Origin of the sequence: Nocardia sp. (assembly GCF_025465275.1) — a bacterium.
Taxonomy (GTDB): domain Bacteria; phylum Actinomycetota; class Actinomycetes; order Mycobacteriales; family Mycobacteriaceae; genus Nocardia.
Map to the genome: position 1 here is coordinate 1 of NZ_JAODNK010000195.1, position 42,790 is coordinate 42,790.

At 66.5% G+C, this 42,790-nt stretch carries 34 protein-coding genes and 1 tRNA gene; 20 read left to right on the forward strand and 15 right to left on the reverse strand.

The window, feature by feature from the left end:
- Positions 1 to 12: 12 nt before the first annotated feature.
- Positions 13 to 12,318, forward strand: coding sequence for a non-ribosomal peptide synthetase (locus JWN03_RS40200; RefSeq protein WP_297626967.1), 12,306 nt, complete (start codon positions 13 to 15; stop codon positions 12,316 to 12,318).
- 86 nt (positions 12,319 to 12,404) lie between these two features.
- A complete protein-coding gene (locus JWN03_RS40205; protein WP_297626970.1) occupies positions 12,405 to 13,841 on the forward strand; it encodes a molybdopterin-dependent oxidoreductase in 1,437 nt (478 codons plus the stop codon).
- A gap of 133 nt (positions 13,842 to 13,974) precedes the next feature.
- Here JWN03_RS40205 and JWN03_RS40210 read toward each other — a convergent pair whose 3' ends face one another.
- Positions 13,975 to 14,820, reverse strand: coding sequence for an alpha/beta fold hydrolase (locus JWN03_RS40210; protein ID WP_297626973.1), 846 nt, complete (start codon positions 14,818 to 14,820; stop codon positions 13,975 to 13,977).
- A gap of 50 nt (positions 14,821 to 14,870) precedes the next feature.
- Here JWN03_RS40210 and JWN03_RS40215 point away from each other — a divergent pair, with 50 nt between their 5' ends.
- From JWN03_RS40215 to JWN03_RS40235, 5 genes are all read left to right on the forward strand, one after another.
- Positions 14,871 to 15,119 (forward strand): hypothetical protein, encoded by a 249-nt coding sequence (locus JWN03_RS40215; protein WP_297626976.1) that lies wholly within the window; start codon positions 14,871 to 14,873, stop codon positions 15,117 to 15,119.
- A gap of 88 nt (positions 15,120 to 15,207) precedes the next feature.
- Positions 15,208 to 16,149: an ABC transporter ATP-binding protein gene (locus JWN03_RS40220; RefSeq protein WP_297626978.1), complete on the forward strand. Its 942-nt coding sequence runs from the start codon at positions 15,208 to 15,210 to the stop codon at positions 16,147 to 16,149.
- A 1-nt stretch (position 16,150) separates the two neighbouring features.
- Positions 16,151 to 16,921: an ABC transporter permease gene (locus JWN03_RS40225; protein ID WP_297626980.1), complete on the forward strand. Its 771-nt coding sequence runs from the start codon at positions 16,151 to 16,153 to the stop codon at positions 16,919 to 16,921.
- Positions 16,922 to 16,925: 4 nt separating this feature from the next.
- Complete coding sequence (locus tag JWN03_RS40230) at positions 16,926 to 18,173, forward strand: sensor histidine kinase (protein ID WP_297626982.1); 1,248 nt, start codon at positions 16,926 to 16,928, stop codon at positions 18,171 to 18,173.
- The gene (locus tag JWN03_RS40235) at positions 18,170 to 18,775 is read left to right on the forward strand and encodes a response regulator transcription factor (RefSeq protein ID WP_297626984.1); all 606 of its coding nucleotides are present in this window, start codon (positions 18,170 to 18,172) and stop codon (positions 18,773 to 18,775) included. Before JWN03_RS40230 ends, JWN03_RS40235 begins: the two co-directional genes overlap by 4 nt.
- A gap of 111 nt (positions 18,776 to 18,886) precedes the next feature.
- On the opposite strand, the gene JWN03_RS40240 is transcribed toward JWN03_RS40235, so the two are convergent.
- Entirely contained in the window at positions 18,887 to 20,908 is a 2,022-nt protein-coding gene (locus tag JWN03_RS40240) for a TPM domain-containing protein (RefSeq protein WP_297626986.1), read from the reverse strand.
- Positions 20,909 to 20,970: 62 nt separating this feature from the next.
- On the opposite strand from JWN03_RS40240, the gene JWN03_RS40245 reads away from it, so the two are divergent.
- From JWN03_RS40245 to JWN03_RS40255, 3 genes are all read left to right on the forward strand, one after another.
- A complete protein-coding gene (locus JWN03_RS40245; RefSeq protein WP_297626989.1) occupies positions 20,971 to 21,666 on the forward strand; it encodes an MBL fold metallo-hydrolase in 696 nt (231 codons plus the stop codon).
- Between the two features lie 119 nt (positions 21,667 to 21,785).
- Complete coding sequence (locus tag JWN03_RS40250) at positions 21,786 to 22,364, forward strand: YdcF family protein (protein ID WP_297627050.1); 579 nt, start codon at positions 21,786 to 21,788, stop codon at positions 22,362 to 22,364.
- A gap of 1 nt (position 22,365) precedes the next feature.
- Positions 22,366 to 23,634 carry a deoxyguanosinetriphosphate triphosphohydrolase gene (locus tag JWN03_RS40255; RefSeq protein WP_297626992.1) on the forward strand — a complete coding sequence of 423 codons (1,269 nt, stop codon included), beginning with the start codon at positions 22,366 to 22,368 and terminating at the stop codon, positions 23,632 to 23,634.
- A 32-nt stretch (positions 23,635 to 23,666) separates the two neighbouring features.
- Here the strand turns inward: JWN03_RS40255 and JWN03_RS40260 are convergent, their stop codons facing one another.
- The 3 genes from JWN03_RS40260 to JWN03_RS40270 all read right to left on the reverse strand — a co-directional run bounded on the left by JWN03_RS40260 (position 23,667) and on the right by JWN03_RS40270 (position 25,634).
- The gene (locus tag JWN03_RS40260) at positions 23,667 to 24,344 is read right to left on the reverse strand and encodes an energy-coupling factor ABC transporter ATP-binding protein (protein ID WP_297626995.1); all 678 of its coding nucleotides are present in this window, start codon (positions 24,342 to 24,344) and stop codon (positions 23,667 to 23,669) included.
- Positions 24,341 to 24,889: a biotin transporter BioY gene (locus tag JWN03_RS40265; RefSeq protein WP_297626997.1), complete on the reverse strand. Its 549-nt coding sequence runs from the start codon at positions 24,887 to 24,889 to the stop codon at positions 24,341 to 24,343. Before JWN03_RS40265 ends, JWN03_RS40260 begins: the two co-directional genes overlap by 4 nt.
- A 154-nt stretch (positions 24,890 to 25,043) precedes the next feature.
- Positions 25,044 to 25,634, reverse strand: a complete 591-nt coding sequence (locus tag JWN03_RS40270) for an energy-coupling factor transporter transmembrane component T family protein (RefSeq protein WP_297627000.1) — start codon at positions 25,632 to 25,634, stop codon at positions 25,044 to 25,046.
- Positions 25,635 to 25,841: 207 nt separating this feature from the next.
- On the opposite strand from JWN03_RS40270, the gene dnaG reads away from it, so the two are divergent.
- Entirely contained in the window at positions 25,842 to 27,776 is a 1,935-nt protein-coding gene (dnaG, locus tag JWN03_RS40275; RefSeq protein WP_297627003.1) for a DNA primase, read from the forward strand.
- A gap of 16 nt (positions 27,777 to 27,792) precedes the next feature.
- Here the strand turns inward: dnaG and JWN03_RS40280 are convergent, their stop codons facing one another.
- Positions 27,793 to 28,038 (reverse strand): hypothetical protein, encoded by a 246-nt coding sequence (locus tag JWN03_RS40280; RefSeq protein WP_297627006.1) that lies wholly within the window; start codon positions 28,036 to 28,038, stop codon positions 27,793 to 27,795.
- Positions 28,039 to 28,220: 182 nt separating this feature from the next.
- Between JWN03_RS40280 and JWN03_RS40285 the strand changes: the two genes are divergently transcribed.
- Positions 28,221 to 28,293 (forward strand) — tRNA-Asn (locus JWN03_RS40285).
- 739 nt (positions 28,294 to 29,032) lie between these two features.
- On the opposite strand, the gene JWN03_RS40290 is transcribed toward JWN03_RS40285, so the two are convergent.
- A complete protein-coding gene (locus JWN03_RS40290; RefSeq protein ID WP_297627009.1) occupies positions 29,033 to 29,716 on the reverse strand; it encodes a GntR family transcriptional regulator in 684 nt (227 codons plus the stop codon).
- Between the two features lie 89 nt (positions 29,717 to 29,805).
- Between JWN03_RS40290 and JWN03_RS40295 the strand changes: the two genes are divergently transcribed.
- Positions 29,806 to 30,339, forward strand: coding sequence for a YbhB/YbcL family Raf kinase inhibitor-like protein (locus tag JWN03_RS40295; protein WP_297627011.1), 534 nt, complete (start codon positions 29,806 to 29,808; stop codon positions 30,337 to 30,339).
- An 86-nt stretch (positions 30,340 to 30,425) separates the two neighbouring features.
- Positions 30,426 to 31,268 (forward strand): SDR family NAD(P)-dependent oxidoreductase, encoded by an 843-nt coding sequence (locus JWN03_RS40300; RefSeq protein ID WP_297627014.1) that lies wholly within the window; start codon positions 30,426 to 30,428, stop codon positions 31,266 to 31,268.
- A 117-nt stretch (positions 31,269 to 31,385) separates the two neighbouring features.
- Here the strand turns inward: JWN03_RS40300 and JWN03_RS40305 are convergent, their stop codons facing one another.
- Both JWN03_RS40305 and JWN03_RS40310 read right to left on the reverse strand, forming a co-directional pair.
- Complete coding sequence (locus JWN03_RS40305) at positions 31,386 to 31,850, reverse strand: hypothetical protein (RefSeq protein WP_297627017.1); 465 nt, start codon at positions 31,848 to 31,850, stop codon at positions 31,386 to 31,388.
- A 202-nt stretch (positions 31,851 to 32,052) separates the two neighbouring features.
- Positions 32,053 to 32,799, reverse strand: coding sequence for an SDR family oxidoreductase (locus tag JWN03_RS40310; RefSeq protein WP_297627019.1), 747 nt, complete (start codon positions 32,797 to 32,799; stop codon positions 32,053 to 32,055).
- Between the two features lie 44 nt (positions 32,800 to 32,843).
- On the opposite strand from JWN03_RS40310, the gene JWN03_RS40315 reads away from it, so the two are divergent.
- Positions 32,844 to 33,206 carry a MerR family transcriptional regulator gene (locus JWN03_RS40315; RefSeq protein WP_441343151.1) on the forward strand — a complete coding sequence of 121 codons (363 nt, stop codon included), beginning with the start codon at positions 32,844 to 32,846 and terminating at the stop codon, positions 33,204 to 33,206.
- Positions 33,207 to 33,535: 329 nt separating this feature from the next.
- Here the strand turns inward: JWN03_RS40315 and JWN03_RS45670 are convergent, their stop codons facing one another.
- Positions 33,536 to 33,760: an AAA family ATPase gene (locus JWN03_RS45670; RefSeq protein ID WP_366914548.1), complete on the reverse strand. Its 225-nt coding sequence runs from the start codon at positions 33,758 to 33,760 to the stop codon at positions 33,536 to 33,538.
- 9 nt (positions 33,761 to 33,769) lie between these two features.
- Here JWN03_RS45670 and JWN03_RS40320 point away from each other — a divergent pair, with 9 nt between their 5' ends.
- Both JWN03_RS40320 and JWN03_RS40325 read left to right on the forward strand, forming a co-directional pair.
- On the forward strand, positions 33,770 to 33,895 hold the full coding sequence (locus tag JWN03_RS40320) for a hypothetical protein (protein ID WP_297627022.1): 126 nt from the start codon (positions 33,770 to 33,772) through the stop codon (positions 33,893 to 33,895).
- Entirely contained in the window at positions 33,877 to 34,155 is a 279-nt protein-coding gene (locus JWN03_RS40325; protein ID WP_297627024.1) for a hypothetical protein, read from the forward strand. Before JWN03_RS40320 ends, JWN03_RS40325 begins: the two co-directional genes overlap by 19 nt.
- 171 nt (positions 34,156 to 34,326) lie before the next feature.
- On the opposite strand, the gene JWN03_RS40330 is transcribed toward JWN03_RS40325, so the two are convergent.
- The 4 genes from JWN03_RS40330 to JWN03_RS40345 form a co-directional block, all read right to left on the reverse strand.
- The gene (locus JWN03_RS40330) at positions 34,327 to 34,695 is read right to left on the reverse strand and encodes a hypothetical protein (RefSeq protein WP_297627028.1); all 369 of its coding nucleotides are present in this window, start codon (positions 34,693 to 34,695) and stop codon (positions 34,327 to 34,329) included.
- A 152-nt stretch (positions 34,696 to 34,847) separates the two neighbouring features.
- Positions 34,848 to 35,114: a hypothetical protein gene (locus JWN03_RS40335; protein WP_297627030.1), complete on the reverse strand. Its 267-nt coding sequence runs from the start codon at positions 35,112 to 35,114 to the stop codon at positions 34,848 to 34,850.
- 297 nt (positions 35,115 to 35,411) lie between these two features.
- Positions 35,412 to 36,908: an MFS transporter gene (locus JWN03_RS40340; protein ID WP_297627033.1), complete on the reverse strand. Its 1,497-nt coding sequence runs from the start codon at positions 36,906 to 36,908 to the stop codon at positions 35,412 to 35,414.
- 870 nt (positions 36,909 to 37,778) lie between these two features.
- The gene (locus tag JWN03_RS40345) at positions 37,779 to 39,212 is read right to left on the reverse strand and encodes a carotenoid oxygenase family protein (RefSeq protein ID WP_297627036.1); all 1,434 of its coding nucleotides are present in this window, start codon (positions 39,210 to 39,212) and stop codon (positions 37,779 to 37,781) included.
- Between the two features lie 70 nt (positions 39,213 to 39,282).
- Between JWN03_RS40345 and JWN03_RS40350 the strand changes: the two genes are divergently transcribed.
- The 3 genes from JWN03_RS40350 to JWN03_RS40360 all read left to right on the forward strand — a co-directional run bounded on the left by JWN03_RS40350 (position 39,283) and on the right by JWN03_RS40360 (position 41,650).
- Positions 39,283 to 39,975: a TetR/AcrR family transcriptional regulator gene (locus JWN03_RS40350; protein ID WP_297627039.1), complete on the forward strand. Its 693-nt coding sequence runs from the start codon at positions 39,283 to 39,285 to the stop codon at positions 39,973 to 39,975.
- Positions 39,976 to 40,209: 234 nt separating this feature from the next.
- Complete coding sequence (locus tag JWN03_RS40355) at positions 40,210 to 40,821, forward strand: esterase/lipase family protein (RefSeq protein ID WP_297627042.1); 612 nt, start codon at positions 40,210 to 40,212, stop codon at positions 40,819 to 40,821.
- A 37-nt stretch (positions 40,822 to 40,858) separates the two neighbouring features.
- Positions 40,859 to 41,650, forward strand: a complete 792-nt coding sequence (locus tag JWN03_RS40360; RefSeq protein ID WP_297627044.1) for a thioesterase family protein — start codon at positions 40,859 to 40,861, stop codon at positions 41,648 to 41,650.
- 25 nt (positions 41,651 to 41,675) lie between these two features.
- Here JWN03_RS40360 and JWN03_RS40365 read toward each other — a convergent pair.
- The coding region (locus JWN03_RS40365) for a glycosyltransferase (RefSeq protein ID WP_297627047.1) at positions 41,676 to 42,790 on the reverse strand (1,115 nt) is incomplete at its 5' end.

Genomic DNA, 42,790 nt, shown 5'->3' on the forward strand with positions numbered 1-42,790 from the left:
CTGGCCGCGCTGGTGCGCGAGCACGGGATCACCCAGGTCTGCTCCACCCCGGCGGTGCTGTCCACGCTGGAACCGGATGCCCTGGACGGGGTGCGCGCGGTGTCGTCAGGCGGTGAACCCACGCCGCCGGATATCGTGGCGCGCTTCGGGAGCGGCCGCGATCTCTTGAACTCGTACGGACCCAGTGAGACAACCGTCGCCGTCACCTATACGAAAGGCCTGGTGCCCGGCGAGAATTCGGGCTTGGGCGAGCCCGTCCCCGGTGTGGGCATGCTCGTGCTGGATCGCTGGCTGCGCCCGGTGCCGATCGGCGTCGCAGGCGAGCTGTATGTGACCGGTCCGGGGATAGCCCGAGGCTACGTCGGCCGCCCGGGATTGACCGCGGAACGCTTCGTTCCCACTCCCGCGGGTGCCCCCGGCAGCCGCATGTACCGCACCGGAGATCTGGTGCGCTGGACCACTGCGGTGCGCGGGAGTGCCGGTGCCAGTGGCGAATCAGATGCCGCCGCGAGAGGCGGGCCGGCAGCCGTCGCCGACGGTGGAGCGCAAGTGATTCTGGAGTACGTCGGCCGCAGCGACTTCCAGGTCAAGCTGCGCGGTATGCGCATCGAGCTCGGCGAGATCGACGCGGCACTGGATACCCATGCGGCCGTGGAGATCGCGGTCACCGTCGTCCGTCCCGCACCGGGCGGCGGCACCATGCTGGCCGCCTACGTAGTGCCGCATGCGGGTGCGACGGTTACCGAGGCCGACCTCCTCGATCACGCCTCGCGCCGCCTGCCGCCGTACATGGTGCCCGCCACCGTCACGGTGCTGGGTGCGCTCCCACTGACTGCCAATGGCAAGGTGGACCGCCACGCCCTCCCCGAACCCGTTGTCGCACAGCCGGTCCTGCAACGCGAACCCACCAGCGATGCTGAGCGCATCCTCTGCACCCTCTTCTCGGAAATCCTCGGCACCACTGACATCGGCCCGCACACTTCCTTCTTCGCCCTCGGCGGCGATTCGATCATGGCCATCACCCTGGTCTCGCGCGCCCGCGCCGCCGGTTTGGTCTTCTCCGCCCGTGAAGTTTTCGAGCAGCGCACTCCAGCCGCCTTGGCCGCCATAGTTTCCCGCGTCGAGGACCGCACCGAACAACTCCCGGAACTCCCTGGCGGCGGTCTCGGCCGTCTCCCGCTCACCCCGGTCGCCGCCTGGCTGCTGCAGCGCCCCGGCTGGGAGCACTTCGCCCAGTCCATGGTGGTGCGACTCCCCAGAGGCATGGAACCCGAAGCCCTCACCCACACCGTCCAAGCCCTGCTGGACCGCCACGACATGCTCCGCGCCCGCGTCGTCGACACAGCCTCCGGCATCGAACTGGAGGTCCCGCCACCCCACCGCGTCGACGCCGCCGACCTTCTGACAAGGATCGCCACCACCGACGGCAGGATTGCCGCCATCGGCGACATCGACCGCGAACTCGAAGCGACTGTCGCCCGCCTGAACCCCCGCGCCGGCGCCATGACCGCCTTCACCTGGCTGGATCCCGGCCCCGCCACCCACGGCCGCCTACTCATCGCCATCCACCACCTCGCCTGCGACGCAGTCTCCTGGCGCATCCTGCTCCCCGACCTCATGTCCGCCTGGACCCAGGCCTCGGCGGGCACCACCCCCGCCCTGCAGGAAACCGGCACATCCATGCGCACCTGGGCCCACGCCCTCCACACTCTCGTCGACCCGGCAGTCGCGCCGATCGCACCGGTTTCAGCGGAATCTGTCGATGTAGCGGGCGAAACTGCGCCCCGCGCTGCAGGCGAGCCCGTAGCCAACGTGGCGAGTGCTTCGTCGGATGTGCTCGGTGTGTCTTACGCACCGGATTTCGGTGGCGCTGGCGGTGTGGACGGCGCGGCCCACCGGGATGCGGGTGAGCTTGTCGGCGGCGTGGCGAGTGCTTCGTCGGATGTGCTCGGTGTGTCTTACGCACCGGACTTCGGCGGCACAGGCGGCGGGAACGATGCTGCCCCTGCACAGGCCGGTGTGACTGTGAAGCGGGCGGATCCCAGGCGCTGGCCCGGGTGCGAGTTCGATTACTGGCGTGCGGTATTGGCGGCTGATCCGCTGCTGGGTATTCGGCGGCTGGATCCGCAGGTCGATACGCACGGGGCTGCGGGGCGGCTCGAGGTCGAGATCCCCGGTGTTGCCTCGGCGGCGCTGGTAGGGCGGATGGTTTCGACCTATCGGTGCGGTGTGGAGGATGCGCTGCTGGCCGCACTGTCTTTGGCATTGGCGCGGTGGCGTTCTGCCCGTGGCGAATTCGGTGCGAGTGCGGCGGCGACCGTCGTGGCTGTGGAGCGGCACGGCCGCGATGAGGCCGCGATTGCCGGAGCCGATCTGTCGCGCACGGTGGGCTGGTTCACCGCTCAGGTTCCGGTGCGGCTGGGACCGGTGGTGGCGGCGGGCTTTTCATCGCCGGCCTGTGCTGGTGCGCGCGATGCCGAGCCGAACCTGTCCGGAGTGGCGCTGGAGGTCGCCGCGGGGAAGACGAGTTTCGCCGGTGCGGGATCGGGTTCCGTGGGGGCGGCAGCGTTGCCTGGCGATTCGGTGCGGATCGGTTCTGCGGAAGCGGCTTTGAAGGTGGTGAAGGAGCAATTGCGGGCGGTGCCGCGGGGCGGGTTCGGGTTCGGGGTGCTGCGGTATTCGGGTTCGGGGACTGCGGGGGAGCTGGCATTGTTGCCGGAGCCGCAGGTGGGGTTCAACTATCTCGGGCAGGTGCCCGATATGGCGGTGGAGGGGGATTGGCTGCCGGTCGATATGGCGGCTCGACTCGGGGGGCACGCGGAGGCGGGTATGCCGCTGGCGGCGGTGCTTTCGATCGATGCGGTGACGCTCGAGTCCGAGCGGGGGCCGCGGATTCGTGCCGTGTGGCAATTCGCGCCGGGCGCTATCGGCCGCTCGGAGGTGGAAGCGCTGGCGCGGGAATGGGTTTCGGCGGTGGTGGAGATCGCCGAGCTGGTGAGTGCGCCGGAGGCGGGTGGATTCACACCCGGTGATTTGCCGTTGCTGGAGGTAGAGCAGGCCGAAATCGATGTGTGGGACCAGGATTACGGGCTGCTGGAGGATGTGCTGCCACTGACTCCGCTGCAGCGCGGGCTACTCTTCCAGGCGCAGCTGGCCGAGGGCGGGCCGGACGGTTACTCGGTGCAGGCGGTCATCGAGGTGGAGGCCGATCTCGAACTCGACCGTTTGACGGCTGCGGCCGAGGCGCTGGTTCGCCGGCACGCGGTGCTGCGCGCCGGATTCGTACAGTCCGGCGATCGGGCGGTGCAGGTGATTGCCGCACAGGTGGCGGTGCCGTGTGCCTATCGCGAGGCGTACGGCGTGACGGAGGCCGAACTCGACGAGATGGCGGCGGCGGAACTGCGAACACCATTCGCGGTCGATGCGCCCCCGCTCATTCGATTCCTGTGTATTGCCCTGGGGCAGCGCCGGTTCCGGATAGTCATCACCAACCATCACCTGATCCTCGACGGCTGGTCCATGCCACTGCTCCTCGCCGAACTCGTCGGATTGTACGAAACCAGCGGCGATGACCGCGGATTCGCGCCACCTGTACCCTTCCGGCGCTACCTCGAATGGCTCTCGGAGCGTGATGCCGATCGTGCACGCGACGCCTGGGCGCAGTCGCTGGCAGACCTGGACGGCCCCACCCTGGTCGCCCCGAACGCTCCGCGCACCGATGCGCCCACCGCGCCTGTCGCCCACGAGGTTCCGCTACCCGCTGACCTCGCAGATCGGCTGCGCGCCACCGCCTCGGACTGCCAGGTCACCCTCAACACCATCGTGCAGGCCGCCTGGGCCCTGCTGCTGGCCGAGCTGACCGGTTCCGCCGATATCGTCTTCGGCGCCACCGTCTCCGGTCGCCCGCCGGAACTGCCCGGCGCGGAGCGCATGGTCGGCATGCTGGTGAACACCGTCCCGGTCCGTATTGCCCTGGACCCGGCGGAACGCCTCTCCGATCTGCTGACCCGCATCCAGCGCGAGCAGGCCGCCCTGTCCGAACACCAATTCCTCGGCCTCGACGAAATCCACGCGCGCACCGGTCTCGGCCCGCTCTTCGACACCGCCACCGTCTTCGAGTCCTACCCCGTCGACGCGGCCTCCCTCACCGCAGCCACCCGCCAGGCACAACTCGCGGTGACCGGCATTCGCGCCCACGATGGCACCCACTACCCCCTGTCACTGGCCGCGTACGCCAACAACGGCCTGCGCCTGGAGCTGACCCGCTCACCACGGTATTTCGATGCGGAGCAAGCGGATTCGATCGCCGACGGACTAGCGCGGCTGCTGACAATTCTCGCGGAGGACCCACACCGCCGCACTGCCTCGGCTCGGAGCACCGATCCTGTAGATGCGCGCGCCATTCGACACGGCGGGCCCGCCCACCAGATCCGGCTGCTCCCAGACCTACTCGCAGGCAAGGGAATTCATGATGCTGCCGCGGTCGTCGATGCGCCTGCACAGGCACGTACGGCGACCTCCGATGGTCAGAGCGCAGGCGGACACGGCTCCGGCGTCGCGCACCGTGCGCCAGGTGGGTCCGGTGGTGATGTCGAGGGCGTGCTGCGCTCCGGTAGCGACGTCGGCAGCCTGCGGCACTCCAGTAGTGAGGTCCGCGCCCTGCTGTACGGCAGTAGTGACTTCGGCAGTCGGGCGCGCTCCGGCGCATTTGCGGTGGCCGGCGAGCTGACATATGGCGAGCTGGATGTGATGTCGAATCAATTGGCACGGGTATTGATCGGTGCGGGTGCGGGGCCGGAGCGGGCAGTGCTGGTTGCCCTGCCACGCTCGGTGCAGGCCATGGTGGCGCTGTGGGCGGTGGCTAAAACGGGTGCGGCATTCGTACCTGTCGATATCTCGCAGCCTGCCGGTCGCACCGCTCTCATTGCGACTGAATCTGCTGCCGTGCTGGGCATTACAGTCATATCGTGCCATGAAGACCTGCCACCCGAGCTGCCCTGGCTGCTGCTGGATGATCCGGATACCGCTGCCCGAATCGAGGTAGCGCCGGCCGACCCCGTGACCGACGCGGAACGGCTCCGGCCCCTGCGCGCCGAGCATGCGGCGTACGTGGTCTTCACCTCCGGATCCACCGGCACTCCGAAGGGTGTGGTCGTCACTCACACGGGTCTGGCCGATATGGCCTCGGCCGCGGCGGAGCAGTGCCTGATCGACCGTGATTCCCGCGTACTGCACTGCCTCAATCCCGCATTCGATGCGGCAATCCTGGTGTGGCTCTCCACTTTCGCGGCAGGCGGGACGCTGGTTGTCGCGCCACCGGATTCCAATGCCGGCGCCGAACTTGCGACAGCTCTCACCGACGGTGCTGCCACCCACCTGATCTGCACGCCGACGGTCCTGGCCACCCTGGATGTCGACGACCTGCGCGGGGTCCGGGTTATCGCCACCGGCGGTGAGACCTGCCCGCCCGCCCTCATTACCCGCATGAGCGCGGGCCGCCTCCTGGTGAACTCCTACGGCCCCGCCGAAACCACCATCGCCGCCGCCTACCGCGCGGATATGACACCGGAGACAGCGGCCGTCATCGGCACCCCGGTCCCCGGTGCCAGCCTGCTGGTACTGGACCACTGGCTCCGCCCGGTGCCTCCGGGAGCCGTTGGCGAGCTGTACATTCGCGGCCCCGGTGTGGCCCGTGGATACGCGAGCCGCCCAGCGCTTTCCGCCTCCAGATTCATCGCCGACCCCTACTCCGCGGGCGGACGCCTGTACCGTACGGGCGACCTGATGCGCTGCACCCCAACCGGATTCGAATACGCGGGCCGCAGCGACTTCCAGGTGAAGGTCCGTGGCATTCGGGTAGAGCCCGGCGAGGTCGACGCAGTGCTGTCGACCCATCCCCAGGTCGAAGCCTCCATCACAATCGCCCGCCGCACCCGCACCGCCGCCACCGCCCTGCACTCCTACGTCACGCTCGTCGCTCCCGCGACGGCACCGCCCTGGGAGCGCGCAGCGCACAGCAGAAGTATGGACGTCGAGTCCGATCGCACCGCCGCCCCAGCCCAACCGGCCGGTCAGATCGATCTGCGGACAGGTACTGGGCGACTGGACTGGCACGTCGGCGCGGATTCCGGCACGCCGGGTACCTCCGATGCTGCTGGTCCGCTTCGAACGCCCGCCGATGCTGCTGGTCCGCTTCGGGCGGCCAGCGGGGCTACCGGTCCGATTCGAACGGCCGCGGATGCTGCTTCTTCGGTTCGAACGGTCGGCGGGGCTGCTGGTGTGGCTCGAACTATTGATGCGGATGCTCTGCCGTCCGGTGCCGTCGCACCGAGCGCCGCTGTGCTGATGGCGTGGGTGGCCGTGCGGCTGCCACGGTATCTGGTGCCGTCGAGTATTCAGGTGCTGGCGGAGTTGCCGCGTACTCGTACCGGGAAGATCGATCTGCGGGCGCTGCCGGAACCTGAAGTCGTGCAGTCCGAATATGTGGCACCGGTCGGCGGTGAGGTGCTTGTTGCCGAGACCTACGCGGAGGTGCTGGGCCTCGGCCGCGTCGGTGCCCGGGACGACTTCTTTGCGCTGGGCGGCGATTCGCTCATTGCCACCAGGGTGTCGGCTCGGTTGAGTGCGGCGCTGGGGACTCCGGTTCCGGTGCGGCTGCTGTTCGAAGCGCCCGTGGTGGCCGAGTTGGCGCGTGTATTGGCAGTCGCCGGGCGCGAGGCGGCAGGTCCGGAGCTGATCCGAGGCCCGCGGCCGGACCCGGTGCCATTGTCTCCGGCGCAGCAGCGCATGTGGTTCGTCAACCGCTACGACCCGTCGTCCCCGGCGTACAACGTGCCTGTGGCACTGCGGCTTTCCGGCCATTTGGATCTCACCGCGTTGCGGACGGCACTCTACGACGTGATCGAGCGGCACGAGACGCTGCGGACCCTGTACCCCGATATCGACGGGGTCGGCGGGCAGCACATCCTGTCGGCGGCTGAGGTTCCATTGGATCTCGAACCCATTGCGATGACTCTCGAAGAACTGCCCACCGCCGTGATGCGCACAGTCACTGAGGGATTCGATGTCACCAAGGCAGTTCCCCTGCGCTTCAGACTCTTCCGCATCGAACCCGAGGAGCATGTGATCGTCCTGGTGGCGCATCACATTGCGACCGACGGCTTCTCGATGGCCCCACTGACCCGGGATGTGGCAGCGGCTTATGCGACTCGCGCCGCAGGTCGGCAGCCCGCATGGGAGCCGCTACCGGTGCAGTACGCCGACTACACGCTGTGGCAGCATGCCCGGCTCGGCGTCGAAGACGATCCGGAATCCCGGCTGGCCCAGCAGCTCGACTACTGGTCCCGCACCCTCGCCGACTTGCCGGATCACCTGGATTTGCCTGCCGACCGCCCACGGCAGGCGCGTGCCTCGCACCGTGCCGCCGAATGCACGGCCCGCGTGAACAGCGAGGTGAGCGCCGCGATCGAGCGCTGCGCCCGCGCGCAACGGGCCACTCCGTTCATGGTGGTGCACGCCGCCTTGGCGGTGCTGCTGGCCCGGTTGAGCGGCAGCGCAGACATAGTGATCGGCACCCCGGTTGCCGGGCGTGGGCATCGCGATCTCGACGATCTTGTCGGCATGTTCGTGAATACGCTGGTGTTGCGCACCGGCATACACGCCGACGAGACCTTCGACGCGGTGCTGGACCGAGTTCGCGATACCGACCTCGCCGCCCTCGAACAGGCCGACGTCCCCTTCGAGCGACTGGTCGAGGTGCTGTCTCCAGTGCGTTCGGAGGCCCGGCATCCGCTGGTGCAGATCATGCTCGTCTTCCAGAATCTGGCGCTGCCGGAGTTGGAGCTGCCCGAAATAACAGTGGTCCCACTGGAATTGCCGCAGACCAACAGTCGATTCGATCTGAGTCTCACCGTTGTCGCGGATACGGACGGCATGCAGCTGCGCTGCTGTTACGCCACCGACCTGTTCGACGAATCCACCGTCTGGGCCTTCGCTGACCGCCTGGTGCGGCTGCTCACTGCCGTCACGCTCGAAAGTGGCTCTGCGGTAGGTGATATCGACCTCCTCACCGCCGTCGAGCAGGAACAAGCCCGTATCGAACCAGAGCCGGTCGCCACACCGCGCCCGATGGCGCAACTTATGGCAAACGCCGTTGCCTCCAACCCGGAGGGCGTGGCGGTGGTGTGTGGCGACCATCAGCTGACCTATCGGGAACTCGACGAGCGTGCGACGATCCTCGCCGAGCGGCTTGCACAGGCTGGCGCAGGCCCGGAAATGCTGGTGGCCGTGGGTATTCCACGCTCCATCGAATCGGTGCTGGCCGTCTGGGCGATCACCCGCACCGGAGCGGCATTCGTCCCGGTCGATCCGTCGTACCCGTCGGACCGCATCGCGCGAATCATCGAGGTCTCCGGAGTGACAATCGGCCTGACCGTTGTCGCTCAGCGCGACCGGCTGCCGGACGCAGTCGATTGGTGGTGCGTGGACGATCCATCGGAATTCGAAACCGCTGCGGCACAGGCGCAGACGGCGAATGCGTCCTACGAGTACCGCGCCTGCCCCGAGAACCCGGCGTACGTCATCTTCACCTCCGGTTCCACCGGTGCTCCCAAGGGTGTTGTGGTGACCCATTCGGGTCTGGCGAATCTCGCGATGGCGCAGTGCGATCGCGACCTCATCACCTCCGATTCGCGAGTACTACACGTCGCCTCACCGAGTTTCGATGCCTCGGTAGTGGAACTCGTCATGGCGGTAGGTGCGGCAGCTACCCTGGTCATCGCGCCGCCCACCGCCTTCGCCGGTCCGGATCTCACCGAACTCCTGGCCCGCGAGCATGTCTCGCATATCGCTCTCACACCGTCGGCGCTGGCCACCGTGGAACCCGCAGGGCTGCACGAACTCCGCACGATCGTCACCGGCGGCGAACCCTGCCCGCCCGAACTGGTCGCGGCCTGGTCCGCACCGAACCGCCTGCACTTCAACGACTACGGCCCCACCGAGGCGACGGTCTGGGCGACCGGCAGCGCGCCGCTACAGCCGGGCGCACCGATCACCATCGGCCGGCCCGCCCCCGGAGTGCATGCACTGGTCCTGGACGATCGCCTGCGCCCCGTGCCGGACGGCGTGGTGGGTGAGCTCTATCTCGCGGGTATCGCATTGGCACGAGGTTATTTCGGCCGTGTGGACCTGACCGCCGCACGCTTTGTTGCCCACCCGTACGCACCTGGCCGGCGCATGTACCGCACCGGTGATCTGGTGCGCAGGCGTGCGGGTGATCTGGAGTACCTGGGCCGCACCGACACTCAGGTGAAGCTGCGCGGCTTGCGCATCGAACTCGGGGATGTGGAGGCCGCGCTCACCGCGGACCCGGCGGTGGCCCGCGCGGTGGCGCTGGTTCGGGCGGATGCGCACGGCGGAATGCTGGTCGCCTACGTGGTCCCTGAGCCCGGCGCGGAGATCTCGCTGCGAGATCTGAAGAGTGAAGTCGCACAGCGAGTGCCGTCCTATATGGTCCCGTCCGCCCTCTTGGCGCTGGATGATCTGCCGCGCACGGCCAATGGCAAGCTGGATCGCGACGCGTTGCCCGCGCCGCCGCTGACAATGGGTGCCCGGGAGCCTGTTGTCGGCCCGCAGGAGGAAGCGGTTGCCGCCGTTTTCGCCAAAGTCCTGGGTATCGATCAAGTCTGGCGAGACGACGATTTCTTTGCCCTGGGCGGCAATTCGCTCATCGCTACCCGAGTGGCCGCGCGACTGGGCACCGCACTCGGAACGACGGTCCCGGTGCGGGCGCTCTTCGATGCGCCGACGGTGGCGGAACTGGCGGCCCTCATATCCGCCGAGTCCATGACCGATCGTCCCCACCCGGGACCTCGTCCCCGCCCGCAGCATATTCCGCTCTCCGCGGCACAGCAGCGCATGTGGTTCCTCAACCGCTACGATCCCGGATCGCCCGTCTACAACATCCCGGGAGCCTTCGAAATCGAAGGGAGCCTGGATATTACGGCGCTGCGCACGGCCATCGACGATGTGGTGGCCCGGCACGAGACGCTCCGGACCAGCTATCCGGTCGGCCCCGATGGGATGCCCTACCAGAGCATCCTTCCTGCCGGCGCGGGCTCCACGCCGATTTCCGAAATCGACACGAACACAGCGGAAGTCGCACAGCAGCTGACGACCGAGCTGTCCCGCGGCTTCGACATCACCCGCGAAGTTCCGCTGCGGGTCTGGGTGCTCCGCACCGCCCCACAGCGTGCGGTTCTGGCGCTCGCCGTGCACCATATCGCCGCCGACGGCTGGTCCATGGCCCCACTCGCACGAGATGTCCTGGCCGCGTACGTGGCTCGTGCTGCGGGAGCGCAACCACAGTGGACCGAACTACCGTTGCAGTACGCCGACTACGCACTCTGGCAGCAGGAACTGCTCGGCTCCGACGCCGACCACGACAGCCTCGCCCACCGCCAGCTGGAATTCTGGCGCACCCGTCTCGACGGCCTGCCCGAGGTGCACCGACTGCCCACCGACCGGCCTCGCCCCGAGCTCCCGTCCGGAATCGGTGACCGTATCGAATTCACGGTCCCCGCAATCGTTCACGACCGAATGCAGATAATGGCGCGGGCACATGGCGCGAGCCCATTCATGGTGGTGCACGCGGCCTTGGCGGTATTGCTGGCCCGGCTTTCCGGCGCGTCGGATATCGCCCTCGGCTCGGTGGTCGCAGGCCGCGGTGACGGCGAATTCGACGACCTCGTAGGCATGTTCGTGAATACGGTCGTGCTGCGTTCGCAACTGGACCCGGCCGCCGATTTCGCCACTACCCTCGACACCATCCGCCGCGATGATCTGGCGGTCTACGGCAATATGGATCTGCCTTTCGAACGCCTGGTGGAGGCGCTCGCTCCGGTCCGTTCCACCGATCACCACCCGCTCTTCCAGGTGCTGCTGGCCTTCCAGAATGTCCAGCCCGCGCGAACCACGCTGCCCGGTCTGGAGATTCGCCCGGTCGCAGCGCCTGCTCCCGGCTCCAAGTTCGATCTGGAATGGATGGTCGCCGAACAGTTCGCTCCCGCAGGCGAACCGGCGGGCATCACCACCTCGCTGATCTTCGCCACCGACCTCTTCGATCGGACCACCGCCCAGTCCATGGCCGACGGTTTCCTCGAACTGCTCACCGCGCTCACCGCCACCCCGGACGCCGCGATCGGTGCTATCGAGGTGCTCAGCGGGCTACCCGAACTCACCGTGGAGATTCACGACGACGATGCGCCCGTGGTGAAGGTCCGCCCGGAGCCCGCGCGTCGCGTCTACCGCGCCCCGCGCACCGAGGGCGAAGGCGCGCTCACCGCCGCTTTCGAATCGGTCCTGGAATCGGAGCGAATCGGCGTGGACGACAACTTCTTCGAGGTCGGCGGCAATTCCATGGCCGCCGTGCGCCTGGTCACCCTGATACGCGAACGCACCGGCATCCCCATGCCGTTGCAGTGGATGTTCCTGGACCCCACGCCTGCCGCCCTGGCCCTGCGCCTCACCGAGGCCGCCGAACGGCCGGAGGTGGATCCGTCTATGCGGGTCATGCTGCCCATGCGCCCGGCCGGGACCGGACCTGCCCTGTTCTGTATTCATCCGGCCGTCGGATTGGCCTGGTGCTACGGCGGATTGGTGCAGTACATCGATCGTTCGCACCCGGTCTACGGTCTCCAGTCGCCGGGTGTGGTGGACGGCGGCACCGCCGATCGCACCATTCACGATCTCGCCGTGCGCTATGTCGACGAGATCCGCCGCGTGCAGCCGGACGGCCCGTACCACCTGCTCGGTTATTCGGCGGGCGGCGTCATCGCGCACGCCATGGCCGTCGAGCTGCGCCGGCGCGGCGAGCAGGTGCCGTCGCTGATCATGATGGACGGCCGCGCCGAGGTGGAAATCGTCGACGACAGCAATATTCCGCCGCTGGCGCTGCTGCTCGCCGAATTCGGCGGTATCGAGGTGCCGCCCGGCGCTGCGGGAGTCACCGCGCCGCAGGCTGCCGAGCTGCTGGCGGCGTCCGGAATCTCCTTCACCGCCACCGAAATCGAGCACTTCTACAGTGATCTGCAACACCTGCTGCGTCAGATCTCCGATCACCGCCCCAGCATCTTCGACGGTGATCTGCTGTTCTTCAGCGCTGCGGGCAATCCGGCCCCGCTGCCGAATGTCGCGACGTGGCGGCCCTATATCACCGGACCGATCACTGATCACCTCATCGATTTCGGCCACAATCAGCTTGTCACCGCGGCGGCGCTGACCTTCATCGGCCCGATCATCAGCACTTATCTGGAGCGGTAAGCCGGGAAACCTTCTGGGACACAGCTGGGCTGGGGAACAATGGGCGGAGACAACCCGCTCGGCTAGGAGAGGCTCGTACTGTGTCGGTGAACGGTAAGCGACGGCTACTGAGTGCGGCGGCGGTTGGGCTCGGCGCGCTCGGCGCCGGAGAACTGATCGCCGCGACGCGCGGTGGCTCGGTCATCGACGGGGTCGGGCGGTTGCTGGCCGATACCGCGCCGATTCCGGTGGTCGAGACGACCGTGGCCATGGCCGGCCGGTACGACAAGGAGACCACGCGGGCGGGCGTGGTGTTCGGGGCCGTCGCCGCCACCGCCGGTATGGCGTTCCTGCCGCAGCGCCTGCGGGCACCTGCCGCGGCGGCATTCGGGGCGGGAGCCGCCGCCTTGGCTTTGCGGGGCGCGAATCAGTCGGTGCCCAGTGCGTTCGGCGGCCTCGCGGCGGCGGGCGTGCTGCGCGCCGGGCTGCGTCGGCCACCGACCACGGCAGGCGGCGAATTGCTCTGGGCCACAGCCGGTGCCGGGCTGCTCGCCGCCGCCGAAACGCTCATCCGGCGCGAGGATCGGCGGCATACCGAACGGGTCCGGCAACTCGGCCCGATGGGTTCGCACCCGCCCATGGCGGAGGATGGTTTCGGCAATGAGCCGGGCCTGTCGCCATTGATCACCAAGGCGGGCAGATTCTATGTGGCAGACGTGAATTCGCGCCCGCCGCGCGTCGATCCGGGTCAGTGGCGGCTCGCCATCAGTGGCAAGGTGGCGCACCCGCTGCGGTTCTCGCTCGCGGATCTGGCCGAGCAGGCGGTGGAATTCGATGCCGTCATGGTGTGTGTGCACAACACCCCCGGCGCCGGTCGTGCCGGCAATGCGCGCTGGTTCGGCGTCCCGCTGACCGCCCTGCTGGAGCACGCCATGCCCGATTCGACCGCCACCCGCCTGGTGACCCGCGCCGTCGACGGCTACACCATCTCACTGCCGCTGGAACCGCTGCGCACCGGGGAATGGCCCGGCTACCTGGTCATCGGCATGAACGGCGAAGCCCTGCCGCCCGAACACGGCTTCCCCGCCCGGGTCTTCGTGCCCGGCCTCTACGGCCAGTACACCGGCGCGAAATGGCTTGCTGAACTGGAATTGTCCGACGACACCCAGGTCGACTACTGGTGGAAGCGCGGCTGGCCCAGCGACGCCCTGTGGGTGCGCCCGCAGGCCCGCATCGACATCGCCTCCGGCGGCAGCGACGGCCCCGGCAAGACCACCGTGGCCGGTGTCGCCTGGGCGCCACCGCAGGGCGTCGCGGCCGTCGAGCTCCGCATCGACGAAACCGATTGGCTCCCAGTGGAACTCGGTGCGGAAACGGCTCCCGCGGCCTGGCGCCGCTGGCGCACCGTCGTAGACCTCGCGCCAGGCACCCACACCATCCAGGCGCGTGTCACCGGTCGCTCCGGAGAAGTCCAGGACGGGGCTGTCCGCGCGCCGTTCCCGCAGGGCCCCAGCGGGTTCCACACCGTGACGGTCACCATCTGAGCAGACGTTCCGGTCATTACAGCGCTCTCGGCCGGAATCAATCCTGTTCGGCGGATCGGCCAAAAGTGCTGTAATGACCCGAACGACACTGCGTTTCGGCGTCCGGGCAGGGGGGATGCTCGCTGCCCTGTCGTCAGCGAACCGCACTGTGCTGTGCGGCGGCGATTTCTCCGACGGCGGCGGCAATGGCGCGGAAATCCTTGCGCACGATGTCGGTGTGGTTGCTGGTGACCTTCGCGCTCATCTGGACGTTGGGGTTGCGGGCGATGATCGGATCCAGGGTGGCGCGCATCGCCGCGTGTCCTTCCTCGGTGGCGCCCTGGGCGGCGCCCGAGCCCACGATGAACCGCATCGGGAAGGTGACCTGGTCGAAGACGGGGTCGCTGACGGCGACGATCTCGTTCAGTTCGATATTGACCTCGGCGGCTTGCGCGGCGGTCATCCGGGCGGTCAAACCCAGCATGGCGGCCATCATCATCGGGAACCGCAGCTTCTTGAACAGCCGCCGGATCTCCTGCCGCCCGGCTTCGCGGTCACCGTTGTCGACGGTGGCCAGGTAATCCCACGGGTAACCGCCATCGACCATGACCACCCCGGCGACCCGGCCGGGATTGCTTGCGGCCCACTGGACGGCCAGTGCCGCCCCGTAGGACCAACCCACGATCAGTGCCTGCTGCACACCCCGCGCCGCCAGCACGGCGTCGATATCGCGCAGGCACGCCTCGAACGAATAGTCCGCAGACTTCTTCGACTTGCCGCGGGCGCGCTCGTCGAAAGTGATGTGGCGCCAGCCGGTGCCCAGTTCGGCGATGACGGGCCGCCAGCTCCGCTGCGTGGCGTAGGACCCGTTCAGGTAGATCACCGGCATCCCGGCCCCACCGGTATCGGTCACGGCCAGCGCGGTGTCGTCGACCGTCACCGTGCCGGTCCAGGTCGAGTTGTTGTGGTTGCTGTCGAAGTCGTTCGCTGCGTTGCTCATGAGAACTACTCTCACCGACCCGGCTGATACCGACCTGACACCGATCTGACATGCCCACTGACCATCGGGAATTGTGGGTGCCCACAGGCACACTTCTCCGGTGGGCAATATCGAATTCGTGGGTCACGATCGAATTGGGCGACAAGACCTTTCGCGCCAGTGGGCACATCCTCGAGGGTGCCGAGTATGACGAATTCGCCGATCGGGTGCGCGGGCACAATCAGCTCCTGGCCGGCTATCAGGCCCAGACCACGCACCCGATACCGCTGGTGGTGCTGACGCTCGGTGATGAGGTCTGACCAGGGCGCCGCGGGAATGACATCTGTCATGGGGGAGTCGTGACGGTCGGGGGAGGTGGGCGCGGCCGAAGCGGTCGACAGTGGAGGCATGAACGCTCCAGCTGAGGGGACCGTGTACGCGCGGTCCGAGGTCGCGCCCGCTGCGGCCATCGAAATACGGGGACTGGTCAAGACTTTCGACGTGCGCGGGGAGACTGTGCGCGCGGTGGACGGTCTGGATCTGGTGGTTCGGCCGGGGGAGATCGTGGCCTTCCTCGGACCGAACGGTGCGGGGAAGACGACCACCATCGATATGGTGCTCGGGCTGGCGCGGCCGGACTCGGGGGTGGTGCGAGTCTTCGGCGGTGATCCGTCGGATGCCATTGCAGCGGGCCGTATTTCGGCCGTACTGCAATCGGGCGGCTTGCTGCCGGATCTGACCGTGGCCGAGACGGTGCGGCTGATTGCCACGCTGCACGTGCGGCCCCGGCCCGTGAACGAGGTGCTGATCCGAGCCGGGATCGACGGTATCGCCGATCGCCCGGTGGGCAAATGCTCAGGTGGCCAGCAGCAGCGACTGCGGTTCGCGCTGGCACTGCTGCCGAATCCGGACCTGATCATCCTGGACGAGCCGACCACCGGCATGGATGTGGAGGGCCGGCGGGACTTCTGGAATGCCATCAGGCAGGACTCGCGGCGCGGCCGGACCGTCCTGTTCGCGACCCACTACCTCGATGAGGCGGATGCCTACGCCGACCGCATCGTGCTGATGCGCGCGGGCCGGGTGGTGGCCGATGGCAGTGCCGCCCAGGTCAAGAACATGGCATCCGGGCGCACCATCAGCGCGACCCTGCCCGCCGCCGATGCCACGGTGCTGCTGCGGATACCCGGCGTCGAGCACGTCGAGCAGCGCGGCGATCGAATCACTGTGCGCGCCAAGGATTCCGACATTGTCGCCCGCTATCTGCTCACCGCCACCCCGGCCACCGATCTCGAGATCTCGGCACACAACCTCGAGGACGCGTTCCTCGCTCTGACGGGAGACCACTGATATGACCGTCCTCGATGCCCGGACCGGGCTGCGCCGGAGCGGAATACGCCCGGCCTTTGTGGCTCTGGAAATGCGGCGCATGCTGCGCAACAAGCGCGCGCTGATCTTCTCGCTGATCATGCCGCCGGTATTCTTCGTGGCCTTCGGCCTGCAATCGGGCTACAAGACCCAGATGATCGGCTCCGGCAACACCACCGGCTACGTCATGGTCTCCATGGCCGTGTACGGGGCCATGCTCGCCACCACCAGCGGCGGGGCCATGGTCGCGGTGGAACGCGCGCAGGGTTGGAGCCGCCAGCTGCGATTGACTCCGCTGCCGCCGCTCGCCTACATCGCCACCAAGATTATTGTTGCGATGACGCTCGGATTGGCCTCGGTCGCAGTGGTTTTCACCGTCGGCGCGATATTCGGGGCGCAGCTTCCGGCCTCGGCGTGGCTCGTCTGCTTTCTGATCGCCTGGCTCGGCTCGGCGGTTTTCGCCGCCTTCGGGCTCTTCATCGGGTATCTGCTGCCCTCGGAGAACGTCATGCAGCTGCTCGGCGTGCTGCTGGCCCTGCTCGCCTTCGCCGGTGGGCTGTTCATGCCGCTGCACGGCTGGTTCGACACGGTGTCGAAGGTGTTCCCCACCAATGGGATCGCGGTTCTGGCACGTGCGCCTTTCACCGATCCGAGTGGCGCCGCCCTGGTACTCGCGGTGGCCAATGTGCTCGTGTGGGCGACCGTCTTCACCCTCGGGTCGGCATTCCTCTTCCGACGCGATACGGCACGCTGAAGCTATGAAGCGCATGCCACCGACCGGCGAGACCTCGCGTGTGAACGGCGTCGCGGATTCGGCGACCCGGACGCTGCGTCGGCTCGCAGCGCCCGGACCTGCGGTAACGTCCGGCGATGTGACGTACGAAGATGAGCAGATCGGCCGGCGACGGCGGGTCGGGTGGGTCTTCGTGATCGTGTGGACGGTGTACCTGATCGACCCGCTGAAGCATGCGTGGGCGCTCGATCAGCCGGTGGCTCGCATCTACACGATTGCGGTGCTCGTCGCCTTCGTCATCTGCTATCTGGGTTCCTACTGGGTGTTGTTCCGGCTGCCGCTGCACGGACCCACCTGGCCGAGCCCGAGCCCGTGGTTGGTGGGCAGGCTGCTGGCCGTCCTCGTCGCCTTGTTGCTGGCGGCGACGGCCACCCTTTATACCGGTGCGAACGGGCTCGCCACCTATATCGGCACCTTCATCGCCTTCGCGCTGCCGATACGGCGTGCGGTGCCGCTGCTGATCGTTCTGCTCCTGGCAACCGCGGTGGTGCCGCAGCTGATTGTGGGCGAAGCGCCGGACTGGTCGATCATGCAGGGTATGGCGCTGTCGGCGATCGCTGTCGGCGGTGTTCGCCTGATCATTATCAATAATCAGGCGCTGGATCTGGCGCGCAAACAGTTGACCGAGCTGGCGGTGGCCGAGGAGCGTTTGCGGGTCGGGCGGGATGTGCACGATATCCTCGGGCATTCGCTGACCGTCATCACGGTGAAAACCGAACTGGCGCAACGGCTTATGGATATCGATCCGGAGCGCGCCAAGACCGAACTGGTCGATATCGAGCGACTCGCGCGGGAATCGCTCGCCGGGGTTCGCTCCACGGTCGGCGGGCTGCGTGAGATATCGCTGGCCGGTGAGCTGGTCAATGCGCGAACCGCGCTGCGGGCCGCGGGAATCGCCGCCGATCTGCCCGACGGCGATGAACTGCCGATCCGGCACAGCATCGTCTTCGGATGGGTGTTGCGCGAGGCGATCACGAATGTGGTGCGGCACAGTGGAGCCCGGCACGCCAGCGTGCGGGTCACGCCGACCAGCATCGAGGTGAGCGACGACGGCGGCGGCATGGGTGACGGCGCGCGCGCCGGATCCGGGTTGTCGGGGCTGCGGGAGCGGGTGCAGGCGACGGGTGGCACGCTCACCCTGTCGAATCGGCCGGAGGGCGGATTGCGGGTGCTGGCAAGCTTTCCGGCCGGGACGATAGGGGAGTCGAGATGATCAAACTGCTGCTCGCCGATGATCAGGCGCTGGTGCGCGGTGCGCTCGCGGCACTGCTGAGCCTCGAACCCGATCTGGAGGTGGTGTGCGAGGTCGGCCGTGGTGACGAGGTGCTCGCGGCCGTCGAACGCACCGATCCGGATGTGGCGCTGCTGGATGTGGAGATGCCCGGAATGGACGGCATCACCGCTGCCGCACAACTGCATATCGCGCATCCGCAGGTGCGCATCCTCATGGTCACCACCTTCGGCCGCCCGGGATACCTGCGCCGCGCCATCGATGCCGGAGCCAGCGGCTTCGTCGTCAAGGACACGCCCGCACGGGAACTTGCCGATGCGGTCCGGCGCGTCCACCTGGGCCTGCGCGTTGTCGACCCGGCCCTGGCCACCGAAACCCTCACCGCCGGAACCTCACCCCTCACCGCTCGCGAACGCGAAGTCCTCGCTGCCGCCTCCGACGGTGCGACCGCAGGCGCCATCGCGAAGCTCCTGCACCTCTCCGAAGGCACCGTCCGCAACCACCTCTCGGCCGCCATCGGCAAAACCGGCACCCGCACCCGCGCGGAAGCCGTCCGCGCCGCCGAACGCCTCGGCTGGCTCTGACCCACCCCCGTCATCCCGGCATGCTTTTGGCCGGGATCCACCGCAGTACATGAGCCGCCATGGGTCCCGGCCAAAAGCGCGCCGGGATGACGGGACAGACGTTCGGCGGCACTAGAAACGTCCGCCGCGGCTGATGCGGCGGGAGCCGTCCGAACCGCCGAAGGAGCCGGGGCCGTAGCTGCCGCCGCCTCGGGAGCCGCCGCCGAAACCGCCTCCGCCGCCGCGGTATCCGCCGCCCATGCCGCGCAGCATGCCGTCGATGAGGATGCCGCTGAGTACCGCGCCGGTCTGGGAATTCGAACTCGGCTGGCTCGCTTGCCAATCGCGCACTGCGACCTGGGCGGTTTGCAGGGCGCGGGTGCCGAGTTCTACTGCCCGCTGGGCGTAGGGGAGAGCTTGCGCGGGGTCGGTGGTGGCGAGTTGCTGCGCCTGGTCCAGGCTGCGCTGGGCCTCGGCGAGCCGGGTGCGCGGTTCGGCGTCGACACCGCCGCGGCGGGTGCTGATGAAGTCGGTGGCGGCATTGATCTGGCTGCGTGCGGCGGTCAGTGCCTGGTCGAGCCGGCGGGCGACTTCCTCGGCGGCGGACTTGCGATCGGTGGCATCGGCAATTGCCTTGTCCAGCACGGTATCCGCGGCGACGGCCTGCTGGAACGCACCGAGCGGATTGGCACCGCCCTCGGTGCTCGCGCGGTCGAGAGCGGTGCGGGCGGCGATGGCGGCGTCGAGGAGTTCGGGTCCGCCGTGCTGGGTGAGGGTGGCCGCCGTGCCGAGATCACGGCGCAGCTCCTCGATGATGCCGGGGAGTCCGGCGCGGGCCTGCTCGATATCGGTGGCAGCGGTATCCACCGCGTCCAGCAGTGTGCGCGCGGTATTGATGGCCGACTCCGCGCTGCGAATGGCCGCGACCGCCGCGCCCTGCTGCCCGACGGGTTTGGCCGCGGCCGCGCGCCCGTCCTCGATTCCGCGCTCCGCGAACGTGATTCGCTCCCTCGCCATAGTCACGTTCTCGTGAATTGGCGCGAGTACCGAGGCGGGCTGCGTGGCCACCAACTGGGCCAGGGTGGCTTCGGAATTCGGCGCTCGCGTGGTCAGCTCGACCACATCGCGGGTCAGCGCGTCCAGACGATCGCCGGCATTGATGAGCAGATTGCGCATGGCATCGAATTCGGTGACCTTGGCGTCGAGTTCACGATTGGCGCGCCCGCAGGTGCTGATGAGCTCGACCAGCATGGTCCGCTGCTGATCGGGCGTCTCCGGAATATCGTCGTCGAGTTCCTGCCGGATCGAGAACGCCTTGGCGAGCGCGTTCTTCGCGGCATTGAGCGCCGCGGTGAACGGCGCGGTGGCGGTGGCCCCGAATTCGTCGGTGGCCAACCGCAATTCCTCACCGCTGGTGCGCAGCGCATCATCGGTATCGGTGAGCATCTCCTTGGAGCGCGCGTCCAGCGCCGTCAGCAGCAGTGCGGCCAGCGCCTGCGTATCGGCCGGATCGACCTTGCGGGCGGCAGCTACCTCGGCCTGGGCCCGCCGCTCCTTGCGACCCCGCGACCACAGCCACAGCGCACCCACCGCCAGGGCCACCACCAGCACGAGCAGCAGCACCACCCAGAGGCTCACGCCACCGCCGGAACCGTTCATCGCCGCCGACAGCCCGTTGGCGGTCGTCACTGCGGCTCCGGCCCAGTCCCCGGCGCGCAGCTTCGGCTCGACCTGGTCGATGAGCAGGTTGTCGAGCTGCTTATCGGTCACCGAACTGGGCGCTGAGCCGGTAAAGGCATACGCCCGATCGTCGACCGCGACGGAAAGCAGTACGTCCCGGTCCCCGAATCCGGAGGCCTGCGCGGTCTGCTCACCCCAGGCGGTCGAGTCCATCCCGGCGAAGTTGTGCACATATACAACCCACAGCCGCTCATGGTCTTTCGAATACAGCGCATCGATGGCGGCCTGCAGTTCCGCGGTCTGCCCGCCGCGCAACGCGCCCGCCGCATCGGTGACATAGCCGGGTAGTCGCTGTGGCGGTTCCGCACCCGCGGGAGCACTCCCGCCGCCCAGGAGCACGGCCAGGGCCAGCACGAAGCCCGATGCGAGCACGGACCAGCGCGGGGAGGCGGGGCGGTGCTTCGGTTGCCGCATCACATGAATCTATCCGCCCGAATGCGGCACGCAGTTTCTTCCGGTCACCCGTGTCGGCGACGATGACTACGATCGAGGACGTGATCACGATCGATTCCCCGTACACGGGTCATGTCGCTCCCGGTTCCAACCCGCAGCAGCGGGCCGTCGCGGGCGCCCGCATCGTGAAGATGTCGGTCGGCGCCATGGACAACAACGTGTACCTGGTGCAGTGCGCGAATACCGGTATGACGCTGCTCATCGACGCCGCCAATGAGGCGGAACGCATTCTGGAACTGCTCACCCAGGAAGCCCCCGGCGGAGTCGAGTTGCTGGTCACCACGCACCGGCATCCGGACCACTGGTGGGCCCTGCAGGATGTGCTGGCGGCCACCGAGATTCCCAGCGCCGCCCACGAACTCGACGCCGAGGGGCTACCCGTGCCGCCGACCCGCCTGCTCACCGATGGTGACAAGGTGCGCATCGGCGACCTCGAGCTCGAGGTCATCCATCTGAGCGGGCATACGCCCGGCTCGGTGGCGCTCGCCTGCACCGACGGTGACGGTCGCACCCACCTGTTCACCGGTGATTCGCTGTTCCCGGGCGGGGTGGGAAAAACTGGTACGCCCGAGGAATTCGCCTCACTGCTCGGCGATGTCGAGTCCAAACTGTTCGCCCGCTACCCGGACGACACCGTCGTGTACCCGGGCCATGGCGCTGATACCACCCTCGGCGAGGAGCGCCCGCAAGTGCCCGAGTGGCGGCGGCGCGGTTGGTAAAGCTCCGGAACCGCGACCCCGAGCCCGCCTTGGCGCCCGCACCGGTCGATGAGCGCCCGGGTGGTTTTGCCGTGGGCGCGGCTCGCTGGGCGCGCAGGCTGCTGGTCGGCGGGCTGCTCATGGTGCTGCTGGTGGTCGGCGGCACCGCGGTGCGGGTGTGGCAGGTCGCCCGCATCGATAATTACACGCGGGCGGACGCCATCGTGGTGCTCGGCGCGGCCCAGTACGACGGCACCCCGTCCTCGGTCTTTCAGGCTCGACTCGATCAGGCGCACAAGCTCTTTCAGAAGGGCGTCGCGCCCATGATCGTCACCGTCGGCGGAAAACAGTTGGGCGACAACTACACCGAGGCCGCCTCCGGCAAGATCTATCTGAAGGATCTCGGCGTCCCGGCCGAGCGCATCCTGGCCGTGGAGACCGGCTCGGACACCCTGCAGAGTGTGGAAGCCGTCTCCAAAGCGCTTCTGGCCCGGGGTAAATCCTCGGTGGTGCTGGTGAGCGACCCCTGGCATTCCCTGCGCACCCGGACCATGGCCCGGGATGCCGGACTCTCGGCGTGGACCGCGCCGGTGCGCACCGGGCCCGCGGTCTACACGCGGGAATCGCAGGCGCACGGCATATTCCGCGAGACGTTCGCGCTGCTGTGGTACCAGCTCACCCACTATTCGGCCGATTTCACCTACACGGCGGAGCAGTGACATGAGTTCGCGCATCGATTACGACCAGGTCTACAGCGATCATGATCGGGAACGCCTGGTACCCGAGACCGAACGGACCGCCGGGCTGAGCTGGTCACCCGCACCCGCCCGGCGCAGTGAATTCGCCCGCGATCGCGCGCGGGTGCTGCATTCGGCGGCACTGCGGCGGCTGGCGGACAAGACCCAGGTCATGGGCCCGCGCGATGGTGATACGCCGCGCACCAGGCTCACCCACTCCCTCGAAGTCGCGCAGATCGGCCGCAGTATTGCCGACGGTCTGGGCTGCGATCCGGATCTGGTCGATCTGGCCGGGCTCGCGCACGATATCGGGCATCCGCCGTACGGGCACAATGGCGAAACGGCGCTGGACCAATTCGCTGACGCACACGGCGGTTTCGAGGGCAATGCGCAGAATTTGCGCATTCTCACCCGGCTGGAGCCGAAGGTCTTCGACGAGCACGGTAATAGCTACGGGCTCAATCCGACCCGGGCCGCACTCGATGCCGTCATCAAATACCCTTGGGGCAGAACAGGTCCCGGAACCAAATTCGGCGCGTACGACGTGGATATGGACCGGATGGCGTGGGTGCGCAAGGGCGCGCCCGATCGCCATCAGTGCCTGGAATCTCAGGTCATGGACTGGGCCGACGATGTCGCGTACTCGGTGCACGATGTCGAGGACGGCATCATTGTCGGCCGCATCGACCTGCGCGCCCTGGCCGATCCGATCGAGCAGGTCGCGCTCGCGGAAATCGGTGCGCGCCAGCACAAGTCGCCGACCGCCGACGAACTGATAGCCGCTGCCGGGCGCCTCTCCGAACTGCCGGTGGTCAAGGCCGCGACCGCCTACGACGGCTCACTGATCGCCTCGGTTGCCCTGAAACGTCTCACCAGCGACCTGGTCGGCCGCTTCGCCACCGCCGCCGTGGAGGCCACCCGCGCCGCCTGGGGTGGTCGTCAATTGCGCCGCTACACAGCAGATCTCGAAGTCCCGCGCATAGTGGCCGCCGAGGTCGCCATCCTCAAGACCATGGCCCTGCGCTACGTGCTCTCCGACCCCATCCACCAGGTCCGCCAGGCCGGCCAGCGCGAACGCATCCACCTGGTCGCCAACCACCTCCTCAATGTCGCCCCCCGCGGCCTGGACCGCCTGCTGCTGCCGTGGTGGGAAGAGGCGGCCGACGACACCGCCCGCGTTCGCGTCATCGTCGATCAGATCGCCTCCTATACCGAAAGCCGCCTCGAGCGCGTCGCCGCCGTAATTCCCTGAAGCTGACCGGCAAACTGCCCCGTTGAGCTGGATCAGATTCGGCAGCGGTCCACATAGCGCGGAATAGTTTCGGCGGGTAGGCCGTCCTCGACCAGGCGCCCTTCGTCGAAGACGAGCACACGGTCGAAGTCGGCGAGCAGATCCAGGTCGTGCGAGATCACCACGATCTGCTGTGGAAGTTCTTGCAGCAGTTGGGAAATGCGGCGCTTATTACGCAGATCCAGCAAGGTTGTGGGTTCATCGAAGATCACGTAGCGCGGCCGGACCGAGAGCACTGCGGCAATGGCGAGTAGCTGTTTCTGGCCGCCGCTGAGCAGATGCGCGGGGTGATCGCGGAAATCGCTGAGGCCGTATTCGGCGAGCACCTCCGAGACTCGTTCGGGGATTTCGGTTCTGGTGAGGCCGTGGTGTTTGAGGCCGAAGGCCACATCCTCGGCGACGGTGGGCATGACGATCTGGACGTCGGGGTCCTGGAAGACGAAGCCCACCTGGCGGCGAACGGCCTTGCCCTGCTTGCGGGTATCGAGACCGTCGACCCGAACCTTGCCCTCGGTGGGCACCTGCAAACCGTTCAGCAATCGCGCGAACGTGGATTTGCCCGAGCCGTTCGAGCCGATGACGGCAATGCGGTTTTCGGTCAGCGTCAGGTCGAGGCGCTGCAGTACCTCGCGCTCGCCGAAGCGGTGGGAGACGGCTTCCAGTTCGATCATGCGCGCGCCGGAATCATCGGATAGGCCCGGCGCACCGCAATGGCGGCCAGTGATCCGATGACGGTCTTGACCACATCGCCGGGCAGGAATGCCACCGAGGTGACAATGGCCTTGTGCAGCGGCAGATCCGCTGCCACCGCCATCCAAGGCACGCCGATGGCATAGAGCACGAGCGCGCCGCCCACAAAGTTGATCGCCACGGCAACGGGCAGGTTGTAATGCTTCCACAGCCTTTCGGTGAGCACACCGATCACCAGCGCACCGATCGGATAAGCAATGATGAATCCGCCTGTGGGACCCATGATCACCGACAGCCCGCCGCGCCCGCCCGGCAGCACCGGCAGGCCGGCCAGCACAAGCACGTCGAACAGCAGCATTGCCAGTGCACCGCGCCGGGCTCCCAGAATTGAACCGGCGAGTACTACGCCCAGTGTTTGCGAGGTGAACGGCGCGAACGCACCCGGTAGCTGGATGAGCGGGAAGAACCCGAGCACCACCATGATTGCCGCGAACAGCGCTATCTGCGCCAAATCCCTACTACGCACTTGCGGCATTCTATGGGGACAGGGGTTCGGGCAAATCCGGCGCATCCGGCGGGAGTATCGGCACTGTCAGAAATCGGCATGAGGCGGCAAAAATTGCCGCTTCGCTACGATCTCTGACCGCGCAGGCCGGTTGACCTTGATCGGCCGTCGCCCATCAATCCAACCCGCGAGCATCGAGCGCCTCGCCGACCTGATCCGCCATGCGCAGTGTGCGAATCAGCAGCGGGACGAGGAAGACCGTGCTGCGCTCGATCCCGCGAGCACGTTGGGCGGCGCGCACCATCTCGGCCTGTTCGCGAATGACCGGAATGAATCGAATGGTCATGGCCACCAGCAGGCCCACGCGGTCGGGCCGCACGCCCAGGGGTTGCAAAGGGCGCAGCGCTTTTTCGATGGTCTCGATCATGGCGGAGGTGCGAGTGGTCAAGGTCACCAGATTGGCCAGCAACACCAGAGTGAGCACCCGTTCACCCACCAGCACGCCACTCTGCCAGCCGGTGAAGAGAACTTGCGCCAGCATGATCAGCGCCAGAAAGGGCGCAATCCCAAGTACCGACCGCCCGGTCACTCGCCACGGAATGCGCGCCACCCGATACAGCCCGAGCGCCACTACAAGCGCCACACCCAGCCACACCATCGACGACACGAAGAACAGCCCGGTCCCGGTCACAGCCAGCACCAGCAACTTCACCCCGGCAGGCGCGCTGTGCACCGGCGTCCGGGCATCGTGAAACAGGCTGAGCACCGCTAAATCCTGGCAGACCGGAGCGTTGCAGCGTGAAGCGCTCCGGTTCTTCGATACGCAACGACTGATTTCGCAAGGTCGGGGTAACTCCCCGGGTACGTCCAAAATCGAGTGGGTTCCGAACCGCCGCTACGCGTGCTCAACGGTCAACGGCTCCCAGGCCGTGCGCCAAAGGTTCGGGGAGCCGGTACAGCTAGACTCGCCTGCGTGGCCGGCCGACTTCCAGACCGCGATATAGCGGCGATTCGTGAACGTGCTCGGATCGAGGATGTGGTCGGCGAGTACGTGACGTTGAAGCGTGCCGGTGCCGACTCCATGAAGGGGCTCTGTCCCTTCCACGACGAGAAATCTCCGTCGTTCCATGTGCGTCCGAATCACGGTCATTTCCACTGCTTCGGCTGCGGTGAGGGCGGCGATGTCTTCGCCTTCCTGCAGAAGATCGAGCATGTGGGCTTTGTCGAAGCGGTCGAGCAGGTGGCCGATCGTATCGGCTTCAAGATCAACTACGAGGGCGGCGGCACCTCGGTGCAGCGCGACCACGGCACCCGCTCACGCCTGGTCGCCGCCAATGCCGCCGCACACGAGTTCTATATGGCACGGCTGGGGGAGCCCGACGCCGAGGCGGCCCGCACGTATCTCACCGAGCGCAATTTCGACGCCAATGCCGCCCGCCAATTCGGCTGCGGCTTCGCGCCCGCCGGGTGGGACACGCTCACAAAGCACTTGCTCCGCAAGGGTTTCGACTTCAAGGAGCTGGAGGCGGCGGGGCTGTCCAGACAGGGCCAGCGCGGCCCGATGGACCGCTTCCATCGCCGGCTGCTGTGGCCCATCCGCAATCTCGGCGGCGATGTGATCGGCTTCGGCGCGCGCCGGCTCTTCGATGACGACACCATGACCGCGAAGTACGTCAATACGCCGGAAACGGTGCTGTACAAGAAGTCTCAGGTGCTGTTCGGGCTGGATCTCGCCAAGCGCGATATCGCCAAGGGGCATCAGGCCGTTGTTGTCGAGGGCTACACCGATGTGATGGCCATGCACCTGTCCGGCGTGAAAACCGCTGTGGCGTCCTGTGGTACGGCCTTCGGTGACGAACACCTCGCCATGCTGCGCCGCCTGCTCATGGATGACAATTTCTGGCGCGGCGAGATCATCTACACCTTCGACGGTGATGCGGCCGGCCAGGCGGCAGCCCTGAAAGCCTTCTCCGGCGACCAGAAGCTGGCCGGGCAGACCTACATCGCCGTCGCCCCCGACGGCCTGGACCCGTGCGAACTGCGCCAGCGCAGCGGCGACGGCTCCGTGCGGGATCTGGTGGCGCGCCGAGTCCCGTTGTACGAGTTCGTGATCCGCGGCCAGCTCGCCGAACACAATCTGGACACCCCCGAGGGCCAGGTGGACGCGCTGCGTCGCGGCGTGCCGGTGGTGGCGCAGATCAAGGACAATGCGCTGCGCAAGGCGTACGCGACCAAGCTCGCCGGTTGGGTCGGCTGGGACGACATCCAGATGGTGGTCCGGCGGGTCGGTGACGAGGCGCGCAAGAACGCTCGCGGACCGGCCTCGGCCACTCCCACTCGCCGCGGCGCCGGTGCGGAACGGGATGCGTCACAACCGGTTACCCCACCACCCGCGGCCCTGCCCAGCCCGCGCGATCCGTCGCTGATCGTGCAGCGCCAGACGCTCACCGCAGCACTGCAGTACCCCGCATTCGCCGGACCGGTCTTCGATTCGCTGGAACCCGAGGCCTTTACGCATCCTGCCTACAAGGCGATGCTCGCCGCTATTGCCGGAGCGGGCGGCACCGGCAAGGGTCTGGGCGGCGCGGAATGGGTGGCCGCGGTGGCCGACAATACCGACGACCTCACCATGCGCTCCCTGGTCTCGGAACTGGCCGCGGAGCAGCTGCCGGTGAAAACCGAAGCCGATATCCCGCGTCTGGTCACCGGGGTCCTGGCCCGCGTCCAGGAGGCATGGGTCGGCCGCCAGATCGCCGAACTGAAGTCCAAGCTGCAGCGCATCTCCTCCACCGAACAGCCCGAGCCGTACTTCGCGCTGTTCGGCGACCTGGTGGCGCTGGAGCAGTACCGCAAGAGCCTGCTCACGCAGGCCATGGGCAATTCTTCCGACTTCAACAACGGCCGCTAGCGCGCGGCCGCACTCCCTACCGTCGCAGCTGGTCGTGCGGCACCAGAATGGTGGTGCGCTCGTCCAGCGGAACCATGGGCTCCAGCTTGGGCTCCGTACTCAGCTTGTCCGACAGCTTCTGCCGCCCGACCTGTACCAGCTTCCGAGTGACGGGGCTCTCACCGATCGCACGGGTCGTCTTACTGATCTGCTCGTACCGCACCCGCCCGGCCTTCGCGCCGAGTACATACCCGGCAGCGACACCGATGATCAACCGCAGCATCTCGAGAAGCTCCTCCCATAGGCCTGTCCGCGCCTCTATCCTGCCCGACACCCCACCCCCCTGTCGATCCGCCTCTCCGTACGTTCTCATCAACATGTGCCCAGGTAGAGACACGATTTGGGAAGTGAACAACCGATACGCTAAAGTTTTCTCCGGTCGCCCGAGAGGGTAACCACCGCCATTCCCCTATAGCTCAATTGGCAGAGCAGCCGACTGTTAATCGGCAGGTTGTTGGTTCGAGTCCATCTGGGGGAGCAAGAATAAGCCCCTGACCAGGAAATCTGGTCAGGGGCTTTCTTTGTTCGGTCCGCTGATCCGACCCCGTCCCAAAAAACCCCAAGAATTCGCCGCCGACGTTTTGTTGACCGGTCCTGTCGACGTGCGGCGAGTCATCCAACAGCGCCACTATGGTGGCGCGTCCGTCCCGGTGTTGTCGGTTGCGGGGGTCTGGTGGCCGACGTGTGCTGTCCCGGTGTGAGACCGAGTGTTGTCGGTCTGCGATGAGTGTGATGAGCCTGCGGTTCCAGTGCTGGAATCGCAACGAGATGATTGCTGTTGCATGGTGTCTCGATAGTCCGAGCTGGGTAGCGTTTGGGCACTGGCTATTTCGAGCAGGGCTGGTCCTGCATCGCCCCGGATCGCTCGGGGTTCTTGATCATCGTCGACGGCGTCCGTATATCCATGTTGGGTCGTCAGCAGTGTTTCTGGGATATCAGTCCTCGTCGGTGCACTGCGAGGTGGCTGCGCAACGCGCTGATTCGGAACCGAAGGGCTCTGGGTGGGGGTTGTCGTAGCCGAGTATCGTGCACCGTGTCAGCCCGGTCACGCTCTAGACCCTCTTACGGATCGCACGATCGACCCGACTCGGAATGCCGGGTTGTCACCGTCGCATGGCGGTTGGCCAGTAGGTCTACTCGTCTGATTCACCGTCATCTGTAGCTTCGGAGACTGTGACCGTGCGACGCTCGTGAATTGAGTCTGTTCGTCGGACGTGTCAGCCTTCCTGCTCTGCCAGTACGGCCGTCGTCAGGGTGAGATGTCGAGTCAATATGTCGGCAGCGGTGTCGGGCTCACGAGCCAGCGCCGCCTCCTCCAATCGGCGATGCTCGTCAACGCCGTCGCGCTCAGGGTTACGGTGTGCCGACCAGCGGCGGGCCAGCTCGCTCGCGACCCACAGCCGGTCGAAGGTTTCCAGCAGCACCGGGTTGCCGCACCCTTCCAAGAGTGTGCGATGGAACACCCGATGCGCCTCGGCCCATCCTTCGCTGTAGTACTCGCCGTCCGCCGGGGTGAATGCCGGTGTGCGCGCCAAGCGGTGGTGGGCAGCTCGCACGTCGCCTTCCCAGTCGACGTCACCGCGTTCGATCGACATGCGTAGCAGGACTGGCTCGATGGTCCGGCGGGCCTCTCCGATCTGTTGCCAGCGGTGCGCGGAAAAAGCTGGGACCGCGAAGCCGCGATTGGTCAGCCGTTCGGCCAGGCCCTCGCCAACCAGCCGCACCAGCGCCTCGCGCACCACAGCCAGGCTCACACCGTGTTGCCCGGCTAGATCCTGCGGCTTGAGCGCGGCACCGGGCGCGTACTCGCCGCGCATGATCGCGTTGCGCAGTTGTGCGTAGACCTGCTCGGAAAGCATCTGCTTCGCCGGCTGGGCTGGGTTGGGGATTGTCCGAGTCATCACTCGATCATAGACGATTTGACAAATCATCGATTATTTCTGTTATCGTCGATCTTGCACATCCGGTACGACTCGAAAGGCGCGACACGATGAGCGCAAACAATCCCTTCGCCCGCCTCCCCGAGGCAGCGGCATTCACGGTCACCAGCACCACGGTCAGCGACGGCGCCGCCTGGCCGCCCGCGCAGTGGTCCTCCGGCGCCACCGGCGGCAAAGACGTTTCCCCGCAGTTGAATTGGAGCGGCGCCCCAGCAGGTACCAAGAGCTACGCCGTGACCGTGTACGACCCCGATGCCCCCACCGGCTCCGGCTTCTGGCACTGGGCCGTCGCCAACATCCCGGCCACGACCACGACCCTTCCCGAGGGCATCGGAGACGACACGGGCAGCGGCTTACCGATCGGCTCCTTCCAATTGCCGAACGACGCGCGCCTACCTCGATACATCGGTGCGGCACCCCCGGCCGGGCACGGTAAGCACCGCTATTTCGTCACCGTGCACGCTCTGGATGTGGACGACATCGGCATCGCGTCCGACTCCACGCCGGCTCTGCTCGGATTCACTATCGCCGGCCACATCCTGGGCCGAGCCACGCTCGTCGCCACGGCCGAGACAACGCAGTGAATTCGGGTTCGAATCGCGCTCGACCTGACCGCAACTTCGGTCAGGATCCGGACCAGGTACGGGATTTGAGACTTCAAGGAAACACTATGAGCGACAACAATATCGACCGCATGGACGATCGAACTGTGCTGATCACGGGTGCGACGGACGGACTCGGTCGCGAACTCGCGGTGCGACTCGGCGCAGCGGGTGCCCGGCTGATCCTGCACGGCCGCAACCCAGATCGGGCCGCAGCGGTCGCCGTCGAGGTAACCGCCGCGAGCGGACACGCTCCGCTGATCATCCTGGCGGACCTGTCGCGTATCGCGGAGGTGGACCGGCTGGCCGACGAGATCATCTCCCACACTTCGCGATTGGATGTGCTCGTGAACAATGCCGGCACCGGCGGCCGGTCGGATGGGAAACGCGAACTCAGCGCCGACGGCAACGAATTAGTTTGGGCGGTCAACCATCTGGCCCCATTTCGGCTGACGCGGCGACTGCTTCCGCTGCTACAAACCTCGGCTCCGGCGCGGGTGGTGAACGTAGCCTCCGCCGGACAGCAGGAGATCGACCTCGACGATCCGACCCCCGAGCACAACTACAACGCATATACCGCCTACTGCAGAGCCAAGCTGGCGATGATCATGGCGACCATCGAGTACGCCGCGGAACTCGACGGAACCGGTGTCACCGTGAACGCACTGCACCCGGCCACCCTCATGGCGACAACCATGGTGCGCGAATCCGGCGTCACCCCGATCAGCACTGTCGCCGAAGGCGCCGACGCGACCCTTCGACTGATTTGCGATCCGAGCCTGTCGCAGATGACAGGCCGGTATTTCAACGGCACCAGGCAGAGCCATCCGCACACACAGGCCGACGATCCGAAGGCACGCCGTCGCCTGCTCGAAATCAGTGACACCACAGTCATTTCGGCGGTGGGCTGAAGGTAGTGGGCCGGTAGGTACGCCTCACGTGACCTATCGGCCCACCACCCCGAGTCTGCAGACTGTGTCCATCATTGAGCACACTCTCATGCCGCGCCCCGCGCGTTGGTCGGGTGATCAGGTGCGGGCGATCGTGGGAGCGAACCTCCGCTCCCATACCTCCCGGATCGCCACTGCCACAAGAACCACCAGCAAGGCGGTAACCGGCTCGAGATGGAAGTTCCAATGTCCACTCGGCAGTGCGTACCAGATCAGTACAGCCGCCGCGAATGGCACCGTCACGGTGATGGCTCCGGCGGCGAACTTCCGCACTGCCACCGCTTCTGCAAGTGCTGTCAGCACCAGTAGGCAAAACCCGATCAGTGAGATAGGGCCCATCTGGTCGAACCCGTCCGATGGCAGATAGTCCGCGTACCGCCGGGGCACATCGGTCAGAGGCGTATAGGCATCCCAGCCGAAATCGTCCTCCGCGCCGCTGCCGAACCAGGTGATGCCCCCGCCAAGCATGGCTGCCATAACGAAGACCCACCAGAACGCATGACCTGCGATATGCGCCGTCCGGAAAGCCTGGTATCGAGTCATGCACTGCAACTTAGGACAGCGGCATCCTGGCCCACGCTCATCGATACCACGACGCGCCGATCTGCGAGCTGGCTGTATACGGGCATAGTGAGCACCCATGCCGCGACCCGCGCGTTGCGAACCGGCCAGCGCGGGCGCCGGAAGATCAAGTGGCCGTGTGCATCCGAGGCCGGCCGAACGCACCCTATTGCCGATGAGCCTGCTATCCAGCGTGGTCGTAGGTGATCTGGGGTCCCCCTTGTCGAATGGTTGCTACCTGTGGGTAGAGGAGTGCCGGGTCGTCGCCGAGGCGTGCTTTCCATGCCGCGGTCTGCTCATCGGCGAGCACCTCGAGTGCCCTGTCTTGTAGTCCGTCGAGTGCCCGGCGCGCGATCAGCTCGGGATCGGTCTTGTCAGTGTCGATGGTGGCCATCATGTCGGTATCCACGCTGGCCATGGCTAGCCCGGTGACCTGGGTGCCCTGGCCGGCGAGTTCCAGACGGATGCCGTTGGTCAGGGCCCAGGCGGCTGCCTTGGAAGCGGAATAGCTATTGGAATGCTCATAGCCCATCCAGGCCATTACCGACAACACATTGAGCACCGCCCCGCCGCCGCCCGCGGCCAGTACCGGTGCGAAGGCGCGGACCATGCGCAAGGTGCCGAAGTAGTTGGTCTCCATCTCTTTTCGGATATCCGGCATCGCGCCGTCGGTGAGCCGCGCGAACGTGGACACACCCGCGTTGTTGATCAGCAGTGTCACATCATCGGCCGCTGTCGCCGCGGCGGCGACGGACGCATCGTCGGTGACATCGAGCTGGATTGCCACTACGCCGGGCAGGTCGAGATCCTGCGGTCGGCGGGTGGCCGCATAGATCTTGGCGGCGCCCCGGCGCTGTAATTCGGTGACGAAGCGTCGTCCGATGCCGCGATTGGCGCCGGTCACCAGGGCTATCGAATTCTTGATTTCCATGACCGCTACGCTAGAACCTCACGTTGACGTGAGGGGCAAGCCTGATGGGTAAGACGGCACATCCGATGCGCATCGGAGAACTCGCGCACCGCACCGGCGTCAGTGTGCGCGCTTTGCGGTACTACGAGGAGCAACAGCTGCTCGTCCCCGAGCGCACCGCCTCCGGCCAGCGGGTCTACACCGAGGAAGCGGTCGAGCGGGTTCGCATTTTCCAGCAGTTCTACGCCGCTGGGCTCAGCAGCCGCACCATCGCTAAGCTGTTGCCCTGCATCGACACCGGCCACAGCACCCCCACCCAACGCGACGAGCTGCTGACCGAGCGCGACCGCCTCGCCACCCACATCGATACCATGACCCACGCCCTGCGCCGACTCGACCAACTCATCACCGCTGCCGACCCTCGCTGAGACCTTCAGCGCTCTCGGCACCGCCACACTCGCCAACCCGAATCCTCCTGCCCTGGAACATGACTGACGAGCTGATCCGCCAACCGTGTGACTCGGGACGGAAAGTGGCGGTGTTCTCGCGCCATCAGATGGCGTAATCCGTGATCAATCACCGCTGAAGCCGGAAATCGTCGTAAACCCAGTTCACCGCAACGACTTACGACCCAGCGAGCAGGCCAGGACGAGCCAACGACCAAGTTGAGGTACACAAGCTGACGGCGACCGAGTCGAGCTCGTTCTCGACCTGCTCGGCGCCCGTGCAGAGCACAGCAGCTCGGCATATCAGGAATCTATGACCACATCGACCGGTGACCTCTGAGCCACCTTCCACGCTGTGTCGATCGCGATCCACCGAGTTCCGGTACCCCGACCGCATTTTCGAGGCAGCCGACCAGCGCCTCTCTGACGGTGTCCTTGGACAGGAACCAGGCGTCCATGGTTCGGGCCACTGCGCTACCCAGGGTTGTCTTGCCCGAGCCAGGTAGGCCGTTCACGAGTACGAGGAGTCGGTCCATCGAACGATCATGACCGACGCCGAACGCGGACGGGCCGAACGCGCTATCTTGCCGCTGGTCGTGCTGTTCGAACCGGCCAGTGGCGCGAGAGGTTTTCGATGGTTCATCCTGGGCCGGTGGATTCGGATCACCTGATCGAGATCGACCTGTCGGATGACGAGCGCGATGTGCTGCGTTGCGGGCTGAGCGAGTGGGGCGGGCCAGCGCGGTGCAGTGACGCGCTCGCGGTGGCGATGGGCGTTCAGAGCCAGAAGCAGGGTCGGTCACGAGCGGCCGCAATGCGCGGTATCGGTGTCACCCTTCCCATCGATCTACCGCATCGAAGAGAATCCGCGGTCCTGTGGAGCCCGGACCGGTACCTGCTCGATGCCGCAGTCGACCGGCTCGACCGCTAGCTGCCGTCCAGGACGAGACCGTCATAGTCGCGGAAACCCACACCGAACACACTATTCTGCCGCATATCGCGCTGACCGATCCGGCCAGCGCGGAGCCCCGGAAGGGCAAGTGGCCGGTCCGACGACCGGCCAAACGCCTGCAGCAGCCGAATGGCATGAGCGCGTGGGCGGTCAGAATTCCAACTGGGCATCAAGTCGACCGATGATCGCGCGAAGGTCGCGCGCGCTGCGGGGTGACATTGCTGAGACCACGATGTCGAGCAGGTCGCGGGCCTCCACCGGACTGCCACAGCAGAAGTCGTGCACATCCCCGTACTCGTAGTAATGCCACAGCTCGCGGGCGGGACGGCGAACGTGGTTCTTCCACAGGCGGACTGCATTGCCGACATCCCCTGGCCGCAGGTAGTTCCGGGTGCGCTCAAGGCGAGCGATCTCGGAACTCGCTGACGACGACAGTCCGTCGATAACGGAGGCGGCACCCTGGGATCGGGGCCTGAACGCAGCGGCGGCCCGGACCTCGCACGGGCGGTTACGCGGCATGGGCCTTTCGGCTGGAGATCATGTCGAACATGATGCCACGATACGAACCCTGGCGAACACACTTTAGCCGCGTAGCGCGCGGTTCGAAACGGCCACGGCCTAGCGGCCGGCGGGCCAGATGCGTTGTGGCTCATCATGTCCGGTCTTGCCGATTATGTCGTGGGTCCGCCGACTCTGTATCCGTCGAACAGTCGCCCACCGAACTGATCGAGAATCTCGGTGACTGCATCGACCATCGGTTCGATCGCCTCAGCCGCGACCGATTCCACCGCGCCCGCTAGCACCTGCGCGTAGTCGGTTCCCGCGCTTCGATCGAAGGTGTCCAGCTCGCGGTGCAGCCATTTGCCGCTGCCCGTCCACTGCCTGTTCCCGGTAAGCAGCAAATCCGCCGCTGCTTGCCACAACGTGACCGCTACCATCAGCCGCTCGGCAGGATCCTTCGATCCGATGAGGTGTCGAGCAGATCGGTGGTGCGATAGCGAGCGGCTCGTAATTTCCTAGCCATGCCGCCCGCGCCTGTGGGAAGTCGCGCCGCACCAGTTGTCGTGCGACATCAACCACGTCGGTCGTCATCACGCCAGTCTGGCATCGAACCGGTCCCGGCGAGACGCCGGAAACGGCGCAGGCGCCGCGAAGGTGAGCCAGGCCAGTTCCGGCGAACGCACCATATTGCCGATTTCAGCACGCCGTACCAGGCGGCCCTGGTACGGCCGATTTCACTTACCGGTGGACTCCTCGATCTGGTCGTCCGCGCGCTGGGGCAGGAAGAACATCAATGCCCACATCACAATCAACGTGCCACCGACCCACCACAGCACGCCCGTGAACGCGTCACGGTTGAGCGTCCCGTCGGATGAGCCGCCGGTGACGGCGAAGAACACCAGACCGTTCAACGCGATACCGAGCGCGTAGCCCAACTGCAGGGCAGTGTTGAACAGGCCGGAGGCCGAACCGGCGCGTTCATGTGGAACCTTCGCCAGAGTCAGGTCCGCGATCGGTCCGCTGATCATGCCGAGTCCGAACCCGAGCAACAGGACCGGGACAGTCATCGCGAGCAAGGTCGGATCCTTGTGCCCGTTGCTGATCTGGAGCCCGTAGGCCGTCATCGCAGCGAGGGTGATCAGGGTTCCGGTCTGAGGCAGTCGACGCGCGAAACGTCCCGCGGTCTTCGTCGCGAGCATCGCACCGACGAACTCGCCGACCGCGAGCAGCACGAAGGCCAGTCCAGCCATCAGCGCGCTCATGCCGAGACCACGCTGCAGGTACAGCGTCCAGGTCATGAAGAACAATCCGACCAGCAGACCCATCATCAGCTGCGCGGACAGACCACCGGAGAACTGCTTGACTTTGAACAGCGACAACTCCACCAGCGGGGCCTTATCGGCGCGGCGCTGCTGATGGCGCAAGAAGACACCGAGCATGAGCAGACCACCGGCGAGCATGACGAAACACCACAACGGCCAGCCGTGGGCGTGCCCCTCGGTGAGCGGGAAAACGATCAGCACCATCGCGATCGCGGACAGCCCCACACCGACAAGGTCGAGCCGGTCGGCCTTGGCCGCGGTCGACTCGGTGATGAACTTGCGTCCGAGGATGATCACGGCGAGCCCGACGGGCACGTTGATCAAGAAGATCGGCCGCCACGACAGCCCGAACAGGTCGGCTTCGGTGAGCGCGCCGCCCAGCACCGGGCCCACGACGCTGCCCATCGCCAACACCGCTCCGAAGAGGCCGAAAGCCCTGCTGCGATTCTCCCCGGCGAAAGTGACATGCAAGGTCGCCAGAACCTGCGGCATCATCACCGCGGCGGCACCGCCTTGGAGCACGCGCGCGGCGATCAGCATGCCGGGATCGGCCGCGAGCCCGCACAACAGCGAGGCCAGGGTGAATCCGATAGTGCCCAGCAGGAACACCTTGCGCCGGCCGTAGATGTCGCCGAGCCTGCCGCCAGTGATCAGCGCGAGAGCGAAGGTCAGTGCGTAGCCCGCGGTCACCCACTGCACCGCGGCCGGTCCAGCACCGAGGGACTGTTGCAATGTCGGGATAGCGGTCAGGACGACCGAATCGTCGACGATGTTCATGAGCTCGCCGGTCAGAAGGACCGCCAGGGCGATCCTAGCGGTCGTTGTCATCGCTGACGACGCGCCGGACGAAGTAGGGGTAGAAAGCTCGGGGATGTGCTCGGGCTCGTTGTCGAGCGTGGAAGAGCTCACGGTGGGACTCCTGTTCCAGGAATCGGGGAGCTCACCGTCGACCAGGGCAAGAAAACTCCAGACCCAGGGCAGACAGCAGAGCTGCACCCGGGAAATAGCGGAAAAAGAATGGGTGGTGACGCAACTCAGGCCAGCGCGACGTCCGCCCCGCACACGTCCGAACGATCAGGACATGGGGGAACTCGGACGGCTACATGGCCTGGGATATAAGTCACCACCTCCAATCCACTTCAGAAAAAAGTCCACTCCTGCCTCCACAGGAAAACATGCGGGGCAAGACCCACTCACCATACGACAACCCGTGGATCCCCCTACACCGGACCTGCGGTGCCCTCCGCGAGATCACGCAGCCAGCGCGTTTTGTGGCTCCAGGCCTCGTCGCAACAACTATCCGCTCATGCCGCGACCCGGGCGTTGGGCCAGGCCGCGGGTCGGCCGACACGCTCGCAGTGGTGTCACCGATCGACTGCAGGTTGACCGTATGGGGTGCTGGTGTCGATCACGTGCCGCTCGACCGCTGTTCGGTGTGGTCGGCGGCACCCGCCCGGACTCGACCCCTGCCCAAGAATTCGCCAAAGATTCGAGTCGATTCTGAGGGTTGCGCGTGCGAACCTGCTGGGTGCATGGGGCATTTCGTGCGTTTTTACTCGACCCCATAAGCGCACTGTGCCCGCAATCATTGGCCTGGCCGGTGCTTTTTCGGGCCTTGTTAACGGCGGGTTGTTGGTTCGAGTCCATCTGGGGGAGCCGATTCGGCCCCTGACCAGCGTGAGAAATCACCCGGTCAGGGGCCGATTCGTTTTCGAGCGCGACGGCCTCGATTAAGTCTCATAAAAAGGCGAGACGCGTCCGTGGTCGCCATGGGTTCGGTCAGGTTGCTGGGACCCAGTTGCCGTGAAAGCCGGCGGGGACTCGGTGGGGGAGTTTGATGCTTGCGACGGTTTCCAATGTTTCGGCGTCGAGGATCGCCAGCTCGCTGGTGTCGGTGGGGGCGTCGTAGACGAAGCCCATCAGGACGCCCTCGTCCTCGGCGGCATCGGGGGTGGACGGCTCGAAGACGAACTCGGCCAAGCTCTTTCCGGTGCCGAAGGAGCGGGCGGTGGTGGTTCCCTTGGCCAGGTCGTGTTTGTACAGCATCGAATCGCCGCTCACGCCGGGTCCTACGGCGGGCACGTACCCGTAGCGGTGCTGTTTGCCTATGCGGCGCTCGTCGATGCGCGGGAACTCCTGGGCGCGGTCGTCGAAGCGGGACTGGCGGACCTTGCCCGCGAGCAGGTCGACCTCCCAGCGGTCCAGGGTGGGTGCGCCGTCGTCGGGGCCGAATCGGTTGGTGTCGAACATCTTCGGATACCGCACCACGTCGAGCACGATGGTGTCGCCGTCTTCGTAGGCATTCATGGGATGGAAGACGTAGCAGGGTTCGATGTCGAACCAGCGCACCGATGAGCCCGATCCGGTGCGCGGTAGGACGCCGATGCGCGCGGGGTGTTTCGGATTCCAGCCGTAGGGCAGGCGACGGTCTCGCGGTGGTGTCGGTTGCCGTGGCGGGGGACTGGGGATCGGTACCCGCCCGATCAGTGCCGACAGCAGCAATCGCGCGGGGAGTCGCAGCCCGCGGGGCACCGTCATTTCGGCGGCCTGGCGTGCATCGAAGGTGACCGGCAGATCGTAGAGCACGACATATTTTTCGGTGAGCGAGAAGTCGTGCATCATCGGTGCTCCGCCGACCTCGATGTCGACGCTGTGGCGGGTGCGGCCGTCCGTGCCGATCACCGAGTACTGCACCTTGTTGCCGCGCAGGAACGAATACGACACCGCGTGCAGCTCACCGGTGTCCGGGTCCCGCTTGGGGTGCGCGGCATATCCACCACCCACCGTGCCGCCGAAATCGCAGACGCCGATGGTGTCGAGCTCATCGGACAGCTCGAAATTAGTCAGGCCCGCTTCGACGAGTGCGAAAGTTCTTCCGGCATGGCCGATTACGTTGGTATTCGCACCGATTCCCGACCCGGCGTGCTGATCGAACAGTGGCTGCTCGCCGAGCGCGACCGAGGTCTGCGGCCCGCGCACCCAGCGATTGCGATACCACTCGGCCCGGCCGTCGCGGATGCGGATGCCGTGCACCATGCCGTCGCCGCCGAACCAGTGGTAGAGCTGCGGGTCGATCTCACCGATGGGATTGGGGCCGTTGCGTAGGTAGCGGCCGTCGAGATGAGGTGGAATGACGCCGGTGACCGGTAGGTCGGTCAGGGTGTACTCGTGCTCGATCGGGGCGAAGCCGCCCTCGAGATATCGATTTTCCATAGCTGGCCCCCAGAGGGAAATAACAGTGTTATGTAGTCTAGGATAACGCTGTTATGGAGGTGTTTCAACAGTGAGTTCCCAGACCGGCTCACCGAATCCGCGCCGCGGCGCGGCCCTGCGGGCGGAGCTGATCGAGGCCGGGATCCGGTTGCTCGAACAGGACGGACCGGAGGCCTTGCAGACGCGGCGGGTGGTGGCCGCCGTCGGGACCTCGACCATGGCGGTCTACACCCACTTCGGCGGAATGACCGGACTGCTGGGTGCCGTTGTGGCCGAAGCCTTCTCACGCTTCGGCGCCGCACTGGCCACCGTCGCGGCGACGGACGACCCGGTGGCCGACTTCCTCGTCATGGGCGCCGCGTATCGCGGCTACGCACTGGCCAATCCGCAGCGCTACCGGCTCATGTTCGGGCTCACCGCACCGCATACCGAACAATCACCGCCGATCTGCGACTTCACCGCCGACAGCCCCGTCGACGCGGTCGGCGCGGAGACATTCGAGCAGCTGGTCGGCGTGGTCGAGCGAATGATCGCCGGCGAACACTTGCGAGCGGATCCGCCGCGCCAGGTGGCGGCCCGCCTGTGGGCGCTCATCCACGGCGCGGTCCTGCTGGAGATGACCGGCAACCTCGGACCCGAAGGACACAGTCAGACAACAGTTCTCCTGCCCGCGACCATCGACCTCCTGGTGGGCATGGGCGCGGCCCGAGAGCATGTGGAGCAGTCGGCACTGAGCGCCCGGCGAACAATCTCGCAGCAGTGAGCATTCGGTGTGAGCTCAGCCGAGCAAGGACCGACTTGTTCATTCAGATGAACTGGGGGCAGGTCGGCGCGGAGTGCGGCTGCTAACTTCGGAGGTGGTCGGGGCTTACCTGGAAGTGGGTTGATGTACTCCCTTGCGCGGATCACGCGATCGGTTGTTGTAATGCTTTGTGTAGCAATGGGACTGGTTGCTGGACATACAACTGCTACGGCGGGTGGGGATTCCCGGAATCCGGTGCTGTTGATAGGCGGGATCTATGCCGATCAGTCGAGGCTGGAAACCCTGCGGGCATGGCTTGGTTCGCGTGGTTACTCCGCCTATTCGATGGTGCTGCTCGGGAATCCCACTGGGACAGCCGCGATTTCGGATTCGGCGCAGGTACTGGCCGATAAGGTCGCCGATATCCGGCAGCAGACCGGTGCGCGGCGGGTGGATCTGGTCGGTCACTCCATGGGCGGTCTCGCACAACGTGATTACGTGAAGTTTCTCGGCGGACTCGATTCGGTGGGGACCTATGTCGACTACGGCACGCCTGAACAAGGTGACGATCTCGGATCGGTCTGCGCCACGGTGTCTCCGGGCTGCCGGGATCTGGTCCCGGGTTCCCCGTTCCTGACTCGGCTCAATGCGGATCCCGCGGTGCCGCCGGGCCTGACCGCCTATCACTTCTTCTCCGAAAGCGCGGGGGCGGAAAAGAATCCGTTGCCGGGTGCGACTAATGCCAGCATCCAGTCGTTCTGCCCCGGCCGGACGGTCTCCCACGGTGAGGAGCCCATCGACGGCGCACTGCAGGAGCTGATCGACTCCGCGCTCCGGGGCGCGCCGCTCGCGACCGGCTGCCCGTAGCAGGCGCCGGAAGGCCCGACGTAGGCTCGGGACCACTATGGACGCCTTCTACCTACCGGATCCCGAGAATCCCGATCGTTTCCACTCCACCGACCTCACCCGTGGCCCGTGGTCGCCGGATGCGCAGCATGCCGGCCCGCCGTCGGCGCTGCTCGGACACGTCATCGAGCGCTGTGCGCCGCGGGACGGATTCCGCATCGGGCGAGTCGCGGTGGAGATCCTCGGTCCGATTCCGATCGCCCCGCTCACGGCCGAGGCACGGGTGGTCCGCCCCGGTCGCAGCGTCGAATTGATCGAAGCCACACTGAGCTCCGATCAGGGCCCGGTAATGAAGGCCAATGCCTGGCGACTGCGCAGCGCCGACCCGGAACTGGACCTGCCCGCCGAGGTATTGCCGACCGGAACCCGCCCCGGCCCGGACCACGCCTCGGGCAGCGCGCGTTTTCCGTCGATGCAGCCGGTCGGCTTCCATACCGCCATCGAATACCGCTTCATCTCAGGCAGTTTCACCGACCCCGGCCCCGCCGTGTGCTGGATTCGCCTGCGCTACCCCATCGTTGCCGGTACCACCCCCAGCCCCCTGGAGCGCACCCTCGCCGCCGCCGACTCCGGCAATGGTGTCAGCGCCGTATTGGACTGGGACCGCTACGTTTTCATCAATACCGACCTCGCCGTGACTCTGCACCGCGAGCCCGTCGGCGAATGGGTCTGCCTCGACGCCGCCACCTACCCGGAGCGTACCGGCGTAGGCCTGGCCGAATCCCGTCTCTTCGACGAGAAGGGCCCGATCGGCCGCAGCACCCAAACCCTGTTCCTCAGCCGGCGCTGAGGCGACTACCCCCGCAGGGGTCGGGTCACAGCAGTGTGAGCAGGCGCGTGGTGATGGTTTCGAGGCTCGGCATGGCGGCCATCTCGGCGGCCACTTCCTGTGCCGCAGTGGCCAGTTGGGGATCGGTGATCAGACGGGTGATGTGGTCCGCGTCGATGCGGCGCGGGGGGACCGAGATCCCTGCGCCGCGGCGGTCGACGAGGGCGGCGTTCCAGCCGCGATCGCCGGTGTCGGGGGTGAGGATCTGGGGCAGGCCGGCGTGCAGCGCGGCGTAGACCGAGCCCGCGCCACCGTGATTGATCATGGCGGTGCAGGTGCGCAGCGCGTCGCTCAGTACCGTCCAGCCGACGGTGCGGATATTGCCGGGCAGGTCACGGCGGCGGCCGATGTCGCTGTCGGGGCGGACTATGACGAATTCGGCATCGACGTGCGGAGCGGCGCGCAGCACGGACTTCAGGAAGGTGGGCTGGTTGTCACCGAGCATGGTGCTGCGGGTGACGAGAATGCGGGAGCGGGACGGTGGGTCCGTCAGCCATGCGGGCAGCGGCGGGCCGGGCGTGGAGAAGGGCACATAACGCATCGGCCAACCGGGAACCTGCACGATGCTGGGCGGCGCGATGCTCAGATCGACGGTATCGAAGATGTGCCGCATGCCAAGTTTCCCGAGTAGGCGGGCGTTCACCTCATGGCCGTGGTCGAGCCCGATATTGTGCAGCACCGCAGGCACATTCAACCGGTCGGCGGCAATGACTGCGGCCGCCGCGAAGGGTTCGTGCACGATCAGGTCCGGCGCGAATCGCTGCGCCGCCGTAATGACCCGCGCTGCCATGCGTTCGTTCACGGAGATGAAGACCCGCGCCGCCACCTCCGGATCGGCCGAGCCGCGTAGCGCGTTCCTGGCGGCGACCGGATGTAATGCCAAGGCCTGGATGGGAACTCGCACACTCATGGGATCGGCCACGGTCACCACCGGCAGCATGTCTCGCAGTGCCGTCACCACCTCGTCGCCCGAACCGAGCAGCACCTCGTGGCCGGCCTCGTGCAGATGCAATGCCAAGGGCAGCATCGGGAAGGTGTGGCCGATCAGCGGCCCGCCGACGAATAGCACTCGCACCGCTGTAATTCCCTTCTCTTCATTAT

What these genes read in the sequence shown, in the direction of transcription:
- JWN03_RS40210 (WP_297626973.1), bottom strand. Translation starts at nt 14,820, where the DNA reads ATGAGCAACGCAGCGAACGACTTCGACAGCAACCACAACAACTCGACC.
- JWN03_RS40215 (WP_297626976.1), top strand. Translation starts at nt 14,871, where the DNA reads ATGCCCACTGACCATCGGGAATTGTGGGTGCCCACAGGCACACTTCTC.
- JWN03_RS40220 (WP_297626978.1), top strand. Translation starts at nt 15,208, where the DNA reads ATGAACGCTCCAGCTGAGGGGACCGTGTACGCGCGGTCCGAGGTCGCG.
- JWN03_RS40225 (WP_297626980.1), top strand. Translation starts at nt 16,151, where the DNA reads ATGACCGTCCTCGATGCCCGGACCGGGCTGCGCCGGAGCGGAATACGC.
- JWN03_RS40230 (WP_297626982.1), top strand. Translation starts at nt 16,926, where the DNA reads ATGAAGCGCATGCCACCGACCGGCGAGACCTCGCGTGTGAACGGCGTC.
- JWN03_RS40235 (WP_297626984.1), top strand. Translation starts at nt 18,170, where the DNA reads ATGATCAAACTGCTGCTCGCCGATGATCAGGCGCTGGTGCGCGGTGCG.
- JWN03_RS40240 (WP_297626986.1), bottom strand. Translation starts at nt 20,908, where the DNA reads ATGCGGCAACCGAAGCACCGCCCCGCCTCCCCGCGCTGGTCCGTGCTC.
- JWN03_RS40245 (WP_297626989.1), top strand. Translation starts at nt 20,971, where the DNA reads ATGACTACGATCGAGGACGTGATCACGATCGATTCCCCGTACACGGGT.
- JWN03_RS40250 (WP_297627050.1), top strand. Translation starts at nt 21,786, where the DNA reads ATGGTGCTGCTGGTGGTCGGCGGCACCGCGGTGCGGGTGTGGCAGGTC.
- JWN03_RS40255 (WP_297626992.1), top strand. Translation starts at nt 22,366, where the DNA reads ATGAGTTCGCGCATCGATTACGACCAGGTCTACAGCGATCATGATCGG.
- JWN03_RS40260 (WP_297626995.1), bottom strand. Translation starts at nt 24,344, where the DNA reads ATGATCGAACTGGAAGCCGTCTCCCACCGCTTCGGCGAGCGCGAGGTA.
- JWN03_RS40280 (WP_297627006.1), bottom strand. Translation starts at nt 28,038, where the DNA reads ATGCTGCGGTTGATCATCGGTGTCGCTGCCGGGTATGTACTCGGCGCG.
- JWN03_RS40290 (WP_297627009.1), bottom strand. Translation starts at nt 29,716, where the DNA reads ATGACTCGGACAATCCCCAACCCAGCCCAGCCGGCGAAGCAGATGCTT.
- JWN03_RS40295 (WP_297627011.1), top strand. Translation starts at nt 29,806, where the DNA reads ATGAGCGCAAACAATCCCTTCGCCCGCCTCCCCGAGGCAGCGGCATTC.
- JWN03_RS40300 (WP_297627014.1), top strand. Translation starts at nt 30,426, where the DNA reads ATGAGCGACAACAATATCGACCGCATGGACGATCGAACTGTGCTGATC.
- JWN03_RS40305 (WP_297627017.1), bottom strand. Translation starts at nt 31,850, where the DNA reads ATGACTCGATACCAGGCTTTCCGGACGGCGCATATCGCAGGTCATGCG.
- JWN03_RS40310 (WP_297627019.1), bottom strand. Translation starts at nt 32,799, where the DNA reads ATGGAAATCAAGAATTCGATAGCCCTGGTGACCGGCGCCAATCGCGGC.
- JWN03_RS40315 (WP_441343151.1), top strand. Translation starts at nt 32,844, where the DNA reads ATGGGTAAGACGGCACATCCGATGCGCATCGGAGAACTCGCGCACCGC.
- JWN03_RS45670 (WP_366914548.1), bottom strand. Translation starts at nt 33,760, where the DNA reads ATGGACCGACTCCTCGTACTCGTGAACGGCCTACCTGGCTCGGGCAAG.
- JWN03_RS40320 (WP_297627022.1), top strand. Translation starts at nt 33,770, where the DNA reads ATGACCGACGCCGAACGCGGACGGGCCGAACGCGCTATCTTGCCGCTG.
- JWN03_RS40330 (WP_297627028.1), bottom strand. Translation starts at nt 34,695, where the DNA reads ATGCCGCGTAACCGCCCGTGCGAGGTCCGGGCCGCCGCTGCGTTCAGG.
- JWN03_RS40335 (WP_297627030.1), bottom strand. Translation starts at nt 35,114, where the DNA reads ATGGTAGCGGTCACGTTGTGGCAAGCAGCGGCGGATTTGCTGCTTACC.
- JWN03_RS40345 (WP_297627036.1), bottom strand. Translation starts at nt 39,212, where the DNA reads ATGGAAAATCGATATCTCGAGGGCGGCTTCGCCCCGATCGAGCACGAG.
- JWN03_RS40360 (WP_297627044.1), top strand. Translation starts at nt 40,859, where the DNA reads ATGGACGCCTTCTACCTACCGGATCCCGAGAATCCCGATCGTTTCCAC.